The 57671-nt window shown below is 64.9% G+C and carries 51 protein-coding genes (2 of these 51 running past the window's edge); 22 read left to right on the forward strand and 29 right to left on the reverse strand.

What is annotated here, in order from left to right; translation table 11 throughout:
* The 4 genes from ACP150_RS03645 to ACP150_RS03660 all read right to left on the reverse strand — a co-directional run.
* Positions 1–269, reverse strand: the start of a protein-coding gene (locus ACP150_RS03645; protein WP_424965182.1) for a F0F1 ATP synthase subunit gamma. Its footprint begins 607 nt before the window's first position; only the first 269 of its 876 coding nucleotides appear in the window; it begins with the start codon at positions 267–269; the stop codon falls past the left edge of the window.
* Positions 270–281: 12 nt separating this feature from the next.
* On the reverse strand, positions 282–1820 hold the full coding sequence (gene atpA, locus ACP150_RS03650; protein WP_424965183.1) for a F0F1 ATP synthase subunit alpha: 1539 nt from the start codon (positions 1818–1820) through the stop codon (positions 282–284).
* Positions 1821–2387 (reverse strand): F0F1 ATP synthase subunit delta, encoded by a 567-nt coding sequence (locus ACP150_RS03655; RefSeq protein ID WP_424965184.1) that lies wholly within the window; start codon positions 2385–2387, stop codon positions 1821–1823.
* A 281-nt stretch (positions 2388–2668) separates the two neighbouring features.
* Entirely contained in the window at positions 2669–3415 is a 747-nt protein-coding gene (locus ACP150_RS03660) for a class I SAM-dependent methyltransferase (RefSeq protein WP_424965185.1), read from the reverse strand.
* A gap of 531 nt (positions 3416–3946) precedes the next feature.
* Between ACP150_RS03660 and clpA the strand changes: the two genes are divergently transcribed.
* Entirely contained in the window at positions 3947–6274 is a 2328-nt protein-coding gene (clpA, locus tag ACP150_RS03665; protein WP_424965186.1) for an ATP-dependent Clp protease ATP-binding subunit ClpA, read from the forward strand.
* 65 nt (positions 6275–6339) lie between these two features.
* On the opposite strand, the gene ACP150_RS03670 is transcribed toward clpA, so the two are convergent.
* From ACP150_RS03670 to ACP150_RS03680, 3 genes are all read right to left on the reverse strand, one after another.
* Positions 6340–8412 (reverse strand): peptidoglycan -binding protein, encoded by a 2073-nt coding sequence (locus ACP150_RS03670; protein WP_424965187.1) that lies wholly within the window; start codon positions 8410–8412, stop codon positions 6340–6342.
* A gap of 3 nt (positions 8413–8415) precedes the next feature.
* Positions 8416–9705: a biopolymer transporter ExbB gene (locus ACP150_RS03675; protein WP_424965188.1), complete on the reverse strand. Its 1290-nt coding sequence runs from the start codon at positions 9703–9705 to the stop codon at positions 8416–8418.
* A gap of 88 nt (positions 9706–9793) precedes the next feature.
* The gene (locus ACP150_RS03680) at positions 9794–10336 is read right to left on the reverse strand and encodes a gamma-glutamylcyclotransferase (RefSeq protein WP_424965189.1); all 543 of its coding nucleotides are present in this window, start codon (positions 10334–10336) and stop codon (positions 9794–9796) included.
* A gap of 66 nt (positions 10337–10402) precedes the next feature.
* Here ACP150_RS03680 and ACP150_RS03685 point away from each other — a divergent pair, with 66 nt between their 5' ends.
* Positions 10403–11401: a DUF2125 domain-containing protein gene (locus tag ACP150_RS03685; protein ID WP_424965190.1), complete on the forward strand. Its 999-nt coding sequence runs from the start codon at positions 10403–10405 to the stop codon at positions 11399–11401.
* Positions 11402–11416: 15 nt separating this feature from the next.
* Here ACP150_RS03685 and ACP150_RS03690 read toward each other — a convergent pair whose 3' ends face one another.
* The 7 genes from ACP150_RS03690 to ACP150_RS03720 form a co-directional block, all read right to left on the reverse strand.
* Entirely contained in the window at positions 11417–12241 is an 825-nt protein-coding gene (locus tag ACP150_RS03690) for an extensin family protein (RefSeq protein ID WP_424965191.1), read from the reverse strand.
* Entirely contained in the window at positions 12238–13176 is a 939-nt protein-coding gene (locus tag ACP150_RS03695; protein WP_424965192.1) for a prephenate/arogenate dehydrogenase family protein, read from the reverse strand. The genes ACP150_RS03690 and ACP150_RS03695 overlap by 4 nt, the downstream gene beginning before the upstream one ends.
* Positions 13173–14258 carry a histidinol-phosphate transaminase gene (gene hisC / locus ACP150_RS03700; RefSeq protein ID WP_424965193.1) on the reverse strand — a complete coding sequence of 362 codons (1086 nt, stop codon included), beginning with the start codon at positions 14256–14258 and terminating at the stop codon, positions 13173–13175. The genes ACP150_RS03695 and hisC overlap by 4 nt, the downstream gene beginning before the upstream one ends.
* 9 nt (positions 14259–14267) lie before the next feature.
* Positions 14268–15686 (reverse strand): homospermidine synthase, encoded by a 1419-nt coding sequence (locus ACP150_RS03705; RefSeq protein ID WP_424965194.1) that lies wholly within the window; start codon positions 15684–15686, stop codon positions 14268–14270.
* 87 nt (positions 15687–15773) lie between these two features.
* Positions 15774–16394 (reverse strand): 30S ribosomal protein S4, encoded by a 621-nt coding sequence (gene rpsD, locus ACP150_RS03710; RefSeq protein ID WP_424965195.1) that lies wholly within the window; start codon positions 16392–16394, stop codon positions 15774–15776.
* Positions 16395–16561: 167 nt separating this feature from the next.
* Positions 16562–17515, reverse strand: a complete 954-nt coding sequence (locus tag ACP150_RS03715; protein WP_424965196.1) for a response regulator — start codon at positions 17513–17515, stop codon at positions 16562–16564.
* Positions 17502–20846 (reverse strand): hybrid sensor histidine kinase/response regulator, encoded by a 3345-nt coding sequence (locus ACP150_RS03720; protein WP_424965197.1) that lies wholly within the window; start codon positions 20844–20846, stop codon positions 17502–17504. Before ACP150_RS03720 ends, ACP150_RS03715 begins: the two co-directional genes overlap by 14 nt.
* 236 nt (positions 20847–21082) lie before the next feature.
* Here ACP150_RS03720 and urtA point away from each other — a divergent pair, with 236 nt between their 5' ends.
* From urtA to ACP150_RS03755, 7 genes are all read left to right on the forward strand, one after another.
* Entirely contained in the window at positions 21083–22354 is a 1272-nt protein-coding gene (gene urtA / locus ACP150_RS03725) for an urea ABC transporter substrate-binding protein (RefSeq protein ID WP_424965198.1), read from the forward strand.
* Between the two features lie 85 nt (positions 22355–22439).
* Positions 22440–23366, forward strand: coding sequence for an urea ABC transporter permease subunit UrtB (gene urtB, locus ACP150_RS03730; protein WP_424965199.1), 927 nt, complete (start codon positions 22440–22442; stop codon positions 23364–23366).
* A gap of 13 nt (positions 23367–23379) precedes the next feature.
* Complete coding sequence (gene urtC, locus ACP150_RS03735; protein ID WP_424965200.1) at positions 23380–24552, forward strand: urea ABC transporter permease subunit UrtC; 1173 nt, start codon at positions 23380–23382, stop codon at positions 24550–24552.
* A gap of 9 nt (positions 24553–24561) precedes the next feature.
* Complete coding sequence (gene urtD, locus ACP150_RS03740; protein ID WP_424965201.1) at positions 24562–25311, forward strand: urea ABC transporter ATP-binding protein UrtD; 750 nt, start codon at positions 24562–24564, stop codon at positions 25309–25311.
* Positions 25312–25323: 12 nt separating this feature from the next.
* Positions 25324–26013, forward strand: coding sequence for an urea ABC transporter ATP-binding subunit UrtE (gene urtE / locus ACP150_RS03745; RefSeq protein ID WP_424965202.1), 690 nt, complete (start codon positions 25324–25326; stop codon positions 26011–26013).
* A 22-nt stretch (positions 26014–26035) separates the two neighbouring features.
* The gene (fmdA, locus tag ACP150_RS03750) at positions 26036–27265 is read left to right on the forward strand and encodes a formamidase (protein WP_424965203.1); all 1230 of its coding nucleotides are present in this window, start codon (positions 26036–26038) and stop codon (positions 27263–27265) included.
* A 57-nt stretch (positions 27266–27322) separates the two neighbouring features.
* Positions 27323–27658, forward strand: a complete 336-nt coding sequence (locus tag ACP150_RS03755; RefSeq protein WP_424965204.1) for an FmdB family zinc ribbon protein — start codon at positions 27323–27325, stop codon at positions 27656–27658.
* Positions 27659–27756: 98 nt separating this feature from the next.
* Here ACP150_RS03755 and ACP150_RS03760 read toward each other — a convergent pair whose 3' ends face one another.
* Positions 27757–28938 carry a hypothetical protein gene (locus ACP150_RS03760; RefSeq protein ID WP_424965205.1) on the reverse strand — a complete coding sequence of 394 codons (1182 nt, stop codon included), beginning with the start codon at positions 28936–28938 and terminating at the stop codon, positions 27757–27759.
* Between the two features lie 304 nt (positions 28939–29242).
* Here ACP150_RS03760 and ACP150_RS03765 point away from each other — a divergent pair, with 304 nt between their 5' ends.
* The 3 genes from ACP150_RS03765 to ACP150_RS03775 all read left to right on the forward strand — a co-directional run bounded on the left by ACP150_RS03765 (position 29243) and on the right by ACP150_RS03775 (position 32706).
* A complete protein-coding gene (locus tag ACP150_RS03765) occupies positions 29243–30607 on the forward strand; it encodes a bifunctional enoyl-CoA hydratase/phosphate acetyltransferase (protein WP_424965206.1) in 1365 nt (454 codons plus the stop codon).
* Positions 30604–31752 (forward strand): acetate/propionate family kinase, encoded by a 1149-nt coding sequence (locus ACP150_RS03770; protein ID WP_424965207.1) that lies wholly within the window; start codon positions 30604–30606, stop codon positions 31750–31752. The genes ACP150_RS03765 and ACP150_RS03770 overlap by 4 nt, the downstream gene beginning before the upstream one ends.
* 66 nt (positions 31753–31818) lie before the next feature.
* Complete coding sequence (locus ACP150_RS03775; protein ID WP_424965208.1) at positions 31819–32706, forward strand: substrate-binding domain-containing protein; 888 nt, start codon at positions 31819–31821, stop codon at positions 32704–32706.
* A gap of 6 nt (positions 32707–32712) precedes the next feature.
* Here the strand turns inward: ACP150_RS03775 and ACP150_RS03780 are convergent, their stop codons facing one another.
* The 7 genes from ACP150_RS03780 to ACP150_RS03810 all read right to left on the reverse strand — a co-directional run bounded on the left by ACP150_RS03780 (position 32713) and on the right by ACP150_RS03810 (position 40030).
* Complete coding sequence (locus ACP150_RS03780; protein ID WP_424965209.1) at positions 32713–33543, reverse strand: substrate-binding domain-containing protein; 831 nt, start codon at positions 33541–33543, stop codon at positions 32713–32715.
* Between the two features lie 44 nt (positions 33544–33587).
* A complete protein-coding gene (locus tag ACP150_RS03785) occupies positions 33588–34355 on the reverse strand; it encodes an ATP-binding cassette domain-containing protein (RefSeq protein ID WP_424965210.1) in 768 nt (255 codons plus the stop codon).
* A complete protein-coding gene (locus tag ACP150_RS03790) occupies positions 34348–35055 on the reverse strand; it encodes an ABC transporter permease (RefSeq protein ID WP_424965211.1) in 708 nt (235 codons plus the stop codon). Before ACP150_RS03790 ends, ACP150_RS03785 begins: the two co-directional genes overlap by 8 nt.
* A gap of 186 nt (positions 35056–35241) precedes the next feature.
* Complete coding sequence (locus ACP150_RS03795; RefSeq protein ID WP_424965212.1) at positions 35242–35628, reverse strand: hypothetical protein; 387 nt, start codon at positions 35626–35628, stop codon at positions 35242–35244.
* 11 nt (positions 35629–35639) lie between these two features.
* Positions 35640–36611 carry a hypothetical protein gene (locus tag ACP150_RS03800; RefSeq protein ID WP_424965213.1) on the reverse strand — a complete coding sequence of 324 codons (972 nt, stop codon included), beginning with the start codon at positions 36609–36611 and terminating at the stop codon, positions 35640–35642.
* 311 nt (positions 36612–36922) lie between these two features.
* On the reverse strand, positions 36923–38953 hold the full coding sequence (paaZ, locus tag ACP150_RS03805; RefSeq protein WP_424965214.1) for a phenylacetic acid degradation bifunctional protein PaaZ: 2031 nt from the start codon (positions 38951–38953) through the stop codon (positions 36923–36925).
* Positions 38954–39067: 114 nt separating this feature from the next.
* Positions 39068–40030 carry a LysR family transcriptional regulator gene (locus ACP150_RS03810; protein WP_424965215.1) on the reverse strand — a complete coding sequence of 321 codons (963 nt, stop codon included), beginning with the start codon at positions 40028–40030 and terminating at the stop codon, positions 39068–39070.
* Positions 40031–40123: 93 nt separating this feature from the next.
* Between ACP150_RS03810 and ACP150_RS03815 the strand changes: the two genes are divergently transcribed.
* The gene (locus ACP150_RS03815; protein WP_424965216.1) at positions 40124–41803 is read left to right on the forward strand and encodes a BCCT family transporter; all 1680 of its coding nucleotides are present in this window, start codon (positions 40124–40126) and stop codon (positions 41801–41803) included.
* 76 nt (positions 41804–41879) lie between these two features.
* Here the strand turns inward: ACP150_RS03815 and ACP150_RS03820 are convergent, their stop codons facing one another.
* Together ACP150_RS03820 and ACP150_RS03825 are read right to left on the reverse strand one after the other, a co-directional pair.
* Positions 41880–42758, reverse strand: coding sequence for a hypothetical protein (locus tag ACP150_RS03820; protein WP_424965217.1), 879 nt, complete (start codon positions 42756–42758; stop codon positions 41880–41882).
* Positions 42748–43119: a winged helix-turn-helix transcriptional regulator gene (locus ACP150_RS03825; protein WP_424965218.1), complete on the reverse strand. Its 372-nt coding sequence runs from the start codon at positions 43117–43119 to the stop codon at positions 42748–42750. The genes ACP150_RS03820 and ACP150_RS03825 overlap by 11 nt, the downstream gene beginning before the upstream one ends.
* Positions 43120–43256: 137 nt before the next feature.
* Here ACP150_RS03825 and ACP150_RS03830 point away from each other — a divergent pair, with 137 nt between their 5' ends.
* Positions 43257–43979 carry a glutathione S-transferase family protein gene (locus tag ACP150_RS03830; RefSeq protein ID WP_424965219.1) on the forward strand — a complete coding sequence of 241 codons (723 nt, stop codon included), beginning with the start codon at positions 43257–43259 and terminating at the stop codon, positions 43977–43979.
* A 33-nt stretch (positions 43980–44012) separates the two neighbouring features.
* Here ACP150_RS03830 and ACP150_RS03835 read toward each other — a convergent pair whose 3' ends face one another.
* The 4 genes from ACP150_RS03835 to ACP150_RS03850 all read right to left on the reverse strand — a co-directional run bounded on the left by ACP150_RS03835 (position 44013) and on the right by ACP150_RS03850 (position 47183).
* Complete coding sequence (locus ACP150_RS03835; RefSeq protein ID WP_424965220.1) at positions 44013–44453, reverse strand: VOC family protein; 441 nt, start codon at positions 44451–44453, stop codon at positions 44013–44015.
* Positions 44454–44512: 59 nt separating this feature from the next.
* Positions 44513–45217: a type 1 glutamine amidotransferase domain-containing protein gene (locus ACP150_RS03840; RefSeq protein ID WP_424965221.1), complete on the reverse strand. Its 705-nt coding sequence runs from the start codon at positions 45215–45217 to the stop codon at positions 44513–44515.
* Positions 45218–45345: 128 nt separating this feature from the next.
* Positions 45346–46263 carry a LysR family transcriptional regulator gene (locus ACP150_RS03845; RefSeq protein ID WP_424965222.1) on the reverse strand — a complete coding sequence of 306 codons (918 nt, stop codon included), beginning with the start codon at positions 46261–46263 and terminating at the stop codon, positions 45346–45348.
* A 74-nt stretch (positions 46264–46337) separates the two neighbouring features.
* Positions 46338–47183, reverse strand: coding sequence for a DMT family transporter (locus ACP150_RS03850; protein ID WP_424965223.1), 846 nt, complete (start codon positions 47181–47183; stop codon positions 46338–46340).
* 196 nt (positions 47184–47379) lie between these two features.
* Between ACP150_RS03850 and ACP150_RS03855 the strand changes: the two genes are divergently transcribed.
* The 7 genes from ACP150_RS03855 (at position 47380) to ACP150_RS03885 (ending at position 56235) form a co-directional block, all read left to right on the forward strand.
* On the forward strand, positions 47380–47841 hold the full coding sequence (locus ACP150_RS03855) for an Lrp/AsnC family transcriptional regulator (protein WP_424965425.1): 462 nt from the start codon (positions 47380–47382) through the stop codon (positions 47839–47841).
* A gap of 89 nt (positions 47842–47930) precedes the next feature.
* The gene (locus ACP150_RS03860; protein ID WP_424965224.1) at positions 47931–49214 is read left to right on the forward strand and encodes a tetratricopeptide repeat protein; all 1284 of its coding nucleotides are present in this window, start codon (positions 47931–47933) and stop codon (positions 49212–49214) included.
* A 279-nt stretch (positions 49215–49493) separates the two neighbouring features.
* A complete protein-coding gene (locus ACP150_RS03865) occupies positions 49494–50453 on the forward strand; it encodes an MBL fold metallo-hydrolase (RefSeq protein ID WP_424965225.1) in 960 nt (319 codons plus the stop codon).
* A gap of 231 nt (positions 50454–50684) precedes the next feature.
* Positions 50685–51446 carry a substrate-binding periplasmic protein gene (locus tag ACP150_RS03870; protein WP_424965226.1) on the forward strand — a complete coding sequence of 254 codons (762 nt, stop codon included), beginning with the start codon at positions 50685–50687 and terminating at the stop codon, positions 51444–51446.
* A 10-nt stretch (positions 51447–51456) separates the two neighbouring features.
* Positions 51457–54270 (forward strand): response regulator, encoded by a 2814-nt coding sequence (locus tag ACP150_RS03875; protein ID WP_424965227.1) that lies wholly within the window; start codon positions 51457–51459, stop codon positions 54268–54270.
* A gap of 67 nt (positions 54271–54337) precedes the next feature.
* Entirely contained in the window at positions 54338–54655 is a 318-nt protein-coding gene (locus ACP150_RS03880; protein ID WP_424965228.1) for an Hpt domain-containing protein, read from the forward strand.
* A gap of 8 nt (positions 54656–54663) precedes the next feature.
* On the forward strand, positions 54664–56235 hold the full coding sequence (locus tag ACP150_RS03885; RefSeq protein ID WP_424965229.1) for a response regulator: 1572 nt from the start codon (positions 54664–54666) through the stop codon (positions 56233–56235).
* Positions 56236–56248: 13 nt separating this feature from the next.
* On the opposite strand, the gene ACP150_RS03890 is transcribed toward ACP150_RS03885, so the two are convergent.
* Complete coding sequence (locus ACP150_RS03890; protein ID WP_424965230.1) at positions 56249–56986, reverse strand: substrate-binding periplasmic protein; 738 nt, start codon at positions 56984–56986, stop codon at positions 56249–56251.
* Between the two features lie 276 nt (positions 56987–57262).
* On the opposite strand from ACP150_RS03890, the gene ACP150_RS03895 reads away from it, so the two are divergent.
* On the forward strand, positions 57263–57671 hold the start of the coding sequence (locus ACP150_RS03895) for a glutathione S-transferase C-terminal domain-containing protein (RefSeq protein ID WP_424965231.1). Its footprint extends 617 nt past the window's final position; only the first 409 of its 1026 coding nucleotides appear in the window; its start codon is at positions 57263–57265; its stop codon lies beyond the right edge, outside the window.

Below are 57671 nucleotides of genomic sequence, written 5' to 3' on the forward strand. Positions count from 1 at the left end.
AAACCCCGCTCCGCGGTCATGACCACCAGAAGCTGCACCTGATCGCTGCCCGAGCCCACGAGGAGCTTGGGACCGCTATCGCCATCGCCGACCGATGCCGCAAGCCCGCCGAGCACGGCATTGAACCGCTCGGTATAGGGGCGCGAGGCCTCGGCCGCATCCTGGGCCCGCCGCAGTTTTGCGGCGGCCACCATCTGCATGGCCTTCGTGATCTTCCGAGTGCTTTTCACACTCTCGATCCTGTTTTTGAGGTCCTTAAGACTTGGCATGTCTCAGACCCCTTACGCGAAGGTCGCGGCGTATTCGTCGAGCGCGGCCTTGATCTTGTCCTCGGCGTCCCCTTTGATTTTCGGGTCTTCCTTGGTGATCATGTCGAGAACCGCGGAATGCTTGCCGCGCAGATGCGCCAGAAGCCCGGCTTCGTAACGCCCCACATCCTTGACGTCGATCTTGTCGAGGTAGCCCTTGGTGCCCGCATAGATCACGCAAACGATCTCGGCATTGGTCAGCGGCGAGTACTGCGGCTGCTTCATCAGCTCGGTCAGACGCGCACCACGGTTCAGCAGCTGCTGGGTCGCGGCGTCGAGGTCGGAGCCGAACTGGGCAAAGGCCGCCATTTCTCGGTACTGGGCCAGTTCCAGTTTCACCGGACCCGCAACCGACTTCATCGAGTTGGTCTGGGCCGAGGAGCCCACACGCGACACCGACAGGCCGGTGTTCACGGCCGGGCGGATGCCTTGGTAGAACAGCTCGGTCTCGAGGAAGATCTGGCCATCGGTGATCGAGATCACGTTGGTCGGAATAAACGCGGACACGTCGCCACCCTGAGTTTCGATGATCGGCAGAGCCGTCAGCGAGCCGTTGCCGCTGTCATCGCCGAGCTTCGCAGAGCGCTCGAGCAGGCGGGAGTGGAGGTAGAACACGTCGCCGGGATAGGCTTCGCGGCCCGGCGGGCGGCGCAGCAGCAGGGACATCTGACGATAGGACACGGCCTGCTTAGACAGGTCATCATAGATGATCAGTGCGTGACGGCCATTGTCGCGGAAATGCTCGGCCATGGCGGTCGCGGCATAGGGTGCCAGGAACTGCATCGGCGCCGGATCGGAGGCGGTGGCCGCCACAACGATCGAGTAGTCGATCGCGCCGCTCTCTTCGAGCTTCTTCACCAGCTGGGCCACGGTGGACCGCTTCTGGCCCACAGCGACATAGACGCAGTAGAGCTTCTGGCTCTCGTCGTCGCCCGCGGCTTCGTTATAGGATTTCTGGTTCAGGATCGCGTCCAGAGCCACGGCGGTCTTGCCGGTCTGACGGTCACCAATGATCAGCTCGCGCTGGCCACGGCCGATCGGGATCATCGCGTCCACAGATTTCAGGCCGGTCGCCATGGGCTCGTGCACGGATTTACGCGGGATGATGCCCGGCGCTTTCACGTCTGCGATGCCGCGCTTGGTAGCGCCGATCGGACCCTTGCCGTCCAGCGGGTTGCCGAGACCGTCCACAACACGACCCAGCAGCTCGTCACCGATCGGCACGTCCACGATGGAATTGGTGCGCTTGACGGTGTCGCCTTCTTTAATGTCGCGGTCGGAGCCGAAGATCACGATACCGACATTGTCGACTTCCAGGTTCAGAGCCATCCCGCGGATGCCGCCCGGGAATTCGACCATTTCACCGGCCTGCACATTGTCCAGCCCGTGGACACGCGCGATGCCGTCGCCGACGCTGAGCACGCGGCCCACCTCGGCGACTTCGGCTTCCTGGCCAAAGTTCTTGATCTGCTCCTTGAGGATCGCAGAGATTTCGGCAGCTTGGATTCCCATTTACCCGACCTCTTTCATTGTATTCTGGAGTGCATTGAGCTTCGCGCGGATCGAGGTGTCGATCATCTTCGAGCCCATCTTGACGACAAGACCGCCGATAAGGGCGCTATCGACGGTCGTATTCACTTTAACGGTTTTGCTGGCGGAGGCGCTGAGCACCTTGGTCAGCTCTGCCAGATTCTCGGCGCTGAGCGGCTGAGCGGAGGTGACATCGGCGGTAATCTCGCCCTTCTCCTCGGCAATGCGCGCGCGCAGGCTCGCGACAAGCTGCGGCAGCACGAAGAGACGGCGCTTGCCGGCCATCAGTGTCAGCGCATTCGCGAGCGTCTCGAGGAGCCCCATTTTCTTGGCAAGCGCGGCGATGGCAGCGCCCTGTTCGTCGCGGCTATACACCGGCGACGAGATCAGGTCGCGGAACTCCGCGCTGTCCTTGAGCGCGGCGTCGAGCGTGTCTGCACCCGCCTCCAACGCGCTGAGGTTGTTTTCTTCCTTGGCCAGTTCAAAGATCGCTGTCGCATAACGATCAGCGATACCGGAGGAGATCGAAGCTGAGTCTGACACGTCCACCCTTCCGCTGTCTGTGCCGCACGGAGATGGAGGTTCCGTGGCAGCCGCTTGAGGAACTCGCTGGACGCAAGTTCCGGAATTTCCCGGCGGAAATAACAGACCCCCCCACCTGCCGCAACTCTGTTAGTATTTGTGATCACTACCGAAAACTACTTAGTTTCAAGCCGTTAGGTTTAAACCCTTGAGAGCGCGACACTTTGAAGCTTGAATATTGACGGATCGGCTCGGAGTGTTAGCGCCCGAAGAGTGAATCGCTCTACCTCCGGTGGATTCGGCCGCGGTCAAATCGGCTTGACCCCCGAGGCGGGTATCCCCTCCAGAACCTGAAGCGGTCGGCGCAGCCGCGTGGCCCGGTCCGCAAAGGTCGGCTCCTGCATCTGCTTCGACACCTCGACCAGAAAAACACCCCCCGCAAAGCGCGTCGGCAGGTATTGTCCCAGCTTTTCACACGCCGCCGTGGAGCGCAGCCAGAACCGCTTTTCGCTGGGCGGCGTGAAGAGCGCGGAGGCGTGACGCTCATTGACGAACCCATGATCGCTGAGCTGCGCCTCGAGCTGACCGAGGCTGTAGGGCCGTCCATAGCCGAAGGGCGTGCCATCGCGCCGGGACCAGAGCCCCGCTCGGTTTGGCACCACAAACAGCCCCCGCCCGCCGGAGGCCAGCACGCGCCAGCATTCCGCCAGAAGCGCGGCGGGCGTCTCGGACGTCTCCAGCCCGTGCAGCAGCACCAGCTTGTCGACACTGCCGGTTTCCAGAGGCCAGGAGCGCTCGTCACAGAGCACCGAGATATTCGGCATCCCCGCGGGCCAGGGCATCACGCCTTGCGGCCCGGGCATCAGCCCCACCACCCGGCGCGCATCGGCGAGATAGGGCCGCAGAAGCGGCACCGCGAAGCCGAAGCCTGCCACGGTCTCGCCCGCGGCCTTGGGCCAAAGACTCAGCATCCCGTTGCGAATGGCCGCCTGCGCGACGCGTCCCAGCCGCGTGCGATAGTAGAACTGGCGCAGATCAAGAACGTCGAGGTGCAAACGCGGTCTCACAAAGAAAGGACGGTCGCGCACGCCGCTTCTTGAACGTGCTCACACCATTATTAACTACATGGCCCGGGCGGAACGGCAAAGAAATAGCGCCTCCCGCGCCCGGCGATGTTGTCGCGGCCCCTGACGCCTCAGCCTGATCACGACCGGGGATCCGCCGGTCAGGGCCTTGGACCTGTTGCCGCAAGACATCAATTTGCACAAAATATAGGCACATCTCCGGTATGGATCCGGCGCCTGCCTCCGAAACCTGCCGAGACATCTCGTCTCAAAACACCCGCAATTGCCGCCCGGCCAGATCCTCCCGCGCGGTTTTCCGCCAGAGAATACCCGTAAATCGGGAAAAAACGCGCAACGCCCGCGAAAGCGCGCGCCTGCCCTCTGGCTGATCACGAATGGGGTGAGACGGCGCTTTTAAGGAAAAAAACCTTGAAGCGCGCCAAAGAACACCGAACTTTAATGGATAAGGGAAATGGTCACGGAAACAGCCCCCATCCGTGGCCCCAATGAAAGGAGCTCCCGGTGCCTTCGTTTTCAAATACGCTCGAACAGGCAATCCACACCGCGCTCGCCCAGGCCAATGCACGTCGCCATGAGCTGGCGACGCTCGAGCATCTGCTTTTGGCGCTCATAGATGAGCCGGATGCTGCCAAGGTGATGAAAGCCTGCAATGTCGATCTGGACGCTCTGCGCCAGACCCTCGAAACCTTCATCGAAGACGATCTCTCGACCCTGGCTACAGATGTCGAAGGGTCCGAAGCCGTGCCCACCGCCGCGTTCCAGCGGGTGATCCAGCGCGCGGCAATCCACGTGCAATCCTCCGGACGGCAGGAAGTGACTGGCGCGAATGTGCTCGTCGCGATCTTTGCCGAGCGGGAATCCAACGCGGCCTATTTCCTGCAGGAGCAGGACATGACCCGCTATGACGCGGTGAACTTCATCGCCCATGGCGTGGCCAAGAACCCCAGCTTCGGGGAATCGCGTCCGGTCTCCGGTGCCTCGGACATGGATGAGGAGGCGACCGCCGCCGCCGATCAGGGTGGGGAGGAAAAGGAATCCGCCCTCGCCAAGTATTGCGTCGATCTCAACGCCAAGGCCCGCAAGGGCGATGTCGACCCGTTGATCGGGCGCGACGGCGAGGTGGAACGCTGCATTCAGGTGCTGTGCCGCCGGCGCAAGAACAACCCGCTGCTTGTGGGTGATCCGGGCGTGGGCAAGACCGCCATCGCAGAAGGGCTCGCACGCAAGATCGTGCAGGCGGAAACGCCGGAGGTACTGCAAGGGGCCACCATCTACAGCCTCGACATGGGCGCGCTGCTCGCCGGGACCCGCTATCGCGGGGATTTCGAAGAGCGGCTGAAAGCCGTTGTGACCGAGCTTGAAGATCACCCGGATGCGGTGCTGTTCATCGACGAGATCCACACGGTGATCGGTGCGGGCGCAACCTCGGGCGGGGCGATGGATGCCTCGAACCTGCTCAAGCCTGCGTTGCAGGGCGGCAAGCTGCGCTGCATGGGCTCGACCACCTACAAGGAATTCCGCCAGCATTTCGAAAAGGACCGCGCGCTGAGCCGCCGGTTCCAGAAGATCGACGTGACGGAGCCTTCGGTCGAGGATGCGGTCAAGATCCTCAAGGGTCTCAAGCCCTATTTCGAGGATCACCACGCGATCAAGTACACCTCCGACGCGATCAAGACCGCGGTGGAGCTGTCGGCGCGCTATATCAACGACCGCAAGCTGCCGGACAAGGCGATCGACGTGATCGACGAAGCCGGGGCGGCCCAGCATCTGGTGGCCGAGAGCAAGCGCCGCAAAACCATCGGCGCCAAGGAGATCGAGGCCGTGGTGGCCAAGATCGCCCGGATCCCGCCGAAGAGCGTGTCCAAGGATGATGCCGAGGTTCTCAAGGATCTCGAGGTCACCCTGAAGCGCGTGGTCTTTGGTCAGGACAAGGCGATCGAGGCGCTGAGCTCCGCGATCAAACTGGCCCGGGCCGGCCTGCGCGAGCCCGAGAAGCCCATCGGCAACTACCTCTTTGCGGGTCCCACCGGGGTCGGCAAGACCGAGGTCGCCAAGCAGCTTTCGGATACGCTGGGCGTCGAGCTTCTGCGGTTTGACATGTCGGAATACATGGAGAAGCACGCGGTCAGCCGTCTGATCGGGGCGCCTCCGGGCTATGTCGGCTTCGATCAGGGCGGCCTGCTGACCGATGGCGTGGACCAGCACCCCCATTGCGTGCTGCTGCTCGACGAGATCGAGAAGGCGCATCCGGATGTCTACAACATCCTGCTGCAGGTGATGGATCACGGGACCCTGACCGACCACAATGGCCGGACTGTGGATTTCCGCAATGTGATCCTGATCATGACCTCGAATGCCGGGGCCGCCGAGCAAGCCAAGGCCGCGATCGGCTTCGGGCGCGATCGGCGCGAGGGCGAGGACACCGCCGCGATCGAGCGGACCTTCACGCCCGAGTTCCGCAACCGTCTGGATGCAGTGATCAGCTTCGCGCCTCTCGGCAAGGAGATCATCCTGCAGGTGGTCGAGAAGTTCGTCCTGCAGCTCGAAGCGCAGCTGCTGGATCGCAACGTCACCATCGAGCTTACGCCGGAGGCCGCCCAGCTGCTGGGGGACAAGGGCTATGACGACAAGATGGGCGCGCGCCCGCTGGGTCGTGTCATTCAGGAGCAGATCAAGAAGCCGCTGGCCGAGGAACTGCTCTTTGGCAAGCTCGCCAAGGGCGGTGTCGTGAAGGTGGCCGTCAAGGATGGCGAGATTGACCTGCAGATCGAGCCGATTGGCGCGCCGCGTCTGTCGAGCAAGAAGCCGCCGCTTCTCACTGCGGATTGATCCAACCCACAGAACGCAAAAAGCCCGGTCCAACGACCGGGCTTTTTTTGTGGCCTCCGCCGCGCCTATTTCTCGGTGAATTTCAGCTCGATCCGACGGTTGAGCGCGCGTCCCTCGGGTGTGTCCGCAAGGCTCACGGGCTGGTATTCTCCAAAGCCCGTGGGCGCGAGACGCCCGGGCGGGATGCCGAGATCCTCGATCATATAGCGTACCACCGACAGGGCCCGGCCCTGGCTCAGCTCCCAGTTATCCGCGTATTTGCCACCGCCGAAGATCGGCACATTGTCCGTATGGCCGTCGACCCGCAGCACCCAGTCGATCCCTGACGGGATCCGATCCGCCACCTCGCGCAGAATGCCCGCGACCTTGGCCACCTCGGCCTGCCCCTGCTCAGAAAGCTCGACCGCGCCGGTGTCAAACAACACCGAGGACGAGAACACAAACCGGTCCCCTGAGATCCGCACTCCCTCCTGATCGCCCAGAAGATCGCGCAACTGACCGAAGAATTCCGAGCGGAACCGTTCGAGGTTTTGCGCCTCGGCCTCCAGACGCAGGCGCTCGGCCTCTTCGAGATTGGCACGGGCGCGCTGTTCCGCAGCCACCCGGGCAAGCGCAGTGTTCAGCTCGGTCCCCAGCGCCTGGATCTGCACCTGCGCCTCGGCATCCTTGGCGTTGGCGACATCCAGCAGCCCCTGCAACCCGTTGAGCTGCGACCGCAGGGCCGCGACCTGTTCGTTGAGGACGGCGACGCGCCGGGCGTCTTCGGCCGATTGCGCCTCGACCTGACTGAGCTGCCGTTGCGCCAACCCGAGCAAAAGCCGGTCGCGCTGTGCCGCGGTCAGGCGCTGGGACAGATCCTCCGCCCGGGCGCTCGCGTCGGCCAACTCGCCAGACAGCTGTTCCCGCGCGAGTTCGGCGGCGGCGAGCTTCGTCAGCGTGTCCTCCGCCTCCTGACGACGCTCCTCCAGCGCGAGGGTCATCGCGGTCAGTTCCGCATCGGCATTCTCAAGCCGCGCGCGCAGCGCTTCGGCCGCGGCGGCCTCGGCCAAGCGCGCTGCTTCGGCTTCGCTCAGCGCGCCCTCGCTGGTATCCAACCGGGCGCGCAGGGCTTCGGCGGCGGCCAGTTCCGCCAGGCGCTCGGCCTCTGCCGCGTCCAGCTCGACGCTTTGATCCGCCACCGTGGCGCGCAACTCCTCCAGCCGGGCGAGATCCTCCAGCCGGGACAGCTCGGCCGCGTCGAGGGCTGCGGCCTGATCGGCCACGGTCTCGCGCAGCTCGGCAAGCCGCGCCTGTGCTTCGAGCCGGGCCAACTCCGCCGCATCAAAGGCCTCGGTCTGGCTGGCCAGATCCGCCTCAAGGGCCGCTCGCCGGGCTGCCTCATTTTCCAACCCGATCTCCGCATCGGACAGGGCACTGCGCAGGGCGAGCTGATCCGCCTCCGCCGCCGCGATCTGCGCAAGCAGGCTGCTCAGCCGGGTTTCCTGCGCGGCCTGTTCCGCCTGCAGATCCGCCACCAGCGCCTCCAGCGCGTCCGACCGCGCCGCGGCGAGACGCGCGGCCTCGACCTGGCTGTCCATCTCGGTGCGCATGCGCGCCAGGGCGAGGTTCAGGGCCTCGGCCTCGCTGAGTGCCACGTCGCGGGCGGCCTCCACTTCGGCCAGGCTGGCCGACAGGCTGTCGCGCTCGCCCGTGCGGTCCGACAGGGTCTGGCCAAGGGACTGGTTCTCGGACAAGAGCGCCGCGACCCGATCCTCAAACCCCGAGATCCGGGCGTCGCGCTCGGCAATCGCGGCCTCTGCCGTATCGATTTGCGCCGTCAGCGTCGCGATCAGCGTGTCCTGCGCCAGCGCCTGCGCCTCGGCATCATCCAGCGTCGCCGAGAGCGCGCCCACCGTCTCTGACAGGGTCTGGGTCCGCGTGCGTTCGAGCCCCAGCGCATCGGCCAGATCCGAGAGTTGCGCGGTGAGGCTGTCGAGCTCCGTATCCTTGACCTCGATCTGCTCGCTGAGCACCGATTGCATGACCATGAAAATCGTCAGAACAAAGAACAGCACCAGCAACAGCGCCGTCATCGCATCCACGAACCCCGGCCAGATATTGCCCGTGGAGCGTTGGTTGAACCGGCGCGTCACGGCCATGGATCAGCGCTCATCGTTGGGGTCAACGGGGCGACGGGCGCGCAACACGGCCTCTTCGGGATCGAAATCATCGTGCAGAACCGTGCGCAGGGCCTCGGCAGCCACCGCGGTCGGGTCGCTGACGCCCGAGCGCGCGGCCTGCTTCACGGTCATGTTGAGCGAGGCGAGATCACCGCGCAGCTCGGACACGGTTTCCTGCCGCCCGGCGGACATCTCCTCGAGGATCCGCAGAAGCTGCACATCGATGCTGCGCAGGCGCATCCGGCTTTCCGCGTCGATCCCGTCATGGCCCGATGTGATCTGCTGTTCCAGCAGGTTGCCCAGCCGCTCCTGACTTTCGGCGACACGTTCCAGCGCCGCCGTCGTCTGGTCGTTTCGCCCCAGTTGCGAGGTCAGCGAGGTCACCGATTGCGCCACGCCCACCAGCCTCTGGTCCAGCCGGGTCGCGCGTTCATCGGCCTGTACGAAGAGGTCCTGCAGGGATTCAATCTGCGCCACCATGTGGTCCAGAACCTGGGCCACGATATCCATGTCGAAGCCGCCGCCCTCGACCTCGGAGGAGGCAAAGCCGACCTTGGTGATGGTGGACAGCCATTCCTCCAGCTCGCGGTAGAACCGGTTCTGCCCATGTCCGACGAAGAGCTCCAGCAGCCCGACCACAAGCGAGCCCGCCAGCCCCAGCAGGGACGACGCGAAGGCCGTGCCCATGCCGCCCAGCTGTGCCTCGAGCCCGGTCATCAAGCGGCCAAAGACCGCCACACCGCCCTCGCCTTCGGACGGATCGAGCGAGCGGATCGTCTCGACCACCGCGGGGACAGTCGTCGCAAGGCCATAGAACGTGCCCAAAAGCCCGAGGAAAATCAGGAGATTGACAATGTATCGCGTGATATCCCGCGCCTCGTCGATCCGGGTGGCCACGGAGTCGAGGATCGAGCGCGAGGAGTTCGCGCTGAGCTGCATCCGCGCCTTGCGCGACCCCAGCAGCCCTGCCAGCGAGCCCACGAGCCGCGGTGCCGTCACCCGCGAGGCAGACGGCACGCCATTGGCAAAATTCTCGATCCAGCGCACCGCCGAGGACAATTGCAGTAGCTGCAGAAGGCAGGACATCACCCCGGCCACGAAGACCAGAACGATCACCCCGTTGAGATAGGGATTGGCGAGAAAGATCGGCGCGACCCGCGGATAGGCTAGCCAGCCTCCGGCCCCGACAAGTCCCAGCACCATCAGCATCAGCAGGAACTGACGTGTCGGGCGACCGAACAAGCGTCGCGCGCGGGGTTCCGGAGTGTCCATTCTCGAAGCCTTTTTGCCGGGTCTTGCGGAAACGATACGCGCTACGTCTCCTATTGCAAGTTGCGACATACCTGTTTTCCGGCTCAGGTCAAAGAGTTGAGGGCAATTCCTCGACCCGTGCGACCAGCCAGGCCAAGTCCGGATCGCGCAATCCGATCTCGCGCAAATGGGACTCGGTGTTGCGCAGATACTCGGTATTGGGTCCCCGCCCGCCCACGGCACGGGCGATGATCTGCGCCTGATCCTCCAAAGGCAGGTTCCCGCAATACTGCACATGGGTCTGATCGACCACGTATGTCACCGCCGTCACGGCGCGGCCATCGCGCAGGGTCACCGGGGCGGTGATCTCCAGATAGGCCGACGAAACCAGCTCGCGCTCGCGCAGGGCGGCCATGGTCTCGGCCTCGGTGCCCGGGGCCACGCGGAAGGCCACCCCGTCGCAATAGCTGTCGGGCGCGGTGTCCAGCGCCAAGACCAGTCCGGGGTCGGTCTCGGTCCCGCGATGGTGGATCGAGCGCATGCAAAAGGACCGGTGCCATCCGTCGAGCCGGGCAATCCCCTGCTCGGCCACCGGAAATTCCGGGTTCCAGATCAGCGATCCGTATCCAAAGACCCAAAGGGGCGCGTCCATTCTCTGGTCCTCCATGCTGCGCGCGGTTAAACAGCAGCACGTGCTCCGAGGGAAGGGAAAACCCCGATGAAATGGCTCCTGGGAATCTGTGCCGCAGCGGCGCTGGGATGGTTCGCCTATTGGTTTGTTGGCGCCTCGGCGCTGGAACGCAGTCTGACCGCCTGGTTCGAGGATCGCCGCGCCGAAGGCTGGCAGGTCGAGTGGACCGAGCTTGAGGTGCGCGGCTTTCCCAACCGGTTCGACACGGTGCTGACCGAGCCCGCCCTGGCGGATCCGGGCACCGGGATCGCCTGGGAGGCGCCGTTCTTTCAGCTTCTGGCGCTGAGCTACCAGCCCAACAAGGTGATTGCGGTCTTTCCCAACACCCAGACAATCTCGACCCCGCTGGGCCGGTCGCAGCTCGACAGTTCGAAAATGCAGGCCTCTCTGCATCTCGGGGCGAGTGCGCGCCTGCCCCTGCAGAGCGCGATCTTCGTGGCCGACGCACCCGAGCTGAGCAGTGGCATCGGCCGGACTCGGGCCCAGACCCTGCGGCTGGCCATGCGCGCCACCGAGGGCGCGCCCCAGACCTATGACATTGGGGTCGAGGTGTTGAGCTTTGCCCTGCCCGTGGCGATCAAGCGACGGCTGGATCCCGGCGAGCTGCTGCCCGCTGCTCTGGAGACCCTGCGCCTGGATGCGGTGGTGCGGTTTGACCGGGACTGGGATCTGGACGCGATTGAAACGCGCCGCCCCCAGCCCCGCGAGATCACCCTGAACGAGGCCCGCGCGGCATGGGGGCCGCTGGGCCTGCGCGCGGTGGGGGCGCTTGAGATCGACGATCGCGGACGCGCCAGTGGCGAGCTGACGATCAAGGCGAGCAACTGGCGCGATATCCTGCAGGTGGCGGAACGCTCCGGGCTGGTGCCAAGCGCGTTCCTGCCCCTGCTGGAGCGCGGGCTGGAGGCGCTGGCCGGACTGTCCGGACCGGAGACCTCGCTCGACATTCCGCTAACCCTGCGTGACGGGCAGATGCGGCTGGGCTTTCTGTCCCTCGGGCAGGCCCCGCGCTTCGTCCTGCGCTAGCCGTCCCCGAAACCGTCAGCGGCAATAGAGCCCGCTGCGGTAGCGTGCGACGTCGAAATGGAAGTGGTCCTTGTGGTAGCGGTCCGCCTCCGGGCCAAGCACCGTGCCAAAGGGACCGCAGGCCGCCTGATGCATCTGGCGCAGCATCCTGCCCTGTTTGCGATCATCCCAGCCCTTGAGGACGGTGATCGCCGTTCCGTCCTTGAGCATGATGGCCGAGATGTCGATCGCCTTGCCCTTGCCGTGCTCCGAGATCTTGGCCCCGACCTTGTGGTTCCGGGTCCGGCAGCTGTAATGGGCCGCCACGCGCAGCTCGGCAACCCCGCCGCCCGTGCGCTTCACCGCCGGTTTGACGCCCGTATCGACCCAGCGCCGCAGGGCCTCGGCGGCCTCGCATGTCATGGTCGACGCGGTGGAGAGGCGCACGCCCTCAACCTCGACCACCTGCACCGCGTTGCGCACGCCGCAGCCGCGCAGACGCCCGGCAATGTCCGGCACGGACCGTCCGAGGATCTGACGACTGCCGCAGATGCGACCGACTTTCGACGGTGTGCCCTGCGGGCGGGTGACCTGTACTCGGGCCGGGCGCGGTTTCAGGGTCCCTCGGGGGGTCGGGCGGGGCGAGACCCGCAAGCTGGGCAGGCTCGCGGCCTGGATCGCCCGGCTCGTATCAACCAGAGGCAAGGCGGGGCGCGGCACCGGCACGAAACGCTCGGCGACCTGCGACAGGATCAATTCCTCGGTGCGCGGTGCCGGGCGGGGGGACCGGTCGAGCGCCAGCGCGGGCAGGCTCAGCGCGGCCAGAACCGCCGCCAGAACCGCGCCGCGCCCGAGGCTCATTCCGCCGGAGCCTTGGTTTTGGCGGTGGGAACCCGGCCAAAATCCGGGGCATCCGTGTCCTGACCTGCGTCGATGATCCCCCGCCGGATCGCGCGGGTGCGGGTGAAATAGTCGTGCAGGTGATCACCATCCTCGGTGCGGATCGCCCGTTGCAGCGCGAACAGCTCTTCGGTGAAACGTCCGAGGATCTCGAGCGTGGCGGCCTTGTTGGTCAGGAACACGTCCCGCCACATGGTCGGATCCGAAGCCGCGATCCGGGTAAAATCCCGGAACCCCGCGGCGGAATACTTGATCACCTCGCTATCGGTCACCCGGCGCAGGTCATCGGCCACACCCACCATCGTATAGGCGATCAGATGCGGCGCATGGCTGGTGACCGCGAGCACCAGATCATGATGGGCCGGGTCCATCACATCGACATTGCTGCCCAGCTCTTCCCAATAGGTTCTCAGCCGCGCGAGCTCTGCTGGATCGCTCCCCTCGGCGGGCACGAGGATGCACCATTTGTTGTCGAAGAGCTCGGCAAAGCCCGAGCGAGGCCCCGAATGCTCGGTCCCGGCGAGCGGGTGACCGGGAATGAAATGGACTCCCTCGGGGATATGCGGGGCGACCGCCTCGATCACAGCGGCCTTGACCGAGCCCACATCCGTGACCACAGCCCCCGGTTTGAGAACCGGAGCGATCTCGGCGGCCACAACCCCCATGGCGCCTACGGGCACGCAAAGCACCACGAGATCCGCATCGCGCACCGCCTCGGCCGCGCTGTCACAGACCGTGTCCACGAGCCCGATTTCGGCGGCGGTCGCCCGGGTCTCGGCACTGCGGGCATAGCCCGAGATCTCGCCCGCGAGCCCGGCACGCCGCGTGGCATGGGCCATCGAGCCTGCGATAAGGCCAAGTCCGATCAGCGCGATCTTGGGGTAGATCACGCTCATGGCCTGTGCTCCTTGAAGGCGGCGACCCCCGCGACCAGCGCGCGGCAGCTTTCCTCGTCGCCCACGGTCATCCGCAGGGCCGAGGGCAGCTTGTAACCCGTCACCCGTCGCACGATCAGGCCCCGCGCCTTGAGAAAGGTATCACAAGCGCCGGCTTCCTCGGGGCTGGCAAAGCGCGCGAGGATGAAGTTGGCCGAGGAGGTGTCCGAGGGCACGCCCAGCGCCGCCAGCTCGGTCGCGAGCCAGCTGCGCCACTTGGCATTCTCGGCCCGGCACTGGTCGGTATAATCCGTGTCCAGCACGGCAGCTTCGGCGGCGGCCAGCGCCCCGGTCGAGAGGTTGAAAGGGCCCCGCACCCGGTGGAGCACATCCACCAGCGCCTTGGGCCCATAGCCCCAGCCCACGCGCAGGGCCCCCAGACCATAGATTTTCGAGAAGGTCCGGGTCATCACCACATTCTCGCGGCTCTCGACCAGCGCGAGCCCTGCATCGTAATCCGGCACGTATTCCGCATAGGCCCCGTCGAGCACCAGCAGACAGCCCTCGGGCAACCCGTCCGCGAGCCGGCCCAGGGCATTGCCCCCGATCATGGTGCCGGTCGGGTTGTTCGGATTGGCGATGAACACCATCTTGGTGCGCGCCGTCACTGCGTCGAGAATGGCGTCCACATCCGTCACGCGCTTGCGTTCGGGCACCTCGACCGGGGTCCCCCCCGCGGCGAGCGTGCTGATCCGGTACATGGCAAAGCCATGCTCGGTGTGGATCACCTCGTCCCCCGGGCCCACATAGGCCTGGCAAAGAAAGGCGATGATCTCATCCGAGCCCGCGCCGCAGATCACCCGCGCCGGGTCCAGCCCGTTCACCTCGGCGATCGCCGCGCGCAGGGAGGCGTGATCGGTCGAGGGATAGCGATGCAGGTTGGCCGCAGCCTCGGTATAGGCCGCGATGGCCCGCGGGCTCGGCCCCAACGGGTTCTCATTCGAGCTGAGCTTGATGACCTTCTCGACCCCCGCCACATGGGAGGCCCCGCCCTCGTAAAGCGCGATATCCATAATGCCAGGCTGCGGGGCGATCTGTGTCATATCAAACTCTTAGCGGACGAGGGTGTTCTGCAAGGCCCATGGCGTGTCCAATGCCAGGTCCTCGGGAAAGGGGCTATCGCGGTCCGTGAGGGGCGTCCAGTCGGTGTAATGTCCCTCCACCGGGCCGAGATAGGGCAGCTGCACCTCCAGACACCGGGCATAATCCATCTCGTCGGTCTCGACGATCCCGGCATTCGGGTTCTCGAGCGCCCAGACCATGCCCGCAAGCACAGCCGAGGTGACCTGCAACCCGGTGGCGTTCTGGTCGGGCGCGAGCGTCTTGGTTTCCTCGTTCGAAAGCCGCGAGCCGTACCACAACGCGTTCTTGGCATGCCCATAGAGCAGCACGCCCAGCTCATCGATGCCGTCGGTGATCTCATCCACGTCAAAGATGTGGTGCTCGGTCTGGATCTGTCCGGATCCGAACATCTCATGCAGCGACAGCACCGCGTCATCGCAGGGATGATAGGCATAATGACAGGTCGGGCGGAACTCGGGGTGGTCCCCCTCCCCCACGGTGAAGTAATCGGCGATGGAAATCGCCTCGTTATGGGTCACGAGGAAGCCGAATTGCGGCCCGCGCGTCGGGCACCATGTGCGCACGCGGGTGTCGGCCCCGGGCTGTTCGAGCCAGATCGCGGCCTTGCAGCCTGCCGCCTGCCGGTGGGCATTGGCGGGCATCCAGGGCTCGAACGTGCCCCAGCCCATCTCGGAGGGTTGGTAGCCCTCGGCGATGAAGCCCTCCACCGACCATGTGTTGACGAAGACCTGATGGGGCTTGGCCTCGGCGCGCACCTGCGTGTCCCGCTCGGCGATATGCACGCCCTGCACGCCCAGATCGCGCATGAGCGCAGCCCAGCCGTCGCGGGTCGTGGGCGCCTCGCTGGCATGGCCGGTATCCTTGGCCAGCATCATCAGCCCGGCCTTGACGAACCACGACACCATGCCCGGGTTCGCCCCGCAGCAGGAGACCGCCGTGGTCCCGCCCGGACGCGCGGCCTTCTCGTCGCGCACGGCCTGCCGCAGCGCATAGTTGGTGCGCGCCGCGTTGTCGGCCGTGTCGAAATAGTAGCCCGCCCAGGGTTCCACCACCGTGTCGATATACGGCACGCCGATCTCGCGGCAGTGCTTCATCAGGTCGAGCGATGACGTGTCCACCGACAGGTTCACGCAGAACCCCTTGCCTTCGGGAAAGAGCGCGTTCAGCTCGTCGCGGTAATTCTCGGGCGTCAGCGCCACCTGCTTGTGGCGAATACCGCGCGCCTTGAGGGTCTCGACCCCCTCGGGCTTGGGTTCAACCACCAGAAACTGGTCGCGGTCATAGTCGAAATGCCGCTCGATCAGCGGCAGGGTCCCCTGCCCGATGGAACCGAAGCCGATCATCACCACGGGGCCGTCGATGCGGCCATAGACGGGGTAGTCGGACATGGGGAGGCTCTCCTGCTCTGGACGGCAAACACAAAAAGGGCCGCGCTGGTCTCGCGCGGCCCTAAAAAGCGGTTATGCGCGAACGGATTAGTTCTGTGCGTAGTATTCGATCACGAGGTTCGGTTCCATCATCACCGGATAGGGCACATCTGCAAGACCCGGCGTGCGGACGAAGGTCGCTTTCATCTTGTTATGGTCGGCATCCACATAGTCCGGCACATCGCGCTCGGGCAGCTGGGTTGCCTCCAGCAGGGCTGCCATCTGGCGGGACTTCTCACGCACCTCGACGACGTCGCCTTCCTTGACACGGTAGGACGGGATGTTCACGCGCTGACCGTTCACCAGGACATGGCCATGGTTCACGAACTGACGGGCGGCGAAGATGGTCGCGACGAACTTGGCGCGGTAGACCACGGCGTCCAGACGACGCTCCAGCAGACCGATCAGGTTCTCACCGGTATCGCCCTTGACCCGCTCGGCTTCGCCATAGATGCGGCGGAACTGCTTCTCGGTGAGGTCGCCGTAATAGCCCTTGAGCTTCTGCTTGGCGCGCAGCTGCAGACCGAAGTCGGACATCTTCTGCTTGCGGCGCTGACCGTGCTGGCCCGGGCCATATTCGCGGCGATTGATCGGGGATTTCGGACGGCCCCAGATGTTCTCGCCCATGCGGCGGTCGATTTTGTACTTGGCAGACGTGCGTTTGGTCACGGCTGATCTCCTTCGTTTGTGAAGGGCGTTGTCCTCTGGCCTTGCGGCCTGACAGGGATCCTCTTGCGAGGGCCACCAACACCAATGAATGGCGCGCTTATACGCATCGCCCTTCTGGTGTCAACGGCTGTCGCGCACTGGCGTGGCCCGGGGGCGATTTGGCGCGCTCAGGCGCCTGATTTGGTCTGCATAACGGCGCCGTTCAGCTGCGCCTCGCCATGGAGCACCCGGTCCGCCAGCACCGCGGCAGAGGTGCGATTCTCTACCCCCATCTTCTGGAACACCTGTTCGAGATGCTTGTTGATGGTGCGCGCGCTCAGGGACAGGATCTGCGCGATGTCGCGGTTCGACTTCCCCATCGAGAGCCAGTAAAGCACCTCGGCCTCGCGCGGCGTCAGCTGAAAGACCTGCGCCAGAAGCTCCTCGGGTGCCATTTCGGCCGCCGCGCGGACCCGCAACAGGATCTCCCGCGAGGGTGACGAGCCAAGATAGGAGATCTCGCAATCCCCTTCGCGGTAGGGCGTCGCGCTGGAGATCGGCGCGCTGATGCAGGCCCGCAGCCACTGCCCGAAGGCCTGCCCGGAAAAGAGCTCCCGTGCGCAGGTGATCCCGCCCCGGGCCAGTTCCTCCTGGGCCTTGGGGCTGCTCCAGACAAGCTCGCCGCTGGTATTGACGGCAATCACCGTGCGGCCCGTGGTGTCGAGCGCTTCGCGCGCGCTCTGGATCATCTTGGCGTTGATCATATGGATCGTGATCCGGGCCAGCAGCTCGTCGACCACCACAGGCTTGGTGACGTAGTCGACACCGCCGGAATTCAGGCCCTTCAAGATATGTTCGGGCTCGGTCAGCCCCGTCATGAAGACGACCGGCGCCGGGATCGGGTCCGCGCCGCTCTTCATCCGAAGGCAGGTCTCGAAGCCGTCCATCTCGGGCATGACCGCATCCATCAGAACCACGTCCGGCGCGATCCGGCGGGCCAGATCGATGGCGGTGGCGCCACTGCGGGCGACGATCACCGTGATGCCGTTCTCTTCGAGAACCGAGGCCACCATGCCGAGAGAATCCGGATCATCATCCACCACAAGTGCAATATCGTGACGATCCCGATCAGCTGGCAACATCGCGCGTGTCCTTCAATACATCAACAATCCCCGGCAGGTCATAGAGCCCCGCCATCTTGTTCAGCCGCACCAGCATCGACCCTCGCAAGCTGCCATTCTCGGCCAGCTCCGCGATCCGCTCGGTAAGCGCCCGGGCCATGCCGTTCCGGGCCAGCTCGATCAGGGCGAGCCGGTCCTCATCCGAAAGCTCCGAGACCGCGACCCCGGTGGGCGCCGTGGTCTCGGTCATCACCAGCTCGAGCCGCAGAAGCTCGGCGATCCGCACCAGAAGGTCATCGAGGCTGTAGGGCTTTGCAACGAAGGCATCGCAGAGCGCAACCTCCCGCGGGGGCGGTTTGCCGACCCGCGCATGCCCCGAGACCATCACGATCGGTGTGGCCCGGAACGCGCCCGAGCGCAGCTTCTCGGCCAGGGTCCAGCCATCCTGCCCCGGCAGGTCGATATCCAGCACAAATAGATCCGGTGAGATGTCATCCAGCATCGCAAGCCCCTGCTCGGCGCTGCCGGCGGTGACCACGGCAAAGCCCAGCGGGTCAAAGAAGGATGTGGCCAGTTGCAGGTGGTTGCGGTCATCATCCACCACCATCAGCGTCTTGCGTGGCCCGACAAAGCCCCGCACCGCCCGGGTCCGCGAGGGCGAGCCGGTGGTCGCAGGCGCCTGATGGGTGTCCACGGCGACGCTCGGCAGCATCAGCCGCACGCGGAACACGCTGCCCACCCCGGGGGTGCTGTCCACGGTAATCTCGCCGCCGAGGATCTCGACCAGAAGCTTGGTGATGGTCAGGCCCAGCCCCGAGCCGGTTTCGCGCACGGTGTTAATCCGCTCGAACGGGTTCCAGATCCGTTTGAGGTCTTCGGGCGCGATGCCCACCCCGGTGTCGCGCACCTCGATCACCACAACCTCGTTGCGATAGATGATATGCAGCCCGACCTCGCCCTCCTGCGTGTAGCGGATCGCGTTGGACAGAAGGTTGATGATGATCTGGCGCAGGCGCTTTTCATCAAAGCTCACCCATTCGGGCAGCGCGCCCGAGGTGGTGAGCGAGGATTTGAGGCCCTTCTCGCGCGCGCTTTCTTCGAAGATCGCGCTGACCTGCCGCAAGAATGAGGGAAAGGCGATGCGGTCCCGGCTGATCTCCAGCCGACCGGCTTCGATCTTGGAGATGTCCAGCAGACCCTCGATCAGGCCGGCCAGATGCTCGCTGCTGCGCCGGATCGTCTTGACCGAATTGCGCCGCTGCTCGGGGATCTCGGGGTCCTTTTCGAGGATCTGGGCAAAGCCGTAGATCGAGTTGAGCGGCGTGCGCAACTCGTGGCTGAGCCCGGTCATGTAGCGGGTCTTGGCGAGGTTCGCGGCCTCGGCCTTCTCCTTGGCGCGCTGCAATTCGAGATCCGTGCGCTCATGGGCGCGCACCTCGAAAAGCAGGCGCTCGGTCTGCTTCTCGGCCTCGTCGCGGGCCTGATCCTGGCTCTCGCTGATCAGCAGATACATCCAGACGACCACCCCCACGGCGATCATCACCATAGAGAAGATCACCCAGAGCACCGCGTCAAAATTTTCGGCATTCTGGAAACTGCGCACCAGAAGCAGAAGTGCCCCGAAGGCCGCCCCCAAAAGGGAGGTCACCATGGCAAAGCGGAACATCCGCGACATCAGCACGGTCGCCACAGGGCGCGGGAATATCCCGGTCACGATGCTCTTGGACATGTCGGCCAGCCGCGCATGGGGCTTGCAGGCATCGCGGCAATTGCTGTCCAGCGTGCAGCAGAGCGAACAGATCGGCCCGGTATGGAACGGGCAATGGGTCATGTCCTCGGGATCGAAGGAGTATTCGCAGATGATGCAGGTCGAGGCAATCTCATCCGGCGTCGGCCGCGCGATGTAGTAGCGCCCCTTGGTCGCCGCCGCGATCACCGGGGCCAGAACGAAGGAGCTGCCCAGCGCGATGAAGGAGGACGTCGCCTCCGCCAGATCGCCAAACAGCCCGCCATAGGCCAGCAGCGACAGCACGCAGGCCGTGGCCATGGCGCCGATCCCCACCGGGTTGATGTCGTAGAGATGCGCCCGGCGGAATTCGATCCCCGGCGGGCTGTAGCCAAGTGGCTTGTTCACCACCAGATCCGCGACGAGCGCCCCGATCCAGGCCAGCGCCACGTGGGAATAAAGCGCGAGCGTCTTTTCCAGCGCGCCGAACACGCCCAGCTCCATCAGCAGTACCGCGATGCCCACATTGAACACCAGCCAGACCACCCGCCCGGGATGGGCATGTGTGAGCCGCGAGAAGAAGTTCGACCATGCGATGGAGCCCGCATAGGCATTGGTGACATTGATCTTGAGCTGGCTGAGGATCACGAAAACGCTGGTCAGCAGCAACACCACCAGAGGCGAGTTGATCGTCTGGTTGAAGACGGTCTCGTACATGCGCGTGGGGTCGGTCGCATCCTCCGCCGGGACACCATGGGCGATGGCCAGCGTGATCAGATAGGACCCGGCCAGCATCTTGAGCATGCCCAGCACCGACCAGCCCGGCCCCGCCACGATCAGCGCCCCCCACCAGCGCCGCTTGTCCGCCCGGGTCTTGGGTTCGGGCAGGAACCGCAGGTAGTCCACCTGCTCGCCCACCTGCGCAATCAGCGAGAAGATCACGCCCGAGGCCGCGCCCAGCAGGATCAGCTTGCCTGCATTGTCCACCGGCTCTGGCGTGTTGCCCTGAAAGCTGGACCACCCCTCGATGTCGTAACCCACGAAGGCGAGGATCACGAAGGGCGTGATATGCAGTACGACCCAGAGCGGCTGGGTCCAGGCTTGGAAGGCCGAGATTTTCGAGAACCCGTTGATCACCAGCGGAATGACCACGAAGGCGCTGATCAGATAGCCCAGAACGAGCGGCACCCCGAAACAGTATTCCAGCGCGAGTGCGAGAATCGCCGCCTCCAGCGCGAAGAAGATGAAGGTGAAGGTCGCGTAGATCAGCGAGGTGATGGTCGAACCGATATACCCGAACCCCGCCCCGCGTGTGAGCAGGTCGATATCCACGCTGTAGCGCGCGGCGTAATAGCTGATCGGGAAGGCCGTCAGGAAGAGAAAGGCCCCCACCAGCATGATCGCCACGATGGCGATATCGAATCCATAGGTCAGGGTCAGCGCCCCGCCGATCGCCTCCAGCGCCAGAAACGAGATCGAGCCGATCGCGGTATTCGCGACCCGGGCATAGGACCAACGCCGGGCGCGCCGCGCGGTGAAGCGCAGGGCGAAATCTTCCATCGTTTCATTGGCAACCCAGCGGTTGTAGCGCCGCTTTTCCTGAGTTGCACGATAGAGCGTTGCCATATGGCCCCCGGGATCAATCGTCTCAACATACACACGGGCGGGCGCGGCTTAGCTGCGGCTAAGCGCGTCCCTCCGCCCCCTGTGTCCTTTAAGTTCCGTTAACGACCTTACAGGGGAGGAACGCGCACCTGCATACGTCATTCGACGTATAAGGTTTCTGACGCTCTTCGGGAAAAAGTTAACGCAGACGGCAGCGCGCTGCCCGACACGTCAACCTATCCCCACAAGGAGCTGTTATGACTGATCGCAAAACCCCGAAATCCATGTCCGGACCCAGCCGTCGCGCTGTGATGGCCGGCGGCACGGCGCTGGCGGCCTCGCTGTTTTTGCCCAAGGACCTGCGCGCGGCGGATTTCCCGACCGCCGAGGTGAACACGACCGGGCTGGCCGTGACCGACGACACGGTCACCATCGGCATCCTGCACTCCGTTACGGGCACCATGGCGATTTCGGAAACCGGCTCCGTGCAGGCCGAGAAGCTCGCCATCGAGCAGATCAACGCCCAGGGCGGCATCCTTGGCCGCAAGATCGAGTATATCCAGGAAGACGGTGCCTCCGACTGGCCGACCTTTGCCGAAAAGGCCCGCAAGCTGCTGGTCAACGACAAGGTCGCCTCGGTCATGGGCTGCTGGACCTCGGCCAGCCGCAAGGCCGTCTTGCCTGTCTTCGAACAGCATAACGGCTTCCTCTACTACCCGACCTTCTACGAAGGCCTCGAGCAGTCGCCGAACGTCATCTATACCGGTCAGGAAGCCACCCAGCAGATCATCGCGGGCCTCGACTGGGTCTCCGAGACCAAGGGCGCCAAGACCTTCTACCTGCTCGGCTCCGACTACATCTGGCCGCGCACCTCGAACAAGATCGCGCGCAAGCATATCGAGAACTTCCTCGAAGGCTCCAAGGTCGTGGGGGAAGAGTATTACCCGCTCGGCCATACCCAGTTCAACTCGGTCATCAACAAGATCCGCCTGCGCAAGCCTGACGTGATCTATGCGATCGTTGTGGGTGGCTCGAACGTGGCCTTCTACAAGCAGCTCAAGGCCGCGGGCATCGACCCGGCTGGCGAGAGCCCGCTCGTGCTGACCATCTCGGTGACCGAGGACGAGATCCGCGGCATCGGTGGCGAGAACATCGAAGGCACCTATGCCTGCATGAAGTACTTCCAGAGCCTGGAAAACGAGAACAACCTCGATTTCGTCCGCGCCTTCAAAGAGATGTGGGGCGAGGACATGGTGATCGGCGACGTGACCCAGGCTGCCTATCTCGGACCGTGGCTCTGGAAAGCCGCTGTCGAAAAAGCCGGTTCGTTCGATGTGAACAAGGTCCGCGAAGCGAGCCCGGGCATCGAACTCACCACAGCCCCCGAGGGCTACGTCAAGGTCCATGAGAACCACCACCTCTGGTCCAAGACGCGCGTGGGTCGTGCGAAGGCCGACGGTCAGTACGACGTCGTGTTCGAGACTGCAGAGCTGGTCGAGCCGGATCCGTTTCCCGAAGGCTACCAGTAAGCTGCAAGCGAGGGAGGGCGCGGTGCCAGGCGCGCCCTCTCCCACTTCTCCCCCGGCGTTTTCCTAATCCCCCCAGAGGTTTGCGATGTTTTCCGACTATTCGATGGGCGAGCTCGGCGCGATTTTCGCGATGCAGGGTTTCGCCGGTCTCATCCTGTTTTCCGTCTTTGTCCTCATGGCCCTGGGGCTCGCCATCATCTTTGGTCAGATGGGCGTGATCAACATGGCCCATGGCGAGTTCATGATCCTCGGGGCCTATGTCACCTACCTGACCTCGAATGTCTTCGCGACCTACCTGCCAGACCTCTTCAGCATCTATTTCTTTGTCGCGATGATCCTCGCCTTCCTTGCCTCGGGCGCCCTGGGCCTGATCGTGGAATGGGGGCTCATACGACATCTCTATAAACGCCCGCTGGATACGCTTCTGGCGACCTGGGGCCTCAGCCTCATCCTGCAGCAGATCTATCGCAGCGTCTTTGGCGCGCGGGAGGTCGGCGTGACGATTCCCGACTGGATGATGGGCTCGCTGCCCCTGACGGACCTCGTGGAGATCCCGATCAACGGGATCTTCGTGATGGTGCTCGCAACCTGCATCTCGATTGCCGTCTACGTGATGATGTTCCGCTCCTCCTGGGGCCTGCAGGTGCGCGCGATCAACCAGAACCGCGTCATGGCGGATGCCACGGGCATCAACACCGCCTGGACCGACCGGCTGACCTTCGGGATCGGCTGCGGCGTGGCCGGTGTGGCGGGCTCGGCCTTTACGATGATCGGCTCCACCGGGCCGACGGCGGGGCAGCTTTATATCGTGGACACCTTCCTCGTGGTGGTCTTCGGCGGCGCGGGCAGTCTGCTCGGCACCATCGCCAGTGCCTTCTCGATCAGTCAGGCCCAGTCGATCATGGAATTCTTCCTCTCGGGCTCGATGGCCAAGGTTCTGACCCTGCTCGTGGTGGTCGGCATCCTGATGGTGCGTCCGCAAGGCCTCTTCTCCCTGAAACTGCGCAAGTAAGGAGCTCGACCCGATGCAGGTTTCCTCCAACCGTATCTTCACCCGTCAGGACGTGATTGCCTTTGCTGTGCTGGCTGCCGTGATCTTTGTCCTGCTGCCCCTCGCGCTCGACAGCTTTCGTCTGAACCTGTTCGGCAAGTACCTGACCTATGCCTTCGTCGCTGTGGGGCTCGTGCTCTGCTGGGGCGCAGGCGGCATCCTCAGCCTCGGCCAGGGCGTGTTCTTCGGCCTTGGCGGGTATTGCATGGCAATGTTCCTCAAGCTGGAGGCCTCGACCCCAGAAAACACCGCGATCCAGTCCACGCCCGGTATTCCCGACTTCATGGACTGGAACCAGCTGACGGCCCTGCCCTGGTGGTGGGAACCCTTCAACAACCTCGCCTTCGCCCTGCTCGCAGTCGTCGCGGTCCCGGTCATCTTTGCCTTCATCATCGGGGTGGCCATGTTCACCCGGCGGGTGGGCGGCGTCTACTTCGCCATCATCACCCAGGCCTTTGCCGCGATCCTCACAATCCTGATCATCGGGCAGCAAGGCTTCACGGGCGGCGTGAACGGGATCACCGACCTGCGCACCCTGAATGGCTGGGACATCCGCACGGATGAGGCCAAGGAACTGCTCTATTACGTCAATGGCGTACTGCTCTTTCTCTGCCTCGCCATCGCGCAATATGTCCGCAAGTCCAAGCTCGGACGGCTTCTGATCGCCATGCGCGACCAGGAAGATCGGGTGCGTTTCTCCGGCTACAACGTTGCGAGCTTCAAGATCTTCATCTTCTGCCTCGGCGCGGCCTTCGCGGGCGTCGGTGGCGCGATGTTCACCCTACAGGTGGGGTTCATGTCCCCGACGCTTGTCGGGATCGTCCCCTCGATCGAGATGGTCATCTTCTGCGCCGTGGGCGGACGCCTGTCCATCGTCGGCGCGGTCTATGGCGCACTTCTGGTGAACTGGGCCAAGACCTCGCTCTCGGAAAGCTTCCCCGAGCTGTGGTTGCTGGGTCTGGGCGGTCTCTTCATCGCGGTTGTGATGCTCTTCCCGAACGGTCTGGCCGGTGTCTATTCCGAGCATGTGGCCCCGCGCATCGCGGCCCTGTTCAAGAAGACGCCCCCCGATCCCGACCCCGCCAACACCCCCACCGCGCCGACGTCCACGACGGTCGCGCCAGCCGCCAAGACGGCCGCGGAATAGGAGCCAGCCATGCAAGGACATAACCCCAATTTCGTGCTCGCGGTCGAAGGGCTCACGGTTTCCTTCGACGGGTTCAAGGCGGTGGACGATCTCAGCTTCTATGTAGAGCCGAACGAGTGCCGCGTGATCATCGGACCCAACGGGGCGGGCAAGACCACGGTGCTCGACCTGATCTGCGGGCGCACCAAGGCCACGAGCGGGTCGGTGAACTTCAAGGGTCTGGAGCTGCTGGAAAAGCGCGAGGACCAGATCGTCCATGCGGGTGTCGGGCGCAAGTTCCAGACCCCGTCGGTCTATGAGGATCTCACGGTCTTCGAAAACCTCGAGCTCAGCTATCCGCGCGGGCATTCGGTCTTTGGCGCCCTGCTCTTTCGCCGCGACCAGGAGGTGCAGGCCCGCATCCAGGAGATCGCCGAGACGATCTTTCTCGACGACCAACTCGAAGAGAAAGCCGCCTATCTCAGCCATGGCCAGAAGCAGTGGCTCGAGATCGGGATGTTGCTGATCCAGGACCCGGAGCTGTTGATGCTGGACGAGCCCGTGGCGGGCATGTCCGTGGCCGAACGCAAGAAAACCGCCGAGCTGCTCAACAAGATCATCAAGGACCGCTCGGTCATCGTGATCGAGCATGACATGGGCTTCGTCGCGGATATCGCGACCCGGGTCACCGTGCTGCATCAGGGCAAGACCCTGTCCGAAGGCTCGATGGAGCGGGTGCAGGCCGATCCCAAAGTCATCGAAGTCTATCTCGGCCACTGAAGGAGATCCGCAATGCTGTCCGTCGAAAACCTCTGTGCGGCCTATGGCGAGTCCGAGGTGCTGCACAGCCTCAACCTGGATGTGAAACCCGCCGAGATCGTGGCCGTCATGGGCCGCAACGGGATGGGCAAGACCACCCTGATGAAGACCCTGATGGGGATCGTGCCCGAGAAAGACGGGAGCGCCCGGATCGGGGACACCTCGATTGCAGGCATGAAACCGCATCAGCGGGTCTCGTCCGGCATCGCCTATGTGCCCCAGGGCCGGATGATCTTCTCGTCCATGACGGTGCGCGAGAATATCGAGACCGGCCTGACCTCGACCGGTTCCAAGACAGTGCCCGAGGATATCTATGAGCTTTTCCCGGTGCTGCTGGAGATGAAATCGCGCCGCGGCGGCAACCTGTCGGGCGGTCAGCAGCAGCAGCTGGCGATTGCCCGGGCGCTGGCGAGCGATCCGAAGGTTCTGTTGCTGGATGAGCCGACCGAGGGGATCCAGCCCTCGATCATCCGCGAGATGGCCCGGACCCTGCGCAAGATCCGGGACCAGAAGGGCCTGACGATCATCGTGTCGGAACAGGTGCTGAGCTTTGCGCTCGACGTGGCGGACCGGGTGATCGTGATCGAGAACGGCACCTTCGTCCATGACAGCCCGCGCGACGGGATCGACGAGGCGAAAGTCTCAAAATTCCTATCGGTTTGACCAAGAAGGAGAGGACCTAACCATGGCTGACACACTGATTTCGGTGGATCTCAGCGAGAGCCCGCACACGAATGAGAATGTGCACAATCGCTGGCATCCCGACATTCCGATCAATGTCTGGGTCGAACCCGGGGACGATTTCAAGATCGAGACCTATGACTGGACCGGCGGACAGATCAAGAATAACGACGACGCCTCCGACGTGCGCGACGTGGAGCTGGAACAGGTGCACTACCTGTCCGGTCCCATCGGGGTCAAAGGGGCCGAACCGGGCGATCTTCTGGTGGTCGATATCCTCGATATCGGTGCCAAGGAAGAGATGCTCTGGGGCTTCAACGGCTTCTTCTCGAAACAGAATGGCGGCGGTTTCCTGACCGAGCATTTCCCCGAGGCCCAGAAATCGATCTGGGATTTCGACGGCATGTTCACAAAGTCCCGCCACGTGCCGGGCGTGAAATATGCCGGCCTGATCCACCCGGGCCTGATCGGCTGTCTGCCGGATCGCAAGATGCTGGACATGTGGAACAGCCGCGAGACCAAGCTGTTCAACACCGACCCGGAGCGTACGCCGCCCCTGGCCGCCCTGCCCAACACCCAGAGCGCGCATATGGGCGCGATGAAGGGCGACGCCCGCGATCAGGCCGCCACCGAGGCCGCCCGGACCGTCCCGCCGCGCGAGCATGGCGGGAATTGTGACATCAAGGACCTGAGCCGCGGCTGCAAGATCTACTTCCCGGTCTATGTGGACGGCGCGGGTCTCTCGATGGGGGATCTCCACTTCAGCCAGGGCGATGGCGAGATCACCTTCTGCGGCGCGATCGAGATGGCCGGCTGGCTGCATCTCAAGGTCGAGCTGATCAAGGGCGGTGTCGAGAAATACGGCGTCAAGAACCCGATCTTCAAGCCCTCGCCGATCAAGCCGGTCTATGATGACTACCTGATCTTCGAAGGCATCTCCGTCGATGAGGCGGGCGAGCAGCACTATCTGGATGTCCATGTCGCCTATCGTCAGGCCTGCCTGAACGCGATCGAGTATCTCAAGAAGTTCGGCTACACGGGCGCTCAGGCCTACGCGATCCTCGGGACAGCCCCCGTGCAGGGGCATATCTCGGGCGTGGTGGACATACCAAACGCCTGTGCCACGCTCTGGCTCCCCAATGACATCTTCGAATGGGACATGATGCCGAATGCCAACGGCCCGACCAAGTATCTGGACGGTTCGGTGGACATCCCGCTCGCGCCCGATCTCTGAGTCCTCACCTGAGGGAGGCCTTCGGGCCTCCCATTTTTCCCGCGCCCGGAGACCCCGATGCCCGTTTATGATTACCTCTGCGATGAGTGCGGCCCCTTCACCGCTTTGAATTCCATCGCCAATTACAAAGAGCCCTGCGAATGCCCCGATTGCGCGGCCGAGAGCCCGCGGGTCATGCTCAACGTGCCGCGCCTTGCCATGATGAGCAATGCGAGCCGCACGGCCCACGCCACCAACGAACGCAGCGCTGACAGTCCCAAGCGGTCCAAGAACCACGGGCCGAACTGCGGCTGCTGTGGCGGTGGATCGTCGAAAATGCCCTCGAAAACCCTGCATCACAGCAATGGCGCCAAGTCCTTTCCGACCAAGCGTCCCTGGATGATTTCACACTGACCCCATCAGTCGAGGGTTCCTCCTCCAATGGGGGCAGGGAGGAGAGCGGCGCGCGGGCCCTAGGCCTGCGCGCCTTTTTCATGCGCGGATCCTGGGGTCTACCGGGTCTGGAAGGCCAGCGGCCACATGAAGTCGAGCGGTTTGTAGCCCTGCCCGAGATACTGCACCGTCCCGCCCCCGTCGGTCATGTTATAGCCCGGGTGCAGCGCGCCAGCGGGCACTGAAAACGGAAAGAACGCGCCCGTCTCGGGATTGTAGGACGCGGTCGCGTGGCACGCATGGCAGCTCGCGTTGAACCGGGTCCAATAGGCCGCCTGGGCCGTGTTCGGACTGCCGGCGAAATCCTCCATATCCGCATGACCGAGGATCACAGGCACGGTGCCGTTGCCATCCACGGTGAACCGGATCTGCGTGCCATTGGGCGCGTAGCCCTCGAACCCGAAGCCCCCGATCCCCGCCTCGTCCAGAAGCGCGTCGATATCCGCTTCGCTCAGCGGTGCGCGTTGGGTGATGAAACTGTCGCGGACATGGGCCACGCCCGGGTTGTCGTTGAACTCGAAAGTGCTCCAGAACCAACTGGGGGCCTCGTCGTAGAACATCTGCCCCGGATCCGGCAGGGATTGCATCTTCACCATCAGGTGCAGGCCGCGCCACCAGTATTCCCCGCCCTCGAAGGGAAAGGTCAGCGCGCCCTCGGGCACCGGGCTGCCTTCGGTCACCTGCAGCCATGACGCCTTGAGCTCGATCGAGCCCACGGGCATGTCCACATAGTCGTTCTTGGTGAAAAACGCCGCGATGCCGCGTTTCGTGGTCAGGTCACTATCGACCAGATAGTCATAGCTGATCTGGTTGCGGTTGACCTCTTCATTGGCGCCGTCCGGATCGGCCGTGGCCACGCGCCCGGCCTCCAGATCCTTTTTCTCGGCCGAGGGTTTCATGGTGCTGCGCGCCATGTTCGAGAAATCGAACGGGACTGCCGTGGCGAAGGTGTCCGGATCCGTGGGCCACGCCATCCAGAGCGGCACCTGCCCGGTTCCGGACATGCCGCGATCGGGATCCGCGATAAGCTGGTTGACCCGGGCAAAGATCATCCAGGCGAGACGCTCGCGATCCGCGAGATCCCCCTCAAAGGCGAAACTGGCGCAATCGGCGGCGAAGGCCGCGTCGGCTTTGGTCAGCCAGCCGGGCCCGGTGCAGGCCTCGGTGCCCTGGGCCTGTGCCGTGCTGGCGCCGATCAGCGCGAGACCGGTGCAGAGCGCGGCCTGTCGAGTGATGGTCATGATGGGTGCCCCCCTTGAATGGAATAGGTTTGAAGAAAGCGAAACGTGGCAAACTGCTGGAACTGTATCCCATTCCGCGCCAATCGGGAGAAAACTTGCCCACTGACTTGGGAAACCTCGCCGTGTCCACGCGCAAAGATTAGGCGCGCGGAGGGCCTGCGCCTTAGCAGGACCGCCCCGAAACCCTGTCGAAAACCGGGCAGGCCCGGCGGCATGTCGCATCCGGAGGTTGAGTGTTTCCCCTCTGCGCCGCGCAGCGCTACACCGGGGGGAGGCAGGGCACATAGGCACCGGAGACCGGAGAATGACGAGCATCTACGACGATTTGCAGATCGGGGCAGAGGCCCAGGCCACACGCCTGTGCCGCGAGGAAGACCTGATCGTCTTTGCCAATACCTCCGGCAATTTCAATCCGTTGAACGTGCCCGATCAGGATGGCGACGGGGATGGCCGCCCCGAGGCCGTGGCCCCGTCCATGTGGGTGGCCTCGCTGATCTCGTCGGTGCTGGGCAATCAGCTGCCGGGGCCCGGTACGCGCTACCGGTCCCAGAGCCTGACCTTTGTCGGGCAGGCCATGGCGGGCGAGACCCTGATCGCGCGGGTCCGCGTGCGCGAGAAATTCGCCGACCGGGTGGTGCGCCTCGATACCTGGGTCGAGACCGATACCGGGCGGCTGCTGGTCGAAGGCGAGGCCGAGGTCTATGCGCCCGAGGTGCTTGTGAGCCTCGACCGCGATCAGGTGCCGGGCCTTGTGGTGCAGCGCCATGTGCATTTCGACGAGATGATCGCCCGGGCCGAGCCCCTGCCGCCCTTCACCACCGCCGTGGTCGCCCCCGAAGAGCCCGATGCGCTGGCCGGTGCGATCCTCGGGGCCGAGCATACGCTGATCACGCCGCTCCTGATCGGGGATCCGGACAAGATCGCCAGCGCCGCCGAGACCCGGGGCCTCGACCTCTCCCCCTACGAGATCATAGCCGAACCCCAGCACAAGGCCGCCGCCAAGCGCGCCGTGCAGCTCGTGCATGAGGGGCGGGCCAAGGCGATCATGAAGGGGCATCTGCATACGGATGTCCTGCTGAGTGCGATCCTCAAGAAAGATGGCGGGCTGCGCGGGACCCGGCGGCTGAGCCATGTCTTCGTGATGGATGTGCCCGGGCTCGACCACCCGATCATGATCACCGATGCCGCGATCAACATCGCCCCGGATCTCAAGACCAAGGCGGATATCATCCAGAATGCCATCGATCTGGCCAATGCCATCGGGATCGACACGCCCAAGGTCGGCATCCTCTCGGCGGTCGAGACCGTGAACCCCGCGATCCCTTCGACCCTCGACGCGGCGATCCTGTCCAAGATGGCCGAGCGCGGGCAGATCACCGGCGGGCTGGTGGACGGCCCGCTCGCCATGGACAACGCGGTGGATCTGGCGGCGGCGCGCACAAAGGGCATCACCTCGATGGTGGCCGGGCGCGCGGATATCCTGATCGCGCCGAACCTGGAGGCCGGGAACATGCTCGCCAAGGAGCTGACCTTCCTCGCCCATGCGGATGCGGGCGGGATCGTGATGGGGGCCCAATGCCCGGTGATCCTGACCAGCCGGGCCGATAGCGATCAGGCGAGGCTGGCCTCCTGCGCCATCGCCGCCCTCGCCGTCGGAGCCGCCGGATGAGCGTGCTGCTGACCCTGAATGCGGGCAGCTCCTCGGTCAAATTCTCGGTCTACGCGGTCGCCGCCGAGCCGACCCTGATGGTCGAGGGGCTGGTGGACGGGCTGGGCCCGGACGCGCGGCTGATCCTGCGCGGGCAGGATCGCGCCCCCCTGCCTCTTGGCCCCACGGACCATGCGGGCGCGATGGCGGCGATCCTTGCGGCCCTGGCGCCGGTGCTTGCCGGGCGCGCGGTGGCCGGGATCGGGCACCGCATCGTCCATGGCGGCCCGGCCTATGGCGCGCCCGTGGTGCTGACGCCCGAGGTTCTGGACCAGCTCCGCGCCTTCATCCCGCTCGCCCCGCTGCACCAGCCCCATAACCTCGCCATGGTCACCGCCGCGCAGGAGGCCTTTCCGGACGCGGTGCAGATCGGTTGTTTCGATACGGCGTTCCACAAAGGGCACCCTTGGGTGAACGACACCTTCGCCCTGCCCCGCCGGTTCCACGACGCGGGCGTGCGGCGCTACGGCTTCCATGGGCTGTCCTATGACTACATCACCGACCACCTGCGCGCGACGGACCCCGCGCTGGCCGCCGGGCGGATCGTGATCGCCCATCTGGGAAACGGGGCCTCCATGTGCGCGGTCCGCGACGGACAAAGCGTGGGCTCGAGCATGGGCTTCTCGGCGCTGGACGGGCTGCCCATGGGCACACGCTGCGGCCAGCTCGACCCGGGCGTGCTGCTTTACCTGATGGATCAGGGGCTGAGTGCGGCCGAGATCGCCACGCTCCTCTACACCGAGAGCGGGCTGAAGGGTCTGTCGGGGATCAGTCACGATATGCGCACGCTGCTGGCGAGCGACGCGCCCGAGGCGGCGGAAGCGATCGATTACTACGTGTTCCGCATCCGCCGCGAGCTGGGTGCGATGACGGCGGTGCTGGGCGGGCTCGACGGGCTGGTCTTCTGCGGCGGCATCGGCGAGCACGCAGCGCCCGTGCGCGCCCGGGTGATCGAGGGGATGGGCTATCTCGGCCTGACCCTCGATGCCGGGGCCAATGACGGCGACGCGCGGCAGATCGGGGGCGGACCCGTGCCGATCCTCGTCATTCCCACGGATGAAGAGCGGGTGATCGCCCGCGCGGTGGCCCGCAGCCTGACCGGCTGACCCGACCATGACTTGCGGCGCAGCCGTTTTGCCGCCATCGTTGATCCAACGGCCGGACAGGACCCCATGCCAAACGACACTGCCCCCAGCGACACCCCGCTCTACCTGACCACGAAGGAGGTCGCGGATCTGCTGCGGGTGCGCGAGCGCAAGGTCTATGACCTCGCCGGGGCGGATGAAATCCCCCACCGTCGGATCACCGGCAAGCTGCTGTTCCCGCGCGACGAGATCATGGCCTGGATTGATGGTTCCGGCGAGGCCGCGCCCGCGCAGGTGCCCGATGTGCTCACCGGCTCCCATGATCCGCTGCTCGCCTGGGCCGTCGGCGAGAGCGATGGCGGGCTCGCGGTACTGCAGAACGGCAGTGCGGACGGGCTGGCCTGCTTTGCCCAGGGCAAGGCGGCGCTGGCCGGGTTGCACATTCCCGAGGGCGACGGGCGCTGGAACCGGAACACGGTCGCGTCCCACGGATTGCGGGACTGCGTCCTGATCCGCTGGGCCCTTCGGGAGCGCGGGCTGATCCTCGCCCCCGGGATCGCGGACCGGGTCAAGAACCTCAACGATCTCGCAGGTCTGCGCATGGTCCGGCGGCAGTCCGGCGCCGGGGCGGCGGCGCTGCTTGATCAGCTTCTGGCGGGCGTGGGCCTCTCGGCAGAAGCACTGGCCCCGGCCGAAGGTGTCGCGCGCACGGAAACCGATGCCGCGCTCGCCGTGGCCTCGGGCGCTGCGGATGCGGCCCTCGGCATTGCCGCCATGGCGCGGCAGTTCAAGCTCGGCTTCCTGCCGATCCTGATGGAGCCCTTCGATTTGCTGATCGACCGGCGGGCCTATTTCACGCCGCCGGTGCAAAGCCTCCTGCAGGTCGCCCGAACACCCGAGATCACGCAAAAGGCCGCGTCGCTGGGCGGGTATGACATCGCGAGCATGGGCGAGGTCCTGTGGAACGCGGCCTGAGCCGCGTCAGCCCCCCGCATTCGGGAAGAAGAGCTGCTGCCCGTCGAGCTTGAAGGACGCGATGGCGGCTTGCCCCTCCGGTGAGAGGATCCAGTCCACGAAGCCCTGCCCGAGCTCGGCCTTGACCCGGGGGTGGACCTCCGGGTTCACGAGGATGATGCCGTATTGGTTGAACAGACGCGGGTCGCCCTCGACCAGGATCCGGTGGCCCGCCTTGTTGCCAAAGGCGATCCATGTGGCGCGGTCGGTCATCACATAGCCGCCCATGCCGATCCCGGTATTCAGGGTCGCCCCCATGCCCGAGCCGGTCTCGCGATACCAACCGCCTGAGGCGTCCTGCGCGTCGATCCCACTTTCGGCCCACAGCCTCAGCTCGGCTTTGTTCGTCCCGCTGTCATCGCCCCGGCTGAGAAACGGAGCCTCGGCCTCGGCGATCTGGCGCAGGGCTGCGGTCACATCCGTCTCACCGGCCACGCCTGCGGGGTCCGCCGCCGGGCCCACGATCACGAAGTCATTATACATCACATCCGCGCGCGAGACGCCGTAGCCCTCGGCCACAAAGGACATCTCGGCCTCCTTGGCATGGACAAAGAGCACATCGCCATCCCCATTGGCCGCGTTGCGCAGCGCCTGTCCCGTGCCCACGGCCACCACGCGCACATCGACGCCGCTTTGCGCCTCGTAGATCGGCAGGAGATGGTCAAACAGGCCTGAATTCTGGGTCGAGGTCGTGGATTGAACGAGGATGAAGCGGTCTTCGGTCGCGGCCCCCGACAGGGCAAAACACGACAGCCCGGCCCCCAGCGCCAGGGCTATAAAACGAGATTTTAGGGACACGATTTCCTCCTCGGATCGGGATACAAACAAGAATTCCCGGGGACTTAGTCGAGCAGCCGACCATCGAGCCAGGCGGCCATTTCCGGGCTGCGCGGCGCATGCAGAACCTGCGCGGCGCGGCCTGCTTCGGCCACGCGGCCCTTGTGCAAAAAGACCACGTCATCGGCCAGACGCTGGGCCTGACCGCGATCATGGGTCACCATCACCACCGAGACGCCTGCCCCATGGGCGGCCTCCACGAGGGTTTCGATATGACGGGTCGCGGCGGGATCGAGGCTCGCCGTGGGCTCGTCCAGCAAGAGCATTCGAGGCTCGGTCGAAAGCGCGCGGGCTACCGCAAGCCGTTGCTGCTCGCCGCCCGACAGGACACGGGCCGGACGGTGGGCCAGATCGCTGAGCCCCGCGCGGTCCAGCGCCTCGGCCTCGCGGGCGGCGCGGGCCTGCCCCCGGACACCGCGCACCGACAGGGCAAAGCGCAGATTGCCAAGCACCGACCGGCGCAGCAGGACCGGACGCTGCAGCACCATGGCCTGGGCGGCGCGAGCAGAACTGTCGAGGGAGTTACCCTCCCATTGGACCGTCCCGGTATCGGGGGTAATCAACCCGTGCAGCACCCGCAGGAGCAGGCTCTTGCCCGCCCCGTTGGCCCCGAGGATCACCGTCTTGCGCCCGGGTCGGATCGCGAGGGTCAGGTTGTCGAGCAGCCGCACGCCGCGCCGGGTCAGGCAGATATCCTGAACGGCGAGCTGGGCCGGGCCCGGCAGGCTGGTGCCATCGGCGACCAGCGGCAGGTCTGGAGAGAGGTCACGCATAAGCCGCCCTCACCGCCGAGGCGCGCACGGACATCACCAGCGCATTCACGATCACCGCCAGCGTCAGCAGGATCACCCCGAGCGCCAGAGCCAGCTCCAGATTGCCCTTGGAGGTTTCCAGCGCGATCGAGGTCGTCATGACCCGGGTCGCATGGTCGATATTGCCGCCGACAATCATCACCGCGCCAACCTCAGCCACGGCCCGCCCGAACCCGGCCAGCGCCACAGTCAGCAGCGTGTAGCGCGCATCCCAGAGATAGGCGGTGATCCGGTCCAGCGGTCCGACCTGCAGCGATGCGAATTGCTCGGCATATTCCACGTTCAGATCGGCCACCACCTGCCGCGTGAGCGCGGCGATGATCGGCGTCACCAGCAATGTCTGGGCGACGATCATCGCCGTGGGTGTGTAAAGCAGGCCAAGGGTCCCCAGTGGCCCTGCCGCCGACAGCATCAGATAGACGAGCAGCCCCACCACCACAGGGGGCATGCCCATTGCTGCGTTCAGCAGGACCACCAGAACCGTTCGCCCCGGAAACCGAAACGCGCCGGCAGCCGCCCCTAGCGGCAAACCGATCAGACAAGAGAGAGCGACGGCGGTGAGGGTGACACGCAACGACAGGCCGATGATCTCCAACAGGTCCGGATCCCATGCAAAGATCAGACCAAAAGCATCTGCGAGAATGCTCCAGAAACCCGGCATCGTTAAGCGTCTCCTTCCCCTGTGCGGGAAGAAATGCACAAAAATGCAGTTAGGGCCAGCGAAAAGCACCCTGCAATACACGCTCCGGATGAGAAACGCGTGTTTTGCATGTGACTTTCCAACGGGTAACGCGTGGCCTACGACTATCGTCGCGAGACCTGCGGTCGCGCCTAAGGGCGGTCGGGGTTAGCGGGTCTCGTGCAGCTTGCCGCTGATCCAATAGGCGTAGCTCACGCCCACATTGTCCATCAGCTCACTGAGCTCACTGGCCTGCGAGACCATCTGCGCCTGAGCCTGGAGAAAGATATTGCCGGTCCGGTCGACATATTTCGGCATGGTATCCACACCGTCCAGCGACTGGGCATAGCTGATCCAATCGCTCCAATCCTTGATCCAGGACTGTTGCAGGGCATTCATCCGCTTGTAGGTCGCCTCCGCCAGTTCCCAGCTTTCGGCCATCGTGTCGGCGGTCGGCGGCTTCGCGGCCAGTTGCGCGGCGTTGCGCGAATTGGTCAGGGCCCGGGTGGCGAGGCTGGCCTGCAGTTTCGCCGTGGTCTCGAACGCGCTTTCCATGGGGAAACCTCTCAGACGCCGCCCAATCGGGTCAGCATGGTGTGAATCGCGCGGATCTGCACCGCGTCGCGCGAATAGTAATCCGGCGCATAGGGGTCCTCAGCGCTGTAGCCCCACCAGTCCCAGCAGCCCTCGGGGTTCTGGACGTCATTGCTGTCACCGCCCTCGGCCTGGGGAAAGAGCAGGATCAGGTCATTCGCCTCGGCCCATTCCATATAGCCGGTGCTGCGCACATAGCGGTCGCCATAGGGCGGCTGGTTCTGGCTGTCTTCGCGGCCATTGACGAAATTGATATAGGCATAGCCCTGTTTGCAGCCGTGCAAGACCACATGGACCCCGATCGCCTGCGCCTCACCAGAGGCCACGCGGGAGGGAATATAGGCATAGCCGAATTCCGACATGGAGGCCTTGGGCGCGCCGGTTTCGACAAACTCCGACTGATCGAAGCGAATAAGGTCGCCCAGACACGACGACGCCGGGGGATGGGCGCCGGGATAGAGATGGTCGAGAATCTGGTGCGACTGCACGAACGGACCCCGGTTGATATAGGGGGGCTCGTTCGCGGCAAGGAGGGAATCTTCGGGGTTCATGGTGATGATCGAATGCCCCGCGGGCACATCATCCACGAACATCACCGCATCGCCCGCAACGCCGAGCTCTTCATAGAAGGCCCGGGTCGCGTGCACGGCGTATTGGTTGACCACCTTGGCCTCGGAGCCCGTGAAAATATAGAGCCTCTGCCCCGCAAGGTTGGACAGGTCGTCGATATTCGCGGTTTGATGCGCCAGTTGCGCCAGCTTCTTGGGATTGGGCGCGGTCGACGGGGTCAGCGGCGTCATCGCCACATAAAACGAGTTCAGAATGCAGGAGGTCGGCGCAAGCGGCGCCGCCTCGAAGGTCTCGGCCGCCCGGTAAGGACCACCCGCGATGACCCCCGCCCCGATAAAGGAGGAAGAATGCGCGACATGCAGTTGGACCGTCATGAAGGCCCCGGACGACAGCCCGGAGATGGAGTGACGCTTGTCAGAAGGAAAACTCGGAAGGGTAACGATGGCACTGTCGAACATTAACGTCCCTTGGGTCACAAAGCTTCCTGCATGTCGCGCAGTACGTTTCCAGTCAGAGGGCTGGAGACACTCGAACCGTCTGGACAGAACACTCCGGACGTAAGGTTACTTTCTGCCATGCAGCATGATTCAGGCAAGCGTTTATTTTGCTGCTGCAGCATTTTGTCCGCTTTCCGCCGATTATACGAAAAACAGCAACAAAATAGGGATCTCAAAGACAGGGAAGCCTAATAAGCGACCATGGTTTTGAGCGTGTATGTTGCAACTGCATCGTTTTCATCATCCCGCAGATCCACATGCCAGCGCACTTCACCGTAGTCGTCCGTCCGGCGGGTTTTGCGCTTGACCGTCAGTCGAGCGTGAACGCTTGTTCCCGGTACGACGGGCTTTTCGAACTGCAGGTCTTCGAGCCCGGTATTGGCCAGAACGGGCCCCTCCGAGGGTTCCACGAAGAGACCCGCTGCAAAGGACAGCAACAGATAGCCATGGGCCACGCGCCCGGCAAAGAACGGGTTGCGCGCCGCTGCATCCTCGTCGAGATGCGCGTAGAACCGGTCCCCCGTGAAATCGGCGAAATGGGCGATATCGTCCTGAGTGACCTCGCGCGCCGCCGTCTCGAGGGTCTCGCCAATTTCAAGCTCGTGGAACCGCCGCTGAAACGGATGGCAGGGGCCGGTCTGCTGCGCAGAACCCGGCACCCAGATCCCGCCAATCGCCGTCAGCAGGTCGGGACTGCCCTGAATCGCGGTCCGTTGCATATAGTGCAGCACGCCGCGCACCCCGCCGAGCTCTTCGCCGCCACCGGCCCGCCCGGGTCCGCCATGGACCATATGCGGCAGCGGGGCGCCATGGCCGGTCGCCTCGGCCATGCTGTGGCGGTTGTTGACATAGAGCCGCCCGTGGAAGGCCGCCGCACCCAGCGCGACGTCGCGCGCAAACCCGGTATCAGCGGTGATGACCGAGGCCACCAGACTGCCGCCGCCGCGGTTCACCAGATCCACCGCCTCTTCCGGATCGCCATAGCCCATGACCGTCGCCACGGGGCCGAACGCCTCGACCGCATGGAGCGCCCGGGCCCCGCGCGGATCGGCACAATGATAGAGCATGGGCGGCAGGAAGGCCCCGGCCTCCGCATCCGCGCCATGGACCTCAAACGCGTCGGGATTGCCGCAGACCCGCTCGGCCTCGCCGCCCACGATCGCGGCCTTGGCCAGCACATCCTCCCGCTGCGCAGCCGAGACCAGCGCGCCCATCTGCGTCCCGGCCTCGGCAGGATGGCCGATCACCGTCTGCGCAAGCCGCGCGGACAGGGCCGTAAGCACCGGGTCCAGATGGGCGTCGGGGACGAGGATCCGGCGGATTGCCGTGCATTTCTGCCCGGCCTTCACGGTCATCTCGCGATGCACCTCGGTGACAAAGAGGTCAAACTCAGGCGTGCCCGGCCCCGCATCGGGCCCGAGGATCGACGCGTTCAGGCTGTCCTGCTCGGCCACGAAACGCACAGAGTTGCGCAGCAGGTGGTCTGACCCGCGCAGCATCAGCGCGGTCTCGGCGGACCCAGTGAAGCTCACCACGTCCTGACAGTCGAGCTGATCCAGAAGGTCTCCCAACCCGCCGGTCACAAGCTGCAGCGCGCCATCGGGCAGGATCCCGCTCTGCACGATCAGCCGCAGGCAGGCCTCGGTCACCTGACAGGTTGCCGTGGCCGGCTTCACGATGGCTGGCATCCCGGCCAGAAGGGTCGGCGCAAGCTTTTCCAGCATACCCCAGACCGGAAAGTTGAAGGCGTTGATATGAACCGCGACACCCTGCAGCGGGGTGCAGATATGCTGGCCCACGAAAGTACCGGAGCGTGAGAGCGCCTCGACCCCGCCATCCAGATAGACCTGGCCATCGGGCATCTCGCGCCGCCCCTTGGACGCGATGACGAACATCGTGCCGATCCCGCCTTCGATATCGATCTTGCCATCGGCCCGGGTCGCACCGGTGCGCAGGGACAGGGTATGGAGCTGCTCTTTATGGGTGTTGAGATAAGTCGCCAGCGCCTTGAGCATCCGGGCCCGGTCATGGAACCCCATGGCGCGCAGGGCCGGCCCGCCAACCCGGCGGGCATAGTCGCGCATCGCGCCGAGATCGAGCGCCCCGTTCCCCGCCCGGCCCAGTGGCGCCCCCGTAACCGCATCGGTGACAAGCCGGGCCCCGTCGCCGGGCGGCACCCAGTCGCCAAGGGCGAAGCTTTCAATATTCTGCAGTGTCATATCCCCTCCCCGAGATTGCGCCACGGGATGCCCCGCGTCTTGCGGCGATACTGCGCGGCCTCAGGGCCGAAGACCAGTCCCCGCCCGCGCGCCCGCAGAGGTTGCGGGTCGGGGCTAGGGATCGGGATGAGCAGCCCGGAGGCATTCGAGGAACTCGCGGGTCTTGCGGTCCGGCTCGGGGTTGCGGCGCGCCACGGCGGCAAAGGTCGTCGCATAAGCCGTCTCGCCCGGGGCCACCGGGCGCACATGCCCCTTGCGCAGGAAAGCCGCAGCAACGTGATCGGCCAGAAATCCCAGGTAGCGCCCCGATTGCACCAGAAGCGACAGCGCCTCTTCTTCCTGCACCCGGGCGCTGCGCTCCAGCCCAAGGGAGGCCGCGGCATGCATGTTCGGCGAGTTGAAGGCGTAGCCCGCATATTTGTACTGCGCGAGGTCCAACTCGGCGAGCGGCGTGCTCTGGGGGATGTGAAAGAGCGGATGCCCGACCCCGCAATAGAGCGTCATATGCTCGGTATAGAGCGGCTGATAGCTCAGCAGGCTGGAATCCCGGTGGATCGGCACAATCGCCAGATCGAGCGAGCCATCGGTCACCCGGGCCTCCAGAACCCCGGGCGCGGCCAAGGCGATCTCGAGCGCGACATCCGGCGCCAGCGCGTCAAAGGCGCGGATCGCCCCGTCCACCTGCGCCCGCGGGTTGGTCGAGGATTGGTCGAACAGCCCCAGCCGCAAGGTCCCGGTCAGATGGGTGTGAATGCTGTCGATCTCGGCCTGAAACCCGTCGATGGAGGCAAGAAGCCGCCGCGCTGCCTCGAGCACCAGCTCCCCTTCAGGGGTCAGCGAGAACCCGGAGGGCCCGCGATTGCAGAGTTTCAGCCCGATCCGAAGCTCCAGATCCGAGATATGTTTCGAGATCGTCGAGCGCCCGATGTTCAGCTCCACCTCCGAAGCCGCGAAGCCGCCGCACTCGGTCACTGTGATAAATATGCGGACCAGCCGAATATCAACGTCGCTTAGGGTTCTTAAGTGTGCGCGATTGAGCATCCAAGGTTTCCTGTGCTTGCAACTATAGTCGCCCATAATGCAACTTACCAAAAGACGTACGATCCGTATGATGCGTCCATTCAAAGAACACGCGTAAAACGTGTGATTGTCCTACAGGGAGACAGAGAAGTGTCTATAAAGCCCCCACTATCGGAGCTGCCGATCAAGACCGCTGATACCGGTTTTTATCGCGGCTTCAGCCTAAATGTGACCGTCGTCAGCAAAATCATCATCAGCGTCCTGGTCGTCTGGTGTATTGTCTGGCCGACGGAAGCCGGTACGATCCTCGGCAACTGGAACACCGCGATCCTCGCGCAATTCGCCGCCTGGTATATCTGGGTCGTCGCAGCCTTCGTGCTGGTCTGCATCGGTCTGGCCCTCTGGCCAGCGGCCGGTCGCCTCAACCTCGGCGTGGCCGGGGAAACACCTGAGTTTTCGAATTTCTCGTGGTTTTCCATGATGTTCGGCGCCGGTATCGGCGTTGGCATGCTGACATGGGCCGTGGCCGAACCGGTCGCGCATTTCCAGAACAACCCTTCTGTGATCATGGGTGAAACCACCGCCCTGGGCGCAGACAATGTGCGGACGGCCTATGTCTGGTCCTATCTGCATTGGGGTCTGGGTGCCTGGGCCTGCTATGCGATTGCCGGTCTCTCGCTGGCCTTCTTCAGCTATCGCCGGGGCCTGCCCCTGACGATCCGGTCCTCGCTGACACCGCTCTTCGGCAAGTCGCTTTCGGGCACGGTCGGCCATGTCATCGACATCGTTGCGGTGGTTGCGACCATTCTCGGCGTGGCCCAGACGCTCGGATTCGGCGTCGAGCAATTTGTGGCCGGTCTGACACGGATCGGGTTTGGCGGTCTGGCCAACCCGGATGGCTCTGCCACGACCTTCGGGATTGTGATCGCCCTGCTGGTGATCATGGGCGCCTCGACCATTTCGGCGCTGTCCGGGGTTGGCAAGGGCATCAAGTGGCTGTCCAACATCAACATGACCCTGTCGATCGTCCTGCTCGGCTTCTTCATCCTGTTCGGGGCAACCTGGTTCGGGGCGATGGCCTTCTTCGTCGGCATCTGGGACTACATCCTCGCCCTGCCCTTCCTGAGCTTCAACGTCTACAGCTCTGACGGGGTCGAAGGCTCCCAAGCCTTCCTGCTGACCCAGTGGCAAGGCTGGTGGCCGGTGTTCTACTGGGCCTGGTGGATTGCCTTTGCGCCCTTCGTGGGCCTGTTCCTCGCACGCATCTCGCGCGGTCGTTCGATCCGTGAATTCGTGCTGGGCGCGATGATCGTGCCGTCCCTGATGTGCTTTGTCTGGTTCGCATGGGCTGGTGGCACCGCCATCGATCTGGAGCTCACCGGAGGCGCCGATGGCGTGATCCTGGGCGCGGCCAATGGCGACAAGATCTTCGCCATGACCGAGTTCATGCTCGCACCGATTGCCGAGGCTCTGGCCTGGGGCATGGCGGTTCTGATCGTTGTGCTGCTGCTGACTTTCCTGGTGACCTCTGCGGACTCTGCCGTTCTGATCGTGAACACGATCAACGCGGCGGGTGACGAAGGGCCCAAGGCGCGTCCGCATATCCTCTTCTGGGGGGCGGCTCTGGCGCTGGTGGTTGGCGGTCTGCTGATCTCGGGCGGCACGGGCGCGATCCAGACCGCGATGGTGATCGGGGCGCTGCCCTTCTCCATCGTGATGGCACTGATGTGCGTGGCTCTGATCAAGGCGATCTGGAACGATGGGCGGCGCGAAGCTGCCGGTGTCGCCACCACCATCGATCCCGAGACATCGACCATGCCCGCGGAATAATCCGCACCCGATACGTAAGAACGGCCCCGGACTTTCCGGGGCCGTTTTCATTTTCACGACCGGTTTTGCGCGCGCCTCACTGCGCAGGTTGCAGCTGCGCCCGCAGGAACGCCACGTTCAGCGCCAACCCCGGCAGCAACCATTGAAAGAGCCGCACCACCGCCAGGACCTCATCCACAGGCGCATCCTGCGCGGCCGCGTCCCGCAGTTCAGCAGAGGTCAGACCCGTCACATTCGGCAATCCTGCGGCCAGCGCGATGGCCGCCTCATGCACGCGGCACACCTGTCCCTCGTAGCGCGAGGACACCACCGCCCCGCGCAGATCGCGCCATGCGGGCGCGAAATAGCTCGGCCAGCGAGCGAAGGCCCGGTAATCGGTGTTCACAAACGGCAAGCCCAGCGTCTCGCGAATATCCGCATAGAGCGCGACAGTGCTCGGATCCGCGTGATGCGCTTCGACCAGAGGAGGACGCGGCAGGGGCGGCGGCACCGCGATCACGGGGCCCGGCGCCTGCGCGCCTTCCCAGCCCTGCCCCTCCAGCAGCAGCCGGGCGAGGGATGCCATCAGCAGATAAGGCATATTGCCCGCCGAGAAGACCGCGTTGCAGGCGCGGATCTCGTCCAGCTCGCGCGTGTCATAGCCCTGCGCGCGCAGCCGCGTGAGGATCGAAATGGGGCCGAGGGTCGCCGCCGCGCCCTCCGCCGTGTTGCGCAATCTCTCGCAGGCCGCACCAAAAGCCGCGCTGCGGGCCACAGGCGCCAGCGCAGACCAAAGCCGCCCGTAAAACGCCGGATACTGGGCGAAAGCCATGGCCACGACCCCCACCCAGGGCACGCCCAGCCCTGCCTTGGTCTGGTCATAGGCCTCGGCCAGCGTGCCCGTCGCGGCATATTCCGGCACCGGGTGAATGGCCGGGATCGGATCCGGCTTGAGGCGCGGCAGCTCAGGCGTCATCGCCCGTCCCGGGCAGGCTCTCGCTCCAGTCCCGCAGCTCGCTCAGAACCCCGAGCGCCGTGCGGCCCAGCGCCGTGATCTCGTAATGCACCGAGACCGGCGCGGTTTGCATCACCTCCCGGGTGATCAGGCCGTGGGCCTCCAGATGGCGGAGCCGCTCGGTAATCATCTTCTTCGAGGCCCCGCCCACCATGCGCGCGAGATCGTTGAACCGCACCGGGCCATCCTTGAGATGCCACAGGATCGAACCGGTCCATTTGCCGCCGATGATCCGCATCCCCCGTTCGATGGCACAAGGCTCGGTACAGGCATCCAGAACCTGCCGCCGCCCCGCGCCATCCGTCTCGACCCGTGCCTCCATGGACCCTCGCCTCCTCGCACCCGACCCAGGTTACAAAAAGTATACTAATTGCTTTTCGTGCATTCCCTGCCCAGCTTCCGCCTCAGGTCCCTGTCCGTCAAGGGATCGCAGGTCCATTCCCGCCGGAGACACCCGCCATGCCGACACCCGATATCCATCTCTACACCGCTGCCACGATGAACGGGTACAAGCCGGTCATCTTCCAGGAGGAGGCGGGCGTGCCCTATGACCTGACCTTCGTCGATTTCTCCAAGCGGGAGCAAAAAGCCCCGGAGTACATGCGCCTCAACCCGAACGGGCGCATCCCGACCATCGTCGATCGCGGCAATGGCGACTTCCCGGTCTTCGAGAGCGGCGCAATCCTGTGGTATCTGGCCGAGAAATACGGGCAATTCCTGCCGGACGCGGGCAAGGCCCGATCCGAGGTCCTGCAATGGCTGATGTTTCAGATGGGCGGGATCGGCCCGATGATGGGACAGGCCATGTATTTCCAGCGGATCGCCGCGCCGAACGGCCATGAGGAGCCGTTTTCCATTCAGCGCTACGTGAGTGAAACCCGCCGCCTGCTGGAGGTGCTGAACACCCGGCTTGAGGGGCGCGACTGGCTCGCCGGGGACGCGTACTCCATCGCGGATATGGCGACATATCCATGGGCGCGCGCCTATCCATGGGCAAAGGTCAATGTTGCGGATCTGCCGGCGCTGACCGCGTGGTTCGACCGGATCGATGCGCGCCCAGCGGTGCAGAAAGCCCTGACCATCCCCAAGGCCCAGCCGCAATTCTGGGATGCTGCGGCGGATGACGGGGCCTTCGCCGCCGAGAACGCCGCGCGCTTTGCCTCGGATACCTCGAAGGACTGAGCCCGGGGGGCAGGCCGCCCCCCCCCGGCCCGCCTACCAGCTGCCCGTATTGGGCATTGAGGCCCAAGGCTCGGCCTTCTCGAGGTTCGGGCCCGCCTGCAGCAGCTCGATCGAGATCCCGTCCGGGGAGCGGACAAAGGCCATGTGACCATCCCGAGGGGGGCGGTTGATCACGACCCCCGCGGCCATCAGGCGCGCACAGGTGGCGTAGATATCCGGCACGCGAAAGGCCAGATGGCCGAAATTGCGCCCGCCCTCATAGGGTTCGGGATCCCAGTTATAGGTCAGCTCGATCAGGGGCGACTTCTGGGCGCGCGCGCGGTCCAGATCCCCGGGCGCGGCGAGGAAGACGAGGGTAAAGCGCCCTTGCTCATTCTCGATGCGGTTGGTTTCCACCAACCCCAGCGTGTCACAGTAGAATGCGAGTGACGCGTCCAGATCGCTGACGCGCAGCATGGTATGCAGGTAGTCCATGGTATCTCCGTTAGGATGACCCGGCGCGGGGCGCGCCGGGCAGGAATGCGCGCGGCGGTTCAGGCCGCCGCACGGGTTTCGGTGAGGGCGTCGAGCAAAAGCGTGGCCACCGCCGCGCTCGACATCGGGTTCTGCCCGGTGATCAAACGCCCGTCGCGGATCGCGGTTTCCGTGAAATCCGCGCCCGCCTCGAAATGCGCGCCCAGTTCGCGGAACCGCGTCTCGAGCAGGAAAGGCACCACATCGGTCAGCCCGACCGCCTCTTCCTCGGCATTGGTGAAACTGTTCACCCGCAGCCCGGCCACAAGCGGCGTGCCATCCGCGCGGGTGGCAGTCACCAGACCGGCGGGCCCGTGGCAGACCGCAGCAACCACGCCGCCCGCCGCGTGGATCGCGCTGACGGCCTTGGCGAGGGCCGTGCTCTGCGGAAAATCGAACGCCGTGCCATGCCCGCCGGGCAGGAAAATTGCGTCATAGGCCGCCGGATCGATGTCGGAGATCGCTGCGGTGTCGGCCAGCGCTGCCAACGCCTCGGGCGCATCGAGAAAGCGCTGAACCGCAGCGGGCCGCTTGGACGGCTCGGCGTCGAGGCTCGTGGGGTCATGGGCCGCCGGCCCGCCCTGGATCGAGGCCAGAGTGACCCGGTGGCCCGCATCCACCAGCGCCCAATAGGGCACGGCGAGCTCTTCGTAGTAAAAACCGGTGGGCCGGCCGGTCTCCCCCAGCGCGGTGTGGGATGTCAGGACGATCAGAATATCTGCCATGGGATCCTCTGTGTTGTTTGGTTCCGTTCCATCCCAAGATGGGGGTGGCTCGGGTCGTTGGGAAATCGGAACCAGCGATAGCGCAAATCGGTTCCGCCAGAGCCCCAGCCAGATCAGCCGCGACCAGATCAAGCCCGGGCCAGGAAGGCCGCGCTGACCAGATCGCGAAACCAGATCTCGGCAGGGTCGCGATGGGTCGTCGCGCTCCACGCCAGCGTGTTGGTCACCGGCGGCACGGCCACGGGACAGGGCTCCACCGCGAACGCCCCGTGGCGCGACAGGGCCTCGGCCACGAAATCCGGCACCGTCGTGATCAGATCCGTCCCCGGCAGGGCCCCAAGGATCAGGGCGAAGCTCGACAGCCCGAGCGCGATGCGCCGTGTCCGCCCCAGCGCGCGGAGTTGATCATCCACGAAGCCCGACAGGTCCCCCATGGGCGTCACGAGGGCCTGCGGACGGCTGCAGAAATCCGCCAACCCCTCCAGCGGCGGCGCGGCGGCATTGCGCAGCACGACCCAAGGCGCATGACGCAGGACCCGCATCTTGGCGCTGGCCGCCGGGTCGTTGCCCAGATAGCCCGCGATGGTCGAGACCTCGCCGCTGGCCAGCATATCCGGCAGGGACCGGTAATCCCCGATCCGCACGGACAGATCACACTTCGGGGCTTCGGCTCTCAGGCGCGCGGTCATCTCGGGCAGCGCGCTCAGGGCCAGCGCGTCGGTGCAGCCGAGGTGAAAGACCCGCGCATCCGAGACCGGATCAAAGGGCCGCAAGGCGCCCAGCGCGGCGGCGAGCCCATCGTAATGGGGGCGCAGGGCCTGCACCAGCTCTTCGGCCCGGGCCGTGGGCACAAGGTCGCGCCCCTGCCGCACGAGCAGCTCGTCCTCGAACAGGTCCCGCAGCCGCGCCAGCGTCCCCGAAACGGTCGATTGGGCAAGATGCAGCCGCCGGGCCGCCTTGGTGGTGGACCGTTCCTCGATCAGCGCGATGAGGGCCGAGATCATCTTGAGATCCAGTTGATCGAGCCCCGGAGGGGTGCCAGCCATGGGTCAGGTCCTGCAAACTGGCCTAGCTATGGCACGACCGGCCCGCGCGAGGCAATGACACCCGGTTCGAGCGCTCAACCCCCTGCACGCCCCGCCCGCGCCGAGAGGCACACACCCGCGCAGATGACGCAAATGGCGAGCCCCGTGGGCAGGTCCAGCGGCTCGCCCAGCACCGGGATCGCCATGAGCGCGGCCAGCGCCGGAGTGACCGAGCCCAGCACGGCACAGCGGGCCGAGCCCAGCCGTGCAATGGCAAAGGCATAGGTCAGGAGCGCGAGCACGCTGACACAGAGCCCTTGCACGAGGATGAAGGGCATCGCCTCCTCCAGGGTGAAGCTGCCCCAGTTCGACCGTGCCAGCCCCGTGGCCATCAACACGCCCATTCCCAGTGTCGAAGGCAGCGCGATGACCAGCGCGCAGCCCAGTGGGTCGAGCCCCGAGCGTTTGACCGCCAGTGTGAACGCCCCCCAACACAGGGAGGCCAGCAGCAATGTCACCGCCCCGCCCAGCGCCGTCGCCCCCGCGATCGGCCCGACGATCAGCGCCACCCCCACAAGGATCAGACCCAGTGCTCCGGCCCCGAGGGGTGTCGGCCGCGTGCCGTCGCGCACCCAGATCAACACGGCCACGCTCACCGGCACGGTCCCCGCGATCAGGGTGCTGACATGGGCCGCCGAGGTCACCGCCCCGCCGCGCACCGCCAGCCAGAAAAACGGCAGTCCGGCCCCGATGGCGATCACGGCGCAATTGCCGAGCCCCGCGCGCCGGATCATCGGCAGGCGGGCGGGCAGAAACGGCAAGAAGACCAGCGTCGGCACAACCGCCCGGATCAGGGCGATATCGGCAAAGGCCAGCGCGGACGCCTCGCTCACCCGCGCGCTGAGAGCGAAGGCCGCCCAGACAAGCACCGTCGCGGCCATGGCCAGATATCCCATCCCGCGTGCAGAGGGCGGTGATTGGCGAACAGAACCGGGTGTGGACAGAGAGACGGAGGCAGTTGTGGACATGGGGGCACTTTCTGAAACCACGCCATCATGGCAGCCTCGCACCCGCTTGAGATTGCCAATTCTGCCTTTCTGATGTCTGATCTTGGCAGATTCTGCTACAGGGGATCGTATGGACGCCAAGGACTACCAGATCATCAAGGAGTTGCAGCGCGACGGGCGGCTCACAAATCAGGAGCTGTCCGAGCGGGTCAACCTCTCGCCGTCGCCCTGCCTGCGCCGGGTCCGAAACCTTGAAAAGGCCGGCATCCTCAAGGGTTATTCCGCCGTGGTGGATGAACGGGCCTTCGGGCTCGGCATGACCGCCTTCGTGCGCATCACGCTGGAGCGGCATTCCGGGGCTTCCGCCTCGGCCTTCGAGGACGGGGTGCAGCGGATCGACGAGGTGCTCGACTGCTATGTGATGGCCGGTGGCACGGATTATCTCTTGCGGGTCCTCGTCCCGGACCTGCAGAGCTACGAGCGGTTCATCCGCAACCGGCTGCACAAGATCGAAGGCATCGCCTCGATCGATACGGGCTTTGCCTATGGCGTCGTGAAACAGGCGCAGGTCTTCCCGGATATCCAACGCTAGGGCCCGCGAAAATCGCTAGGAACCGCCCCGCCCCCGCGTTTAGGCTGCCCGGGCTGGCACGGCTGTGCCGCGCGGAGGAGGGAGCAGCCATGAAAGACCGCTACGACAACCGGCTCAGCACGGGCTCTGCGGCGGCGCGGGATCATTATATCACCGGGCTCGACCGTCTGCTGGCGGGGCAGGTCCGGTTTGTCGACGCGTTCGAGCAAGCGGTCGCGGCGGATCCCGGTTTCGCCCTCGGCCATGCGGCCCTGGCGCGCGGGGCGCAGACCGTCGGAGACGGCGCCCGCGCCCGGGATACCATTGCCACCGCGCGCGGGCTCACCGGTGGTATCACCCCCCGCGAACAGAGCCATATCCACGCGCTCGACCTGCTGGTGGCTGGCAGGACCGCCGAGGCCTATGCCGCGATCCGCGCCCATGTGGACCTCTACCCGCGCGACGCGCTGATCGCGCAGACCTGCTCGTCGGTTTTCGGGTTGATCGGGTTTTCCGGCCAGCCCGGACGCGAGGCCGAGATCCTGGCCTATACGGCGGGCCTCCTGCCCCATTACGGCGAAGACTGGTGGTGCCTGAGCCAATATGCCTTTGCCCTTTGCGAGACCGGGGCGCTCGACCGGGCGGCACGGTATATCGACCGGTCACTGGCCCTGAACCCACAAAACGCCCACGGCGCCCATGTGCGCAGCCATGTCTACTACGAGGCCGGGGATCCGCAGCTCGGGGTTGCCTATCTTGGCGAGTGGCTCGCTGGCTATCACCGGGAGGGGTACCTGCACGGGCATCTGTCCTGGCACGCGGCACTCTGGGCGTTGGAACAGGGGGATGTCGCAACCATGTGGGACAGGATCGATGCGGATATCCGTCCAAGGGCGAGCGCGGGGCTGCCGATCAATGTGCTCACCGACACCGCCTCGATCCTCCACCGTGCAGAGATGGCAGGCGTGCCTGTCCCGCAGGCGCGCTGGGGCGAGATCAGCGCCTATGCGGCGCAGTTCTTTCCGAAGGCCGGGCTGGGTTTTGTCGACATCCATGCCGCCCTCGCCCATGCCATGGCCGGCGATGGTGACGCCATGGCCCGGCTGATGGAGACGCCCAATGATCTGACCGGTGATCTGGTCACCCCGATCGCCGAGGGCTATCTGGCCCTGGCGCGCGGTGACTGGGCGGAGGCGGTGCAATGCCTGAGCTCGGCCATGGCCGATCATGCACGGCTCGGTGGCAGCCGCGCCCAGCGCGACCTGCTGGAGATCTCGCTCCTCGGGGCCCTGCTCCGGCTCGGCAAGGAGAGCGAGGCCCGACGCCTGCTGGCCCTGCGGCGTCCGGCATTGGCGCGATCGCGGGTCGTCCATGGGCTGGAGGCCCATATCTGAGGTCTATCTAACCCGGCCGTTGCACCGGGGGGGCAGCCGTCCCCGGCCTACAGCGTTCTGTGTGCGCACCCGCACAGGGGGGTGCGATTGACAGCACCCTGCCCCATGGGAAACCATTCGCCCCTCGTGCGCCTTGTCGCCGTAGGCCCCGTATGGACAGAGCCCCCGCGCCCTGCCCCGGGCCCACCCCGACAGGCCCAGTCCAGACCCGGGCACGGAGCAAAGCGGCGGCCTCGATGCCCCGCGCCCCCCCGTGCCCACAGCCTCGGAGACACCGCCATGAACCGTCGTGCCCTACTCAAACTCGCCGCCGCCGCACCCATTGCCCCGCTTGCCATCCAGTTCGTGCCCATGGCGCAGGCCGCAGGCCATGGCGACGTCACCCAGGTGATCGGGGTACAGCATTTCCGGGTCGGCACATGGGTGGTCACCGCGCTGCTGGACGGCTCCCTGCCCATTGGGCCGGAAAACTTCTCGAACCTCACCCCGGAGGAGGCCGAGGCACTGACGCGGGCCGCCTTCCTCGAGGGGCCTGCGGTGGATACGGGCGTGAACGCCTACGTTCTGCGCAACGGGACCGAGACCATCCTCGTGGATGCGGGGGGCGCCGGGGCGTTTCCGGGGCTCGGGGCCCTGCCCGCCGCCCTCGAAGCTGCCGAGATCGCGGCATCGGATGTGACCCGCGTGGTGCTAACCCATCTGCATCCGGACCATATCGGTGGTCTGCTGGGCGAGGCCGGGCCGGTCTTCACCAATGCCAGCGTGCATGTGCATGCGGCCGATATTGCCTTCTGGAACGATGCGGAGATCAAGGCGCAGGTGCCGGAGGGCTTCCACCCGTTCTTTGACCTGGCCGTTGCCGTGACCGAGGCCTATGGAGACAAGATCATGCCCTTTGACGGCGACACGGACCTGTTGCCCGGTCTGGCGGCCCGCGCTCTGCCCGGGCACACGCCGGGTCACTCCGGGTTCCTCGTCTCGTCAGAGGGCGAAGAGTTGCTAATCTGGGGCGATATCATCCATGTGGGCGCCTTCCAGTTCCCCAAACCCGAAGCCGCGATCGGCTTCGACGTGGACCAGGACACCGCCGTAAGCACGCGCATGGCCCTTCTGGCCGAAGTCGCCGAGAGCCGCCTGACCGTAGCCGGTATGCATCTGCCCTTCCCCGGGATCGGCCATGTCGTCACCGAGGGCAGCGGCTATCGCTTCGTGCCGCAGGACTGGACCTTCTCTCTCTGATCTCATCCACCGGCGGGCCCTGGGCGGGCCCGCCCAATATCCCCGGGGCTCTGAGCGGACGGATCCATGCGGCCAAAGGGGTGTTTGTACGCGGCAAACGCCTTCCCCCAGAACACCGGCAAGACGCCGCTGAACCCATAGATTGGCTGGAACCACCCCGGGATCGAGTTTTTGCGTGACCCGCAGGGCCATGCCATGCACCATGGCGCGAGATCCAAGGGAGCTTTCGACATGCCAGCACGTTTGGCCCTTGTCTGTGTCACGCTGCTCACAGCAAGCCAATGGACCGCGCCCGCCACCGCGGCGGAGACTGTCGTCCTGACCACGACGGAATGGCCGCCCTATTCCGGTGCGACAATTGCGGGCCAAGGCGCGACATCCGTCATCCTGAAGGAGGCGTTTTCTCGCGTGGGCATCACCCTCGAGGTGCAGGTCCTGCCGTGGCGACGCGCGATCGAACAGGCACGCAAGGGGACGGACGCGATCGGCTATTTTCCCGGGTATCACTGCGATCACCTGCCCGGGTTCGCAGCCTCCGAGCCTATCGGCATCGGCCCGCTGGGGTTCGCCGAGAACCTCGAAAACCCGATCACATGGTCCTCGGTCGGCGAGTTGGGGGAACAGGGGTTGCGGATCGGGACCGTGCGGGGCTACGCCAATACCGAGGAATTCGATCAAAAGGTCGGGCAGGGCTGGATCCGGGCCGTGCCTGCCCAGACGGATACGGCCAATCTGGCCGCCCTCGCGCGCGGGCGCGTGGACGCGGCGGTCGTGGATTCCCGCGTGCTGCGCTACCTGCTGCAAACCGACCCGGACCTGATGCCCTATCGCGACACGATCCGGTTCGATGAACGCCCCCTCGACATCAAGACGCTGCATGCCTGTTTTCTCGCCGGGGCAGATGGCGATGCCACCCGGCGCCAACTCGATGCCGGGCTGGCCGAGATCTCGGCGGATGCGCTGCTGGATGATTACCTGAAGGCCATGGAGTGAAACTCAGCACATGACGGATACCAATCCGACCGACCCGGCTGCGCGCGCCACGCCCGGAGCCCCTCTGGACGGGGCGCCAAAGCCCGAGCGGGGCCGGTTCACCTCGATCCGGGCCAAGCTGCTGGCTTTTGTGATCCCGTTGGTGCTGATCTCGACCTTCGCGGTGTTCAGCATCTTCGAATACATGGCCCGGCAAGCGGCGAGCGAGCAGCTCAGCCTCAAGCTTGACCGCACCGTAGAGATCCAGGGCGCGGTGCTCGCGGAATCGATCTGGAACGTCGCCGATGAACAGATCGGGCTAATCCTAGATGCACTGATCACCGACAGCGATGTGATCGGGGCCATTGTCTTTGACGAAGACGGGCGCGAGATCGCCGCGATCGGAGAGGTGGAGGGCCTTGAGGACCGCCCCTTCTTCGCCGGGTCCGACATCATGTATGGCGGCTTCGGGGATGAGCAGAAGATCGGGCATCTGGCCATCGCCCTGACCGATGCCAATCTGGCCACGCAGGCCCAGGGGCGGCTGATCCTGGCGCTTGTGCTGGCGAGCATCCTGCTCACGGCGATTGTCTCGGGCATCCTTCTGGCCAACCGGCGCATCATCGGCCAGCCGATTGCCCTGCTGATCGACTCCATCGAGCATCAGGGGACGAAGGGCGCAAAGACCAGGGTGGCCTGGGAAAGCCAGGACGAGATCGGCTCGGTGGTGCGCGCCTTCAACAACATGCAGTCGCGACAGGAAGCCTATGAGCGTGAACTGCAGGCCTCCCATGATCAGCTTGAGCGCCGGGTCGCGGCCCGCACCGCCGAGCTGGCCCAGGCCGAGGAACTGGCCAATGCCGCACGCAAACAGCTCCATGATGCGATCGAGAGCATTTCCGAGGGGTTTGCGATCTATGACGCGGAAAACACCCTGAAACTCGCCAATCGGCGCTACCGGGAGGTGATGCATAATCACGACCCCGAAGGACTGGCACCCGGCACCCCTCTGGACGCGGTGCTGTCCCGGGCCTTTGACAGCGGCGTGTTCATGCATCACGGCGTCTCGGAGGCCGATTGGGTCGCCGCTCAAATGGCGCGGATCTCGAAGGTGGGCGAGCCCTACCTGCTGGAGATGACCGAGGACCGCTGGCAACGGGTCAGCAACCGCCGCACCGAGGAAGGCGGGATCGTCAGCGTCTCGTCCGATATCTCCGAGCTCAAGCAGATCCAGGACGAGTTGCAGCGCGCCAAGGAACAGGCCGAGGCGGCCAATGATGCCAAGGGCGCGTTCCTTGCCACCATGAGCCACGAGATCCGCACGCCGCTCAACGGGATTGTCGGGATGAGCAACCTGCTCGACGGCACGGCTCTCACGGTCGAGCAGCGCGAGTTCAGCGCCACGATCAAAAGCGCGGCGGACACCCTTCTGACGATCATCAACGACATTCTCGACTTCTCCAAGGTCGAGGCCGGGGCGCTAGAGCTGGAAAAGATCCCCATGCATCTGGGCGAGGTGGTCGAGGATTCCGCGGAACTGGTGGCCTCGAAGGCAAACGAGAAGAACCTCGAGATGGCCTGCCGGATCGAGCTCGACGTGCCGCGCGGCATTCTCGGGGACCCGACCCGGCTCAAACAGATCCTGATGAACCTGCTGAACAACGCCGTGAAATTCACCGAACAGGGCGAGGTGGTCCTCAAGGTCTCCAGCGTCCTGCCCGCCGAGGCCCTGACCGAGGGCGACAGCACGCTGTTGAAGTTCCAGGTCTCGGATACGGGGATCGGCATTCCCCCGGAACGGATGGACCGGCTCTTCAAATCCTTCAGCCAGGTCGATGCCTCGACAACACGGCAATATGGCGGCACCGGGCTCGGGCTTGTGATCACCAAGCGGCTGGTGGAGCTTATGGGCGGGCAGATCTCGGTCGAGAGCGAAGAGGGCAAGGGCACGACCTTTTCCTTCACCCTGCCCTGCGTCACCGCCACCCTGCCCAACCGGAAATCCCGCGAGCGGCAGCTTGACCGGATCCGGGGCGCGCGGGTCCTTGTGGTCGATGACAACCGCACGAACCGGCTGATCCTGAACGAGAAGCTATCCAGCTGGGAGATCGAGTGTCAGGCGACCGGCGATCCGCGCGAGGCGCTGAGCTGGATCGAGGGCGGTGCGCGCTTCGACGTCTGCGTCTTCGATTACAAGATGCCCTATCTGAACGGGCTGGAGCTGTCGCGGCGCGCCATGACCGTCTGGGGAGCCGAAAAACCGCCGCTGATCCTGTTCACCTCGATCTCGAGCTTCGAGCCCGCCTTCAAGGAGGCCGTGGACGAGATCGGTTTCAGCAGCGTGCTCAGCAAGCCTGCCAAGTCCAACCAGTTGCGGCAGGCCCTCGCGCAGGCCCTGACGCCCGAGGCAGAGGCGGAACCGAGCGTCGAGGTTTTCGATGCAAGGGCGCCGACCGCGGCCGCGAACCCGCTGTCGATCCTGCTGGTGGATGACAACGCGATCAACCGCAAGGTCGCGACCAAGACCCTGAAGCGTCTGGGTTACGAGTCGGACGTGGCCTGCGACGGGCACGAGGCGGTCGAGATGGCCACGGCCGGATCCTATGATCTGGTCTTCATGGATATCGAGATGCCCGGTATGGACGGGATCACCGCCACCGGGAAGCTGCGCGCGCTGATCCCCGACCACGAAATGCCCTATATTGTGGCACTCACCGCGAATGCCATGGCCTCGGAGCGGGATCGCTACCTGCAATCGGGCATGGACGGGTATCTGAGCAAACCGATTGACCTGGACGCATTGAAAAAATGCTTGACCGAGGCGCACCAGCGCCGCGATCACTGAGGCTGTACGAGAAGTCCGAGGAACCTGCGTGACGATTGAGATAGACACAGCCGCCCTGAGAAACCTCATGGACCTCGTCGGAGGGGATCAGGACGACCTTCAGGAATTCGTCGACGACTTTTCCGAGATTGCGCCGGAGCTCGTGCAACAGATGCAGGACGGGGCGTCGACCGATGACTGGGACAAGGTGCGTATCGCGGCCCACACGCTCAAATCCAATGCGCGGGATCTGGGGGCGGCGGATCTGTCAACGCTGTGCGCCACGCTGGAGCAAGCCTGCCGGGCCGGCGAGCATGGGGCCGCGCCCAATCTGATCGCCGAGATCACTGCATCGCAAACGGCGTCCTGCGCGGCACTGGCCCAATGTGATCTGGGTGCCCTGTAAGACATCGCATGGATCAGATCGCCGACACATCACAGCGCCCGACCGAGGCCGCCACACCGGTGCCCGCGCCCCGGCAAGGCCCGGCGCCGAGCATCCTGATCATCGATGACAGCCTGATCAACCGCAAGAAGATCCGCGGGGCCCTGCGCCGGTTGGGCCATAACGCCGATCTGGCCGAGGATGGCGAAAGCGGGCTCCAGGCGGTGCGGGCAAAGCCCTATGACGTGATCCTTCTGGATATCGTGATGCCCGGCATCGACGGCTTCGCAGTGCTGGAGGTGCTCAAAGCGGATCCGGCCCTGCGCGACATCCCGGTCATCGTGATTTCCTCGCTGGAGGATGAACAGGAAAGCGTCGTGCACGCGATCGAGCTGGGCGCCGAGGACTTCCTGCCCAAGAACTTCGATCCGATCCTGCTGCGGGCCCGGCTGAACGCCTCGCTCACCAAGAAGACCTATCGCGATCAGGAACAGGAATACCTGCGCCGGGTCGAGCGCCTGACCCAGGCTGCTCTGGTGGTGGAGACCGGCCGCTTCAAGCCCGAGACCCTTGGCCTTGAGGAGTTGCGCAGCCACAAGGATGCCCTGGGCAAGCTTGCGGCGGTGTTCTCGGGCATGGCCGGTGAGATCTATCGACGCGAGCTGCGCCTGCGCAAGGCGATCCATGCGATCCAGGGCATCCTGCTGGTGATCTTTGTCGGCGTGGTCTGGGGCGCGACCCCGGCCCTGTCGCGCCTCGCGGCGAATGCCGGGGCCTCTCCACTGATCCTGGCCACCTGGGTCAATGCCTTCGCGGCGATCATGTATCTGTCGATCTCGGCGGCGCGCGGTCAGCTGGCCGCTTTGCGCTGGCGCCATATGGGCTTTCTCATCATCTGGACCGTGATCGCGGCCATCCTGCAGCGGGTGGTGATGCTCGTTCTGGCGGGCAATGTGGAGGCGACGCTTCTCGCTCTGGTCGCCGCCTTTCAGGTGTTCATCGTATTCGCCATCTCGTCGGTGATCCGGCTGGAAAAGGCAAATCTGCGACGTCTGACCGGGCTGATGCTCGGCATGATCGGGGTCTGCGTGGTGCTCTTTGACAAGCTCGACCTTTCTGGCGGGCCCGGGGCGGAATGGCTCTGGCTCGGTCTGTCGCTGGTCCTGCCGGCGCTTTATGCAACCGAATGGGTCTTTGTCGCCGCCCGCAAACCCGCGGAGCTCGACCTCTTGCCCGCGATTGGCCTCGTGATGCTGATGTCGACTCTCGTGTTGGCCCCGAGCGCGTTTGTCTTCGAAGGCGGGCTGCTCTTTTCCAACGGGTTTGGCGAGACCGAGCGGATCTCGCTGCTACTTTGCGCGGTGGCGTCCCTCTCGATCATCAGCAGCTACAAACTGATCGAGCTTGCTGGCCCCGTCTTTGCGAGCCAGAGCGCCTATGCCATGACGATCTGCGGCATTGGCTGGGGCATGCTTCTGCTGGGCGAAACCCTCTCGGCGGCGGCCTGGATCGCGGTGGCCTTCATCTTTGCAGGCTTCGTACTGGTCTCGCCCAAACCCGACAACACCGAGATCGTGATCAAGCGCTCCTTCACGGACTAGGCTGACGCCACGCCTAGAAACCGTGCTTGGACATGATCGCCTTGAGGGTGCCATCCGCGGTCATCTCGGCGAGGCCTGCATTGAAATCCGCGAGGATCACTTCGCTGTTTTCCGCCGCCTTTGAAATCACGAGGTGCTGGATGTCGATATGGACCGGCGGATCGATCCAGTCGAGCTCGCCCGCCAGATCCGACAGTTCGGTATTGATGATGTGCTGCGCCACGATCTTGTCCACCAAGACCAGATCGACCCGGCCCTTCGCCAGCTTGCGCAGGTTCTCGGCGTCGTCACTGGACGGGGACGTGCGCAGCTGCGCCTCTTCGAAGCCCGGAGGCGGTGCGTAACCGCGCACGACCCCAATCGTGTAATCGGTCAGATCCGCATAATTGCTCGAGGTGATATCCGTATCCACGCGCTTGAAGAACACGAGTTCACTGGGTGGCAGCGGTTCCGAGAACAGGAACCATTCCTCGCGCTCTTCGCGATACCAGACCGTGTAGAGCCCATCATGCTTGCCGGATTTCGCGCTGGCCAGAGCGCGTTTCCATGGCAGGAACTCGACCGTGGTGGCGTATCCTTGGCGATCCATCGCCTCGCGGATGATCTCGGAGACAAAGCCGTTATCCTCCAGATCCGCACCATAGAAAGGCGGCCATTCCGTTGCCGCAATCCGCAGTGCCTTCCCCTCGGCAAGAACCGGGCCGCAGGCCAGGGACATCAGGGCCACCATCCAAACTAACAGCCGTTTCATACCCGTCTCCCCTTGCGCAAAGTCCTGCCAGTAATGCTTTGATCAATCGTCGCGTCCCCACCGGGTATCACAGATCCCGGAACGCGCCAAAGACCTTGCGCGAAGTGGCTCTCGCCTCGGCTTTCTGCTGACAAGAACGTGATCAGATACGCCGCATCCTTGGGCGCTCTGAAAATCAGGGTCTGCGACGCACCGGGTCGCGCCCCGGGCTGGGTTTCGGCATGCCGGGCACAGCGCGGGCTTTTCTTCTCCGGGGCGAAGCCCGAGACTGCGCCCATGACAGGGGATATCTCGACCGAAGAAGACCAGACCGACCTGCAAACACGCCGGGCACGGGGCGAATTCGTGCGTGGCGTGAGCGGGTTTCGCCGGGCCATCGGCGATCCAGAGACCCCGGCAGAGCCCGGGCGCTATCACCTCTTCGTGGCGCTCAACTGCCCCTGGTGCCACCGGGTGACCCTTGCGCGCAGCGTTCTGGGTCTGGAACAGGCGATCACGCTGGATGTCGCCTTTCCCAATCGCACCGGCGAGGACGACCCGGAGGGTCCCAACCTGTGGGAATTCGCGCCGGACCGCATCGCCAGCCTGACCGGCGCACCGTTGCCCGAATGCACCGCCGAGACCGGGACCGGCGCGGGCTTGCGCCTCGCAAAGGAGGTCTATCGCCGCGAAGGGTCCGAGGAAC

The organism is Dinoroseobacter sp. S375, from assembly GCF_049800775.1.
Lineage (GTDB): Bacteria > Pseudomonadota > Alphaproteobacteria > Rhodobacterales > Rhodobacteraceae > Dinoroseobacter.

Coding starts and splice junctions, on each gene's coding strand:
- ACP150_RS03760 (WP_424965205.1), bottom strand. CDS start 28,938: ATGACCATCACTCGACAGGCCGCGCTCTGCACCGGTCTCGCGCTGATC.
- ACP150_RS03785 (WP_424965210.1), bottom strand. CDS start 34,355: ATGCGTGACCTCTCTCCAGACCTGCCGCTGGTCGCCGATGGCACCAGC.
- ACP150_RS03890 (WP_424965230.1), bottom strand. CDS start 56,986: ATGAAACGGCTGTTAGTTTGGATGGTGGCCCTGATGTCCCTGGCCTGC.
- ACP150_RS03775 (WP_424965208.1), top strand. CDS start 31,819: ATGCCAAACGACACTGCCCCCAGCGACACCCCGCTCTACCTGACCACG.
- ACP150_RS03790 (WP_424965211.1), bottom strand. CDS start 35,055: ATGCCGGGTTTCTGGAGCATTCTCGCAGATGCTTTTGGTCTGATCTTT.
- ACP150_RS03875 (WP_424965227.1), top strand. CDS start 51,457: ATGACGGATACCAATCCGACCGACCCGGCTGCGCGCGCCACGCCCGGA.
- ACP150_RS03705 (WP_424965194.1), bottom strand. CDS start 15,686: ATGTCCGACTACCCCGTCTATGGCCGCATCGACGGCCCCGTGGTGATG.
- ACP150_RS03825 (WP_424965218.1), bottom strand. CDS start 43,119: ATGGAGGCACGGGTCGAGACGGATGGCGCGGGGCGGCGGCAGGTTCTG.
- paaZ (WP_424965214.1), bottom strand. CDS start 38,953: ATGACACTGCAGAATATTGAAAGCTTCGCCCTTGGCGACTGGGTGCCG.
- fmdA (WP_424965203.1), top strand. CDS start 26,036: ATGGCTGACACACTGATTTCGGTGGATCTCAGCGAGAGCCCGCACACG.
- ACP150_RS03845 (WP_424965222.1), bottom strand. CDS start 46,263: ATGGCTGGCACCCCTCCGGGGCTCGATCAACTGGATCTCAAGATGATC.
- ACP150_RS03765 (WP_424965206.1), top strand. CDS start 29,243: ATGACGAGCATCTACGACGATTTGCAGATCGGGGCAGAGGCCCAGGCC.
- ACP150_RS03800 (WP_424965213.1), bottom strand. CDS start 36,611: ATGACGGTCCAACTGCATGTCGCGCATTCTTCCTCCTTTATCGGGGCG.
- ACP150_RS03850 (WP_424965223.1), bottom strand. CDS start 47,183: ATGGCCGCGACGGTGCTTGTCTGGGCGGCCTTCGCTCTCAGCGCGCGG.
- urtC (WP_424965200.1), top strand. CDS start 23,380: ATGCAGGTTTCCTCCAACCGTATCTTCACCCGTCAGGACGTGATTGCC.
- urtA (WP_424965198.1), top strand. CDS start 21,083: ATGACTGATCGCAAAACCCCGAAATCCATGTCCGGACCCAGCCGTCGC.
- urtD (WP_424965201.1), top strand. CDS start 24,562: ATGCAAGGACATAACCCCAATTTCGTGCTCGCGGTCGAAGGGCTCACG.
- urtE (WP_424965202.1), top strand. CDS start 25,324: ATGCTGTCCGTCGAAAACCTCTGTGCGGCCTATGGCGAGTCCGAGGTG.
- ACP150_RS03795 (WP_424965212.1), bottom strand. CDS start 35,628: ATGGAAAGCGCGTTCGAGACCACGGCGAAACTGCAGGCCAGCCTCGCC.
- ACP150_RS03855 (WP_424965425.1), top strand. CDS start 47,380: ATGGACGCCAAGGACTACCAGATCATCAAGGAGTTGCAGCGCGACGGG.
- hisC (WP_424965193.1), bottom strand. CDS start 14,258: ATGACACAGATCGCCCCGCAGCCTGGCATTATGGATATCGCGCTTTAC.
- ACP150_RS03720 (WP_424965197.1), bottom strand. CDS start 20,846: ATGGCAACGCTCTATCGTGCAACTCAGGAAAAGCGGCGCTACAACCGC.
- ACP150_RS03830 (WP_424965219.1), top strand. CDS start 43,257: ATGCCGACACCCGATATCCATCTCTACACCGCTGCCACGATGAACGGG.
- atpA (WP_424965183.1), bottom strand. CDS start 1,820: ATGGGAATCCAAGCTGCCGAAATCTCTGCGATCCTCAAGGAGCAGATC.
- ACP150_RS03770 (WP_424965207.1), top strand. CDS start 30,604: ATGAGCGTGCTGCTGACCCTGAATGCGGGCAGCTCCTCGGTCAAATTC.
- ACP150_RS03675 (WP_424965188.1), bottom strand. CDS start 9,705: ATGGACACTCCGGAACCCCGCGCGCGACGCTTGTTCGGTCGCCCGACA.
- ACP150_RS03715 (WP_424965196.1), bottom strand. CDS start 17,515: ATGTTGCCAGCTGATCGGGATCGTCACGATATTGCACTTGTGGTGGAT.
- ACP150_RS03840 (WP_424965221.1), bottom strand. CDS start 45,217: ATGGCAGATATTCTGATCGTCCTGACATCCCACACCGCGCTGGGGGAG.
- ACP150_RS03860 (WP_424965224.1), top strand. CDS start 47,931: ATGAAAGACCGCTACGACAACCGGCTCAGCACGGGCTCTGCGGCGGCG.
- ACP150_RS03820 (WP_424965217.1), bottom strand. CDS start 42,758: ATGACGCCTGAGCTGCCGCGCCTCAAGCCGGATCCGATCCCGGCCATT.
- ACP150_RS03880 (WP_424965228.1), top strand. CDS start 54,338: ATGGACCTCGTCGGAGGGGATCAGGACGACCTTCAGGAATTCGTCGAC.
- ACP150_RS03690 (WP_424965191.1), bottom strand. CDS start 12,241: ATGAGCCTCGGGCGCGGCGCGGTTCTGGCGGCGGTTCTGGCCGCGCTG.
- ACP150_RS03695 (WP_424965192.1), bottom strand. CDS start 13,176: ATGAGCGTGATCTACCCCAAGATCGCGCTGATCGGACTTGGCCTTATC.
- ACP150_RS03870 (WP_424965226.1), top strand. CDS start 50,685: ATGCCAGCACGTTTGGCCCTTGTCTGTGTCACGCTGCTCACAGCAAGC.
- ACP150_RS03670 (WP_424965187.1), bottom strand. CDS start 8,412: ATGGCCGTGACGCGCCGGTTCAACCAACGCTCCACGGGCAATATCTGG.
- ACP150_RS03755 (WP_424965204.1), top strand. CDS start 27,323: ATGCCCGTTTATGATTACCTCTGCGATGAGTGCGGCCCCTTCACCGCT.
- ACP150_RS03680 (WP_424965189.1), bottom strand. CDS start 10,336: ATGGACGCGCCCCTTTGGGTCTTTGGATACGGATCGCTGATCTGGAAC.
- urtB (WP_424965199.1), top strand. CDS start 22,440: ATGTTTTCCGACTATTCGATGGGCGAGCTCGGCGCGATTTTCGCGATG.
- ACP150_RS03685 (WP_424965190.1), top strand. CDS start 10,403: ATGAAATGGCTCCTGGGAATCTGTGCCGCAGCGGCGCTGGGATGGTTC.
- ACP150_RS03885 (WP_424965229.1), top strand. CDS start 54,664: ATGGATCAGATCGCCGACACATCACAGCGCCCGACCGAGGCCGCCACA.
- ACP150_RS03865 (WP_424965225.1), top strand. CDS start 49,494: ATGAACCGTCGTGCCCTACTCAAACTCGCCGCCGCCGCACCCATTGCC.
- ACP150_RS03835 (WP_424965220.1), bottom strand. CDS start 44,453: ATGGACTACCTGCATACCATGCTGCGCGTCAGCGATCTGGACGCGTCA.
- ACP150_RS03810 (WP_424965215.1), bottom strand. CDS start 40,030: ATGGGCGACTATAGTTGCAAGCACAGGAAACCTTGGATGCTCAATCGC.